Raw genomic sequence first — 57,671 nt, 5'->3', positions numbered from 1 at the left:
GAAGCTAATCCGATTGATGTTCCAGAAAAACCTTTTTCCGTTTCTAAAAAATTAGGCAGCCACGTATCAATCAAATAATACGTATACAATGTTGAAAAATACAGGATATAAGCGGAAATCATTCTTGGTTTGAATAGCGCTTTGATGGACGTTCGTTTTTTCACCTCAGCGTCTTTATTAATAACAACTGGGTTTTTTGTTTTTTCTAAGCGAATATAACGTATAAACATAATGATTGATAATAAAATCAAGACAATTGTAGCAAAGATCAAAGTTTGCCATGGCAGCAGACCTGTTCCTACTAAATAACTGGAAGAAATCAAGCCTAGACCGCTGCCGATCGCTGTTCCGCTATTGACTATTGCTGTCGCTAGACTTCTTTTAGAAACTGGCACATATTCTGCAGTCAAAGAATAGGCTACACCATAATACGTGCCGCAACCTAGTCCAGCTAAAATACTTCCAATGAAAACAAGACCGATATTTTGCGCTAAACCAACAACTAATGCACCCAGACCAAACAATAAAAAACCAGGAATCAGAATTTGTTTTTTTCCTAATTTATCTACTAGTAACCCCGAAGGTATCTGCATACAAACATAGCCTAAAAAATAAAAACTTGATATATGACCAAGCTGAGCATCTGTTGCACCACCAAAATAATCACTAATAATTGGATAAATAGGCGTCAAAACTGTTCGATAGATCCAAATAACGATCCAGCCGATTGTTAGTATATAGATAATTTGTTTCCAGTATGGCATTCGTTTCTTTTTTTCTTTGATTTCATCCATATTTAGGTTCTCCTTTATCAAGTTACACCAATTAAATGAGTAGTTCCATTTAATTTTTTTCCAAGAATAATGTGAGAATTGATTGAATTTCATTCAAAAATAGGAACACTCAGACAATAAAAATAATTATTTTTATGTTTGAGTGTTCCTTGGCTATTTTATTAACTTTTTTTATTTCTTGATAAATGCTCCTACAAAGTCTGTTGAAACACCCGTTTCTTTATCATAAATAAGATGACCTCGTAAAATAGTTTGCATCACTTGTGCACCGATTTCACGACCGATATAAGGACTGATTTTGTTACGATATTCTAGATCTTCAGCTTTTAATGTGTACGGTGCATTTGGTTTGATCAAAACAAAGTCAGCATCTTTCCCAATACTGATACGACCTTTTTGATCTAAATCATAGCGATCAGCTGGATTTGCAGCAATAATATCAGCAAATTGTTTCAATGACATTCCTCTTTTTTGAACCCCTTCGTCAAAAAGTACATCAACATTGTTTTGAACACCTGAAATGCCGCCCCATGCTTCAAATGCATTGTCTTTCTCTTTTAAATCTGGTGTACATGGCGAATGGTCAGATGTCACAAAATCAATTTCTCCTAATAAGACTTTTTCCCACATGCCGTTTTGATTTTCTTTGTCGCGAATCGGCGGTGAACATTTTACGACTGGACCAATCGCATCTAATTCATCTGTATCAAAGTAAAGATAATGTGTACATGTCTCACAGGTTACATCAACACCTGCTTCTCTTGCCCTAGTCACTTCTTCCACACCTTCTGGACAAGCAATATGGCAAATATGGATACGACAACCTGTTTCTTTAGCAAATAAAATTGCTCTGCGGATTGGTTCTACTTCAGTAAAAACAGGACGCGTTGCAACGTACGCTTTCAGAGTCGTTTCACCATTTTTATAAGCGATTTCTCCTAATTTATCTGTAATTGCTGCATTTTCTGCATGAATTGCTAAAACTTTACCTGTTTTAGCTACTTGTTTCATTCCTTCATAAAGAGAATAATCATCTACATTCATAAAATCGCCATCGATGCTACGGTCACCACACGTTGCCATAAAACACTTATATGCCGCAACCCCGCCATCATTTAACTCTTGAATGCCACCTTTAAGATTAAAGGGTACTAAACCGCCAAATGAGCCTACATCTGATTTTAATTTCCCTTTGCCAGCAGTATATTTTATCTCTAGAGATTCACCATCAACGGTTGCTGGGACTTGGTTTAAAGGCATTTCCATAAACGACGTTACGCCACCTTTAGCACACGAAGCAGTTCCTGTGATATAACCTTCCCATTGATCACGATAACCACCGCCAGGATCAGTAATATGCACATGAGCATCAACCATCCCTGGACTAACAACTAAACCTGAAGCATCAATTACCTTTTTAGCTTCTCCTAAGTCACTACCAATTGCTGCGATCACACCATCTTTTACGGCAACATCAGTTTTAACTTCTCCTGACTCCAAAATCACTAAGCCGTTTTTGATTACTAAATCATAACTCATTTGCTTTCCTCCTAAATTTAAAAGCGCAGCAGGTTAACCTACCAAGCTAGTTTTTTAAAGTTGAATGAATCGAACTCATTAAGCTTGTTCCTTTTTGTCAAAAAATTTTCTTAGTATTAAATATAAACAAAATGCTGAGCCAAAGCCAGCGATCCAAGAAATATCTGAGACCACTTTTAGAGCAGGAATAAAATTACCACTTAAACAGATAATCAATGCAACAACTGTAGCAACATACGCTGGTTTATTCAATCCTTTATAAATGTTATGGCTATTGTCTGCCGTTTGATCCATGTACAATTGATTCAAATCGATTTTTTGCTTCTGAACAAAATAGTAATTTGCGATCATCGTTCCTGCAACTGGACCTAATACTGCACCGATCGTATTCAAGAAGATAAAAATACTAGCAGAATTTTCCATTAACTTCCATGGCATAATCAGAAAACTAATGACACTGGCCAACAAAACACCTTTTTTATAATCCACCTTCTTCGGAAATAATGCACATAGCTGATAAGCAGCCGGAATAATATTCCCCGTTGCATTTGTAGAGACTGTTGTTAATAAGAATACAAGCATCGCAACAATAATTGCAAATGAATTATCCCAACGATTAACAATATTTAGAATATTCCATTCTTGAATACCGTAACGAATGGAGCCGCCAATCAAAATCACTACACTTGAAAAAGCAAAGATCCCATAACCAACTAAGAAACTAGCCGTTTGACCAATTGTTTGATCTTTTGTTGATTTTGCATTCTGAGTAAAGTCTGACACGCTTGCTCCTGGAGCAGCCCAAACAGCTAAAACTGAATTAATGATCATAAAATAGACAAATACTGGCGAAATATTATGTGTTGCTCCAGTGACATCGTACGAAAGAATAGGACCCAAGCCGCCAGCAGCTTGAATCGCCCAAATCGCCATACCACCAAAAACAATATAAATCAGTGGACTCAAGATAGCTGTAAATTTATTAAGAATCTTTCCTCCACCAAAACCGATAAGCATATTCACCGCCCAAAAAAGCGTAAAAGCAATCAACCCTGGAATAGAAATGCCTAAAATCATCGTATCTCCGCCAAGTGTCAAAAATCCTGGCCAAACCTTACCAATCAAAATCAATAATGCCAATGAACCTGTATAATTCTGCAAACCAAACCAAGCAATTGCAGCAACACATCCTCTTAGAAATCCCGGTAGTTTCGCTCCGATATCTCCATAAGTCGAGCGTAAATGAATGGCAAAAGGAATTCCGTATTTTGACCCTGCACGACCATTAAAGGTCATGAACAAAGCAACCGCTAATGCACTTAGTACCAAAGCTAACATAATATTAATTGGAGAAAGTCCTAAAAATAGAAAACCTCCTACGGCAGTGTAATTGGGAATATTATGAACAGAGCCCATCCATAGCGTAAAATAATTCATTTTTCCCATCATTCTTTTTGACAACGATTTTGGCAGCAGATCTTCATTGTATCCACGTTCTCGATATCGTTGAAGTTCGCCTTCCGTGATTTGATAATCTTGGGTTTCCATTAATTCGCCTCCTTTAAAGCGCTTTCATGCGTTAAGTTTCCAAATAAACTATTATTTTATGTAACACTTATAGCAATTAGATAAAAAATATGATGTGTTTAAATTCTGTCCACTATATTTCGTTTCAGAAGCTAAACACATCATTATTTTTTTCTTTATTTAGTACAAGGTCTTATTCAGCACTTGCTTTCTTTTTATTCAAGTTAGCAAGTAAGAACAATGTTGTTCCGACTACAAGTAGAATAACTGAAATATAAAAGCCCATTTCTTTAGAACCAGTTGCATCAGAAATCGAACCTGTCAATGTTGGTGCAATAACTGAAGACATCATTCCGAAAAAGTTGAATACGCCAAGTGTTGTACCAATACCAACTTTAGGGGCATTTTCACCCAACCATGAAATAATGATTGGCTCTACAGCTAATTTTCCTAAGAAACCATACAAAATCAAACCAATTAATAAAATTGTTGAATTTGTTGCTTGAACAGTCAACAGTAACATTACTGCTGCTAAGAATTCTAAAATCACGATAAATTGTACTTTTTTGTGCATAAACTTATCAGCTAAACGACTAAAGAATAATGCTCCTGGAATTGAAGCAAAGGCTACAAGAGAAGCAGAAAATCCGATTGCTGCACCTTCAAATCCTCTTTCAGTTCCAAGGAAGTTAGGCAACCATGTAACTGTCATATAATACGCATAACAAGTAGCAAAGTATAAAATATAAGCAAATAACATTTTTGGTGCGAATAATTTTTTCACTGAAACATGTTCTTTTTCCACAACTGGGGCTTCATTTTTTTCAGCCTCAGCTACTTCTGCTGCTTCAGTTTGTGCTAAAAATTCTGCATCTTCTTTATTGTTACGAATAATTGCAATAAACGCTACTAGCATCACAACGATCAATGCTACTGAAATGTACATCATTGTTTGCCATGGGAATTGTAATTGTACCACTAAGAAACTAGATAAAATCAAGCCTAACCCTGAACCTACTGCTGATCCACTGTTTACGATAGCTGTAGAAAAACTTCTTTTTTCTTGCGGAATGTTTTGAGAAGTTAAAGAATATGCTGAACCGTAGAAAGATCCACAACCTAACCCTGCTAAAACACTACCAAAATAAATCATTGAAATGCTTGTTGCTTGAGAGATCAAGAAAGCAGCAATTCCGAAAACAACAAATCCTGGAATCAATACTTTTTTCTTACCGATCTTATCAACCAAAAATCCTGCTGGAATCTGCATCGCAACATAACCGAAAAAGTAACAAGTAGAAATAAAACCTAAAGCTGTATCAGAGATATTCCCGCCAAGTGACTCATTGATTTGTGGATAAGCAGGTGATAAAGCTGAGCGATACACCCATATCGTTACCCAACCGGCACATAACAAAATAACAATTTTTTTCCAATAATCCATTCCTGAACCCTTAACTTTTGCATCCATGTCTTTTCCTCCAATGTCCTCATTTATGTGTTTGAATGAAAAAAGGTTTGTGCAATTTTCATTTTAACACATAATCAAACAACTTCTTATTCGCTTTAATTGTAAGCGGTAGCAAACTTTCACGCATCATTATTTTTCACAAACTTGTCAAAAAGTTTGTGCAAAGCGAACAATCGGATGTTCTTTCACACAAACAATTTGACTTCGTTATTATTTTTTATAAATGGTTAATGCAGCTTTAACTGCTTCACCTTTGGCAATATCTGCGCCGTAGTAATTAAGCGCCCCTTCTAGTGCAGATAACACATGAAGTACATTTGATTTTCTACTGCTATATCCCATATTTCCAATACGCCAAACTTTTCCTTGTAACGCACCGAAAGAAGAAGCAATTTCAACCCCAAATTCATCTAACATCAATGATCGAACTTTTTCACCATCGATACCGTTTGGAATCATGATCGGTGTAACTGTTGGCATTTTAGTTGTTAAATCGCCATAAAAGCCTAATCCCATTGCTTTGATACCAGCAACGATCGCTTGGTCATTTTGGGCATGACGTGCATACACATTATCCATACCTTCTTTGATCAGCATTCTTAACCCTTCATGCAGGCCGTAAATCATGCTTGTCGCTTCAGTATGATGATTGATTCGTTCTTCACTCCAATAACGCTGTAATTGGCTTAAATCAAGGTAATTGCTGCTAATATGGTTGGCATTGCGGATATCTTTGCTTAATCCTAATTCTTTTTGATAACGAGAAGTTAAAACTTTTTCTACGCGGTCATTATAAGTGATTAATGACAAACCAGAAGGAACACTCACACACTTTTGCGTGCCTGCAATAGCAATATCTACACCCCACGCATCAACTTCAAGCGGCACTCCGCCATATGTTGCTACCATATCTACAACAAAGAAAATATCATTTTCCTTACAGTGTTCACCGATTTTTTCTAACGACTGCATTTGACCATTGGCTGTTTCTCCATGAACCATAGCTACAATTTTTGGTTGAAATTTTTTGATTTCTTCAATTACTGTTTCTTGTTCAAAAGGTGCGTCCCATTCTTTTTCAAGATAATGAATATCAGCTTGAGCACGCTCACAAATTTCACCTAAAAGATAAGCAAATCGACCATAAACTGGGATCAAGACTTTATCACCTGGTTCGATCAAAGCAATCAGTGCTGCTTCTAAACCAGAACGAGAAGTTCCATCGATCGCAAAAGCTTGCTCATTTTTCGTGCCAAAAGGAATCTTGATCATTTCTTTTACTTCATCCATAATTTGTAGAAAGGCTGGATCAAATTGCCCTAAAATAGAAGCAGACATTGCTCTTAGCGCTGCCGGATGCGCCTCTACTGGCCCTGGAGTCATGATTGTTCTACTTGGTACTGTTAATTCTGAAAACATAACTATTCCTCTTTTCCGTTTTAATTTCATCCTACCCTTATAATAAAATAAATCATTGTCACTTTTGAATAAATAATTTGAATTTTCGGTTATTTGGCACAAACCATTCTTGAATCTGCATGCGCTATCATTTACAATAGAGATATTCATCTCTTTTAAAAAAGCTAACACCTTATTATAACAAAAATAACTCGTTCATGCTTTCCTATTTTTCTATCAAGGACAAATGGGTTTGCTACGCTTTTTATTATCTAGCTTCATGAGCTTACCTCTCGGTAAAAAGATAAAATCTGCCTGTGACTAAAAGCGTCACATTCATATTTTCCTATTTTTCTGTCGAGGTTAAACGAGCTCATTACGCTTTTTTATTATCTAGCTTCATGAGCTTACCTCTCGGTAAAAAGATAAAATCTGCCTGTGACTAAAAGCGTCACATTCATATTTTCCTATTTTTCTGTCGAGGACTAACGAGCTCATTACGCTTTTAAAATTAGGAGGAAATTCATTGACTACATTAGAAGATTTATTAAAAATCCCACGATTTTCCGATTTAAAATTATTAACGAATCCTACTAAAGCCAACACAATTGTTGAAAGTATCGAAATTTCTGAAACACCTGATGTGGCAAATTTTATTCCTAAGAAGATTTTCCTTTTAACAACTGCAATGGTTTATAAAAATAATCAACAAGACTTAATCTCTTTGATCGATTCTTTAAAAGAACAAGAAGCTGCTGGTATCGGGATAAAAGTTGGTCGTTTTATTGAAGCCATTGATCCCGAGGTTGTGGCCTATGCAAATAAAATCAATTTCCCAGTTGTCCAAGTTCCCAGCTCTCAGCCATTGGGTGCTTTGTTGCATCAGTTACTGAACTTTTTATGGGATACCAAAACCGAACATTTAAGTTATGCTTTAGATATTCAAAAACGTTTTTCAGATTTGCTGATCCACGATGTAAGTATCGCGCGATTTGTCGCTGACTTTGGTAAAATGATCAATACTCCAGTGATTTTGTTAAGCCCTTACCGTAAAGTAATTGCTCATTCTAAACATTTTACCCAAGCTTCAAAACCTGCCGAATATTATGTAGAGCAACTTGCTAGTAAGTACGATAGTTGGATTGAAGACGATCATGCATCGTTTATGATCAAAGACTTAAATCAAACACCCTTACAAATCGCTGGATTTTCAGTCACGGTAAATAGCTACTTCCCACATTATTTATTGATTTTAAATCCAGAACAAGTCCCCTATCCGATGTCGGAATTTGCTGTGGAGCAGGCTTGTTTAGTATTGTCCTTTATGTTGTATAAAAATCAAAAGGTCCAAGAATCGCTGGATTTTCTGAAAAGCGACTTTTTAGGACAATTGATCGAGTACCAGCAAACACCTCACCAATCGAAACGCGATTGGCTGGATTTAGGCGCAAACTATGGCTTAAAGAAAAGTTCACAGTATCAAATTGTATATGCTATTTGCAGTCAAACAACGGCTACTGCAACAAAAATTAAGTACCAACAAGAAGAAAGCGACGTTGCCTTTCAATGGCTACAGGAAACTTTACCGCTCAGAGTTAAGCATATCAGCATCTTCAAAGTAAAAAACACGAATCATCTAGCAATTTTAATTCAAAGTAAAGTAGATGATTTGGATAAAATTTTAAGTGAAATTTCTTTAGAGCTATCTGAAAAACTACCGATCAGGTTAACTTTTGCTTTAGGAAATCTATATGAGACGACCGAACAAATCGCTAATTCCTTTATTGAAGCAAAAACAGCTCATGAAGAGATGCTGACGATGACAAACGCGCCATTGACTCATCGGTATCACCCTAAAGGAATGAAGAGTTTATTTGAAAAAATGAGTCTTGAGGATATTCATTATTTTTGTGAAACAACGTTAAAAGAACTGGCTTATCCTGTGGAAGATTCGTTTATTGAACTTCGCAAAACGTTACAATGTTATTTAAGTTTCCAATGTGAAATTTCAAAAACAGCAAAAGAAATGTATTTACACCGAAATACGATTAAATATCGAATTGATCATTGCGCCAAATTATTAGGAAAAAACATTCAAGATCCTACGAATAGTTTGAATTTACGTTTAGCCTTGGAACTGTCTGGACGATCTAATCAACAACAATAACAAAAAGAAGCTGAAAGAACACTAGATTGTTCTTTCAACCTCTTTTTTATTTTTTTAACCAGTGATTCTTGTTCCAGCTCTACCTAATAATGCTTGGTCAGCTTCTTCTAAAGAACAAATGATAGCCGTTTTGCCTTGAGCAGCAAATGCAATCGCTGCTTCCATTTTTGGTCCCATACTGCCGTCAGCAAAATGTCCTTCGTCCATGTATTGCTGCGCTTGTTTCACAGAAATTGTTTCTAATTTTTCTTGATTCTCTTTACCATAGTTGATATAAACATTACTAACATCTGTTAACATCATGAATACACTAGCGTCGATTTGTTCCGCTAATTTTTTACCTGTACGGTCTTTGTCAATAACAGCTTCGATTCCCTTTAATAAACCATCTTCATTGCGAACAACAGGGATTCCTCCGCCTCCGCCAGCGATAACAATCGTATTTTGGTTTAATAACTTAACGATAGAATCTACACCGTGAATTGCTTTTGGTTGTGGAGAAGGAACCACACGGCGATAGCCACGACCAGCATCTTCCATCATCACCCAATTTTTTTCTTGCTCCATTTGTTTTGCTTCTTCTTCAGAGTAAAAAATTCCGATTGGTTTGTTTGGATTAGCAAATGCTTCATCCTCAGCAGAAACTTCTGTTTGAGTTAACAAAGTAATGACGTTACTTGTTAATCCTTTTGTTTCCAACGAATTTTTCAAGCTTTGTTCTAACATATATCCAATGAAGCCTTGTGATTCAGCATTACAAACATCCAATGGAAACGGTGGAACCACATCTTTTGCTTCTTCATTTTGTCTTAGGATATTTCCAACTTGTGGACCATTTCCGTGAGTCAAAACGATTTCATAATTTAATTCTTCTATTTTTGCAACCAGCTCTGCGCTGACTTTCACATTATCTAATTGTACCTCAAGTGTTGCTTCTTGGTTTGGTTTTAAAATTGCATTGCCTCCCAATGCGATCACGACACGATTTGCCATAAAAATCCTCCTTCATTTACTATTCAATAAGTTGATTGTAGTTAAAAAGCCTGCTAATAAATCAACACCCGATGTGTGACCTACTTTCACAACAGCTTCAACTGCTTTTTCAATCTGTTCTTTGCTGCTGTTTGTTGTTAATAGTCCAATTAAATGGATGACAGGTTCACTAAAACGCTGTGATATTGCGCATAACAAATAGTGCTTACTAATATCTGTTGTCACAGAGCGTTCTGATAACAGTTCAGTAAGTAATAATTGATTTAATATAGACGATTCTTCGTTCATCAGTAATCTTGCACCTAGGTGTCCGACTATCATGTCATCTCCTGATGGCGTTAGTCCCATCCCTCTTCCTAAAAGAAAAGTGAGTCCTAATTTTTGTTGCGAGTTATCTTCAGAACATAGCTGTTGAATAGCTTCATTAAATGGATGCTGAGTGTTTAAAAACTGAGCTAACGTATGCTGACTGCCCGTTTTGTTTGCCAGCGTATTTGCGTATGAAAACAGCTTTTGTTGACTTGTTTCCAAAATATCTTCTGTTATTTCAATGACTGATGAATAAAGTTTTCCATGTGTCAGCAGTAAATGATTTTTAGAAAAATGCAAACACTTTTGCTCCCAAATGATTGGTTCACCAACTTCAATTGTTGCCAATAATGGTGAAAAATCACTTGCTTGCACATAAATCCCATTCGGCATAAAAGGATAGTTAGTGGTCGTAATGACCACTAACTGTTGCTTCCCCTCATCTTGAATATTAAAACTATTCTTATATTTGCTATGAACATGCCATTTTTTTTCTTCAAAAACATTCGTTAAAAGAACTTGATCCATAAAACTAGCATTAACAAACAATATCTTCACCTTTTATTCTGTAAAACCTAATTTTTTCGCATAAGCTAAAACTGCTTTTTCAAAACAATCGATCGGAGGTGTTACTGTTCCTGCACCGATTTGACCTAGACCAGCTTTTTTATTTGCAATCCCTGTATTGATCACTGGAAGGATACCTGTTTCAACAACTTTTCTGGCATCAATTCCTAAACAGATTCCTTTAAAGTCCCACGTTGGAACTGGGAAATTTGGATTCGTATCAATACAAATTTCTGTCATTTCATTACTTGTATTTAAGGCATCATAGAAGCCACCTGAACCAACGAAACGAGTTACAGCAGGCGCTGCGATCATTGCCATACCACCAACACCAAATGTTTCGGTAATAGCACTGTCTCCCATATCAGGAGCTGCATCTGCTTCACTAAAACCAGAGAAGTATAATCCTTGAGGTGTATTAACAGGACCTGTAAACCACTCATCACCCATTCCTGCAATACGGATACCAAACTCATAACCATTTCTACACATAGCTGTAACGATTGTTCCTTCTTGAATTTGTCTTGCGCCATCCATTACAGATTTTGCTGACGCCATCATGATGTTTAAGAAAAATTGATCTGTATCTGCTAAGAATTGAACAACTTCTTCGCGTTTTGTTTGGTCGATTTCTGTTAAACCAACAATAATTGGCGCCATTTCTTTTAAGAAAGCTAAAGAAGCAGCAATATTACGTTGGTGGAACTCATCACCCATAGCGATAGCTTTAGCAACCAATACGTTGATGTTTAAGCCGTCTTCTTTGGTTTTTAATGCAGCACTTAAAACAGGTGCTAATGTATCTCTCATCCATCTTAAACGATTGATTACTTCATCAGAATAAGCACCAAAGCGTAATACTGCGCCAATTCCTTCATTCATTGTACAAAAAGCACGATTGCCGTCTGTTTTATTTTCAACAACTAAGACTGCCATGTTTGCAGAAGTGATTCCGCCCATTGGTCCAACGGCATTCACATGGTGACATGGAATTAATTTTACTTCACCAGATTCTAGCATTTTTCTTGCTTCTTCTTCGGTTTCACACCATTCTTCAAATAATGCTGCACCGACACAAGCGCCTTGAATTGGATCGACCATTTTATCATAAGTGATTGGAGGTCCTGCATGTAATAGGACTTTTCCATCATTTAATTCTTCAATTACTGTTTTTGCTGGGACTACATCTAATAAGAAAGGAGAACCAGCAACGATTTTTGCTGCTACCGCTTGGTTTGCTTCATCGATTGTTTTATATGCCATTTGATTTATTCTCCCTTATTTAGCTAATGCTACTTTATTTAAGAACTGTAATGCTTTTTGCAGTGTAATGTTTCCGCCTGCGACTGGTTGCCAGTCATATTGAACCACTTTACCACCATGATTGATGATTGCTTCTGAGAAGCTACGTAACCCAACATTGATAAAGCCTTGGTTTGTCAATAATGCTAACATTTCTTCTGATGGTTCAATTGCAACAGGTGTCACTGCCGGTGTTGCTTCGATTGCTTTATCTGTTTGAGTTAATGGATGATCTAAAATAGCTAAAGCTAAACGAACCGCTTGAGCATTACTATCGCAAAGAATCACGCCAGCATCTTTCATGATTGCTTCTTGTTCATGAATATTTTGAGGATCTTCGTCTGTTCCAACGATTGTACCGATCACGAATAATTCTCTACCGTCAGTAGTTGCTTTTGCTTTGATTTCTTTAATTGTTGGTGCCAATTCTTGTGCCATATTAGCGTGAGAACCATAACCTAATACCACGTCTAGTAAAATGATCGCTGTTTCAGCATCTTTACCAGCTTCTTCTAGCATTTCTTTACGTTTAGTAGGATCGATCATTGGATGAGGTTTTCCTTGTGTATAAACATCGTCACCTAAGTCAATGATTTCATGTCCTTGATTTTGTAAGATAAATCCTTCTGGCGCATGTTCGTCACCAGTTAGCTCTAAACCTTCCTTGATCAGCATCGCTGCTTCATAAGCAAGTGTACCGCCGGAGTATAAGCCTTTGACAAATTTTTGTTCAGGTTTGAAAGAATGGGCTGGAACTGTTAATGTTTCTTTCACAGCAGTAACTGCCTCTTTATTCAATAATTGAACAGCTGTTTGTGCTGCTTCTTCTAACGTATACGCACGATAAAGATTCTCTTCATGAGATGTTGGTTTTTCACCTAAGAAAATTGTTACAGCCGGTTTAGAAACGCTTCTTAATAAGTTTAGCACTTCATCACGAACTTCTGGTGCAGGTGGCTTAGAGATGACAACAATCACTTCTGTATTTGGATCTTTCTCTAACGTCATAATACTATCTTTCAATGTGATTCCACCGATTTCCGCTTTTAAATCACGTCCGCCAGTACCAATCGCATTCGTTACACCGCCACCCAATTTATGAATGATGGTAGTCACTTCTTGAATACCTGTTCCAGATGCGCCAACAACGCCGATTTTGCCTTTACGAACAGCATTCGTAAATGCAACTGGAATTCCGTTGATAATTCCAGTACCACAGTCAGGTCCCATTAATAAAAGTCCTGCATCATGTGCTTTTTCTTTTAAGCGTTTTTCGTCTTCGATCGCTACATTATCACTGAAACAAAAAACATGTTTGCCTTCATCCAAAGCTTTTTCAATTTCAAGTGCTGCATGTGTACCAGGGATAGAAAAAACAACTACGCCAGCATCTTTGCCAAGCTCAAAGGCTTTATCCCACGTTTTAACAACTTCTTCACCTGAAGTGTCACCGCCGCCTTTAGTTTGTTCTTCTAAAAATACGTCGATTTCTGATAAAACTTGGTCGATCAATGAGTCATCTTCAATATCTAATACGATTACCATATCATTTGAAGAAGCTTTTTCTAGCTCATCAGTATATAAACCACCTGTTTTGAAGATGTCTTTATTTGCAGGTGTTCCCATCATAACTGAAACATTATGAACGCCATCGATTGTATTTAATTTGTTGGTTAATAACATCAATACGATAGAATCTTGATAGCTATTCGCTTTAATTATTGTGTGCAGCATTGAAATTCCTCCATTTGTTTAAAAGTGTAACGGACTTATTATGTTTCGACTGAAAAATAAGAAAAATCGACTATGCCGTTTTTTGTCACATTTCGTTTCTATCTTTTGCAAAAGATTATTCTGCAAACTTATTTTTATGATCATAACGATCATAATGAATATCGTCACTGATCAAATATTCGTAGATATCATCCACGATTTCGATTCCATTTTCTTCATAATTTTTCTCACGCGCCCGACCACGTTCTCCTGGATAATTAACTTCTGTAAATCCTGGACTTGGGCTGATTTCTTTTAACTCATCCAACATTGTTGAAATATTTTTTTTGAATGTGTCCAATCCAATAAAGAAATCTGGATTGATCACGATATGCAGCTGACCTAATTCACGACCTTTAGATAGATCATGATACATAGAAGAAACATGTTTGCCAAATGGCACGCCTAATAAAATTCCTGATAAAACATCTACCATCATCATTAAACCGTAGCCTTTAGGACCGGCAATTGGCAACAGCGCGTTAACAGCTGTAGAATCTGTTGTTGGATTTCCTTGCTCGTCTACCGCCCATGAATCTGGAATGGCTTCTTTTTTAGAACGGGCATGAAGAATTTTCCCCCAAGCTTGAACTGTAGTAGCCATATCAAAGGTAATTACTCGATCATCATTACTTGGTGCTGCAAAAGCGATTGGGTTTGTTCCAAAATACGGCTCGCTTCCTCCAAATGGTACAACCATTGGATCAGATTGGCAAACAGAAAGGGCTACCATATCTTGTTCTGCTGCTCTTTCCACATAATAAGCAAGTGCTCCACTATGGGAAATATTACGTACACCAACAACTGCTACACCATTTTTTTTCGCCATTTCAATCGCGTGATCCATTGCCTTTTCAGCTGCAACAAAACCAGAGCCATTATCTCCTTCAAACATACCACAACTAGGTGCTGTTTGTTCAAAAGAAAATTTAGGATCGTTCGTGATGCCGCCTTTAGCGATTCTTTCTGAATAATATTCCACACGCATCGCACCATGAGAATGTATTCCTCTTGCATCTGCAAATGTCAAAACATCACTTACGATTTCTGCATGTTCTGGTGACAATCCAGCTTTGGCTATTTTATTTTTAATCAGCTGATGTAACTCTGCTTTTTTTACTCTCATTGTAAAACACTCCCTTTATTTGAAAAATTTTATTTTTTTTCACCAAAGGCATTTGTATTTTCATAGCGATCAAAATGAAGTGTGTCGCTCTTTAAATAATCATAAATATCTTTGACGATGTCGATGCCATCAATCAATGATTTTTCATAATTGATTTGATTGATTTCACCTGGATAATATACTTGCTCAAACCCATCTGCTGCTGGAATCGCATGTAATTCTTCTACCATCCCGTCAACTGACTCTTTGAACATGTCTAGATCAGTAAAACGTTTTGGATCAATCAAGATATACATTTGACCTACATCGCGGCCTTTTTTTATATCATCATACATAGATGAAACATGTTTCCCAAACGGCAAGCCTAATAACATACCAGATAAAATATCTACCATCATCATCAAACCGTAGCCTTTTGGTCCGGCAATTGGTAATAATCCGTTTACTTTGTGCGGATCAGTTGTAGGTTTGCCATCTTTATCAACTGCCCAAGTATTAGGAATCTCTTTATTTTTAGAACGGGCATCCAACACTTTGCCCCAAGCTTGTACGGTTGTTGCCATATCGAATACGACTGGTTCATGACCTTTTCTTGGTGCTGCAAAGGCAATTGGATTTGTACCGAAATAGTTTTCTTTTCCGCCAAATGGTACAACCATCGGATCTGATTGACACATTGCAATTGCGATCAAATCTTGTTGAGCTGCTTTTTTAACATAGTAAGATAATGCTCCGCTATGACTGATCTTTGAAATTCCAACAACGGCTACGCCTGATTTTTTCGCCATATCGATCGCATACTTAAGTCCCTTGTCAGCAACAAATTGTCCGGCACCATTTTTACCGTGAACAATTCCTGAACTTGGTCCTGTTTCTTCGAATTCAATTTGGGGATCTAGCGTCACGCCGCCTTTATCGATCTGTTCCGCATAATATTCTACCCTTACGGCTCCATGTGAGTGGATTCCGCACGCATCTGCAAATACCAAATGTGTCGCCACTTCATCTGCATGTTCTGGTTTTAACCCAGCTGTTGTTAATTTTTTTTCGATCAAGTCATGCAATTCTTCTGGTTTCACTACAACAGTTTCATTCATTCTTAAACTTCCTCTTCAAATTAAATTTCTGGATCACGGTTGCAATCTTTAGAATATACATACATCAATGGTTCGTCGCGACCTACAGCATAAGCTGCTTGTTGCACGTATGAACTCATAAAGATATAGTCCCCTTTTTCGACTGGCATCCACTCATTATCTAAGTTGTACATTCCTTGTCCAGAAAGTAAGTAAGCACCATGTTCTTGATAGTGTGTTTCAATGTAGCCGTGACTTGCTCCTGGCTCAAATGAAAGGATATGGAAGTTCATATCAAACCCTAAATCTTTCGGTAAAAAGTCCCATAAAAGTACGTCTTTCATGCCTTCATATTCGATTGGTTCCATATCATTGACATTACCGACTACTTTATGTGCTTCGTAGCCTTCTAATGGTTGATAGCGTTTTTTGTATAAGAAAATTTCTGTATCTGCATCTTGGCCGTTTTCTAAATACATCAATGTGCTAGCTGGTAAATATGCATAGCCGCCTTTTGTCAGTTCATGTGTTTCTGTTCCATCATTGACTTTTAAAACACCATCAATCACATAAACAATTGTTTCAACGCCTTCGCCACCGAAACCGCGTTGATTTTTACCATCTTTGTGCATCGTAATAATGTAGTCTACGAAATTTGCACCTAATTGTTTTGATCCTAAAATCGAGCAATCACAGTTTTCAAAACCAGGAATCACGTTATTTACTAATCCATCATGTGGAATCAATGCATAATTATTTTTTTTGATTACAGCTCTAGATGATAATAAACCGTCTAGATAACCTGTTTGATTATTTTTATAACCCATTTTTACTTTTCCTACTTTCTTTTATTTATAAGCTAATTCATATAATGCGCTGGCTAATACTTTTACGCCATTAACTAAGTCATCAATATCTGTTGCTTCTGCGGGATTATGACTAATACCGTTAATACTTGGTACAAAAATCATCGCAGTTGGGAAGTGTGGTGCAATGATTTGTGAATCGTGTCCAGCACCACTATGCATTACTTTATATTTCATATTTTCTGATTTAGCAGCCGTTTCAATAGCTGTTACAATTTCTTCATTCATTGGCACTGGTGCTTCATCCATCCACAAGTCAATGTCGATTTCTAAGCCGTGTTCTGCAGCGATATCTTTCATCATTTGTTCAATTTCTTGTGTAAATGCATGAAGTTCTCCGCTATCTGTATGACGGCAGTCCATTGTAAACAAAACTTCTCCTGGTACTACGTTTACTGTATTAGGTTTAGGTTCAACTTTACCGAAAGTCAATACTAATGGATCACCGACTTCTAATGCACGATCGATTGCTTGTGAACAAATCTTAGCAAAACCATAAACCGCATCTTTACGATAGCCCATTGGAGTTGTTCCAGCATGGTTTGCTTCGCCTTTTAACACGATTGTATAGCGTCTTTGACCTGCAATGTTATTAACAACACCGATTTGTAATTGTTCTTTTTCAAGAACTGTTCCTTGTTCAATATGGATTTCTACGAATGCTTTGATATCATCTCTAGCAGCTTTGCTTTCATCTCTAAAGTCAAAACCATGACGTTGCATTTCTTCAACGAATTTCAAGCCTTCAAAGTCAGCGATTTCAATAACATCTTCTTTTTTTGCTTCGCCGACAAAGTTTTTACTACCCCAGAAAACAGTTGGGAAACGGCTACCTTCTTCTTCAGCCATTGAAATAACTTCTAATGAACGTTTTGGTTTACCATGAGTTTCTAATAAATATTGAATTGCAACATAAGCTGCGATCACACCAAATTGCCCATCTAAGTTTCCGCCGTTAACAACGGTATCAATGTGAGAACCTGATAAAATCGTTTCTTCTGGATGCTCTGTTCCTTCTACTCTACCAAAGAGGTTTCCGATTTCATCAAATGAAGCCGTCATACCAATTGCTTCCAATTTTTCTTTCACAGTTTTTTGCGCTTCCAACCAAGAATCAGAATACAATAAACGAGTCATTCCACCTGTTGGATCGTTACCAATATTAGAAATTTGATCAATATTTTCCTGTAAAACTTTTTTTAAATCCATTTGATACATCTCCCTCTTTTATTATCATAACCATTGTAAGCGGTTGCCGACTTTCATACACTATCCACATTTCACAAATTAACTCCCATCTTTGTGCGCATTAAACATAAAGACTACAGCTATTTGAGTTAAAATAGAAATAAGTTAGTGAAACTATCTAAATTTACGGGCTAGAACTTCAGAAAAATGATAAAATCTGAATGAGGTAAAAAATATTACCTTCATATTTTTGTTGAAGTTAAGCGAGCCCGCTTCGCTTTTTCTTTGAAACGCAGTGAATAAAGTGAACTGAAGTTTAAAAGTACCAGATTTAGTGATACGAAATGTTGTTATCTATAGAATAAGGAGGAACTTTCATGATAAAAAAAATAATTGATTACAACCAGCTTGATGATTTAAAGCTTTCCATGACATTTTATTCTCAACAAGAAGTCTCTGCATCTAAAGCAACAATTATTTACTTTCATGGCGGAGGACTACTTTATGGTGATCGTGATGACCTACCTGAAACTTACTGTCAGCTTTTAGTAGAAAATGGTTATAACATCTTAACCATTGATTATCCATTAGCACCAGAAGTTAAGCTTCCAACTATTTATCAGTGTTTAACAGAAGCAATAGACTGGTTTTTGACGAATTATCAAACCTCTCTAGGACTAGAAAAACCAGATTATTTCTTGTTTGGTCGTTCTGCTGGCGGTTTTCTGACATATCTGCTATCTGCCCGCCATCATGCTCCAGAGCAAAAAGGCTTGATTAGTTTTTATGGATACTATGATTTAACTAATCCAGCATTCAATCAACCTAGCAGTTATTACAATCAATTTCCTAAAATAGCTCCTATGACCGCTCAAACAATGATTCAATCTAAACCGATGACCGCGATTTCTATTAATGAACGGTTTTCACTTTATTTATCTGGCCGACAATTTGGTAATTGGTTGAGCTATTTACTCAGCAGTCCTAGTGAAAAAGAATCATTTAGTCTAACTGAAGTTGAAGTTGCTCAACTGCCTCCTACTTTTCTAGCTCACAGCTCAGCTGATCAAGATGTTCCTGTTGAAGCATCAAAAGTTGCTTTAAGCAAAATTCCTAACGTTACTTATGAAGAAGTCGAAAAACTTCCTCACGATTTTGATAATGACTTAACGAATAGTGAAGGAATTCGTGTCTACCATGCGCTGATTGAATGGTTAGATAACATATTAGCTATTACTTGATTTTAACATATTTACTATCTTACATTATAATAAAATACAAAAAGACATTCCCAATCACTCAGGAATGTCTTTTAAATTGCTTTTATTTTTCAGTTGCAGTTTCAGTGATTACTTCTACTGCACGTTTCATGCGAATATCATGTTTTAACATGTCTTCTGTTAAAACTTTTTTAACTTGGTCGATTGGCATATTGTATTGTTCAGCCAATTCGTTGATTTCTTTATCCATATCTTCTTGAGATACTTCAATATTTTCAGCTTTAGCGATCGCTTCGATCACAAGGTTTGTTTTCGTACGAACTTCTGCTTCAGCTTCAAATTGTTTGTGCAAGTCAGCTTCAGTTGTTCCAGTTAATTGATAGTACATATCTGGAGCGATACCTTGACGTTGCATGTTGTTTAAGAATTCATCCATTGAACGGTGAACTTCATCATGTACCATTACATGTGGTAATTCAACGATTTCAGCATTGTCAACAGCTTGACGGATTGCAGCTTCGTCTTTTGCTTCTGTTGCAGCAGCTTCTTTAGATTCTGTTAATTCTTTACGGTATTTTTCTTTTAATTCGTCTAATGATTCAACTGAATCATCAACGTCTTTAGCAAATTCATCATCTAATGTTGGCAATTCTTTTGCTTTTACTTCGTGAACTTTCACTTGGAAAACAGCTTCTTTACCAGCTAAGTCTTCTGCTTGGTAATCTTCTGGGAAGGTTACTTTCACTTCAACTTCTTCGCCAGCTTTTTTGCCAACTAATTGTTCTTCAAAGCCTGGAATGAAAGAGTTAGAACCTAATTCAAGAGAATAGTTTTCACCTTTTCCGCCTTCAAAAGCTTCTCCGTCTTTAAATCCTTCAAAATCGATTACGACTGTATCGCCATCAACAGCGGCTTCGTCTTCTTTGATTACTAGTTCAGCTTGAGATTCTAATTCACGTTGGATGCGTGCATCTACGTCTTCATCTGTTACTTCACGGTCTTGTTTTTCTACTGTTAAGTCTTTGTAATCGCCTAATTTTACTTCAGGTTTTACAATAACTTCAGCAGTAACGATCCAATCTTCACCTTTGTTCATGCTTTCAACATCGATTTTAGGTTGAGATACTGGATCAATTCCAGCTTCTTTAACCGCTGCTTCATAAACTTCTGGTAAAACTGCGTTCAAAGCATCTTCAAACAATGCTTCTTCGCCGTACATACGGTTGAATACTTGACGTGACACTTTTCCTTTACGGAATCCTGGTACGTTAAGATTTTTTTTGACTTTATCAAATGCTTGTTTCAAGCCTTTTTCAATTAGCGTTTGATCAACTGAAAAAGTTAACACACCATCATTGGTGCCTTTTTTTTCCCATTTCGCAGACATTTGTTTCCCTCCGAATAATTTAATTTTATACATGAATTTATGTTATGCATACCTTTAAATAGTACACTATCACTGGTTAAATGTAAACATTTTAGATGAGATGAAGCTAAATAAAACTAAAATGCCTTTAATTGTTTTTAAACTTAATTACATCCATCCTCTTTTGCTTCAAATAAGGTAGATAAATTCTAATAGCTATCTTCGGTAAAGTAGATGAAATAATACACAAATAAAAAAGAGCCCTTTTGGACTCTCCACGATTAATTATTTTTTCCTTTATACAAAGTCATCCCTGAAAATAAAACTAGCACCATACCACTTAGCACTAACCACAAATTTGTTTCTCTTTGTCCAGTTGCAGGGAGTTTCTTCACGTTATCAGTTGAACTACTTGTATTTGACTCAATTGTTGTCACTACTCCGGCCCTAGATTCTGATGTCAATGTAGTCTCAGTGCTTATACTTGATTCCATACTTGAATTTAACTCACTAGATACTGCGGGGAGAGTAGTTGAAATTATTTCGGTACTAGAACTTGAGCTAGATTCTTCCACCTGGCTAGGTTCAGTTATAGCACTCAATCTCACTTTTGAGATGGTAACATTAAAAGGATATCCACTAAATATATAACGATCTGGCGCATGCTGCATATAAATACTTATAGGAACCAAACCACTTTCATCAGCAATAACTTCCTGTTTGAATTTGTAATTATATACAGGTTTATTCATTGCATCTCCGTCAATAAACCCATTTACTTGTGAACTTAAATCCTGATTATTGATCACAAGATACGAACTATCTCCACTAAAAATATCTACATCAATTTCTAGCGTATACTTTTGATTAGGCTGCACTTTAACATTTTGATTCAATGCCGGACTTCTTCTCTCGCTATCTTCCCCATTTAAAATAGTAGAGATATTCATATCGTCACTATAGATACTTGCTTTACCATTTCCAATACTTACCGGATTCCAGCCCCAACCATATCCTTCTGGTAATTGAACATACCAAGTATCAACAATTGTTGCAGTGTCTTCCTCCCAAGAAAATTCTTCAGGCGTTTCATTTTCTGTAAACTCAGAATTGTATACATACTCCTTATTTTCAGCTTGCACCGTAGCGACATATTGAAAAATACTTATCAGTGATAAAACAAATACAATTCCCCAGTTAAAACTTTTCTTCATTCAATATCCTTTCATGTTAAGTTATTTTTAGAGAAATATCTTAACATTTGATAAGTAAAAACAAAAATCATAACATTTGTATTTAAATATTTTTTAATTTTATTTTAATAATCAAATTGACGATAATAACGTCTAATATCCAACGGATGGCAATTCAACTGCTCTACATGAGCATCAATGCGCTGTGTTACACAATGCATCAGCAAGAATGACAGGACTCGTCCACGATATTTTTCACTAATTCCGTCAACTGGATAATCTTTTGAATCAATAATCGTATAATTTGCACAGATCCGTGGCAATAATTTTGCCACTCGTTCAGCTAGCGGACGTTGTTCATCTTCACCAATAAAAAGTGTAACTGGTGTTGTTTCATCTATGATTTCCAATGTACCATGTAAAAATTCAGCGGCATGGATCGATTTTGAACGTAACCAGCTTTGTTCTTCCCAATAACACATAGCATAAGAATATACCGCACCCCATTGATTGCCAGCACCGATAAAATAATGCATGTCATCATGTCGATGTGCTTGCGCAAAAGTTAAACCAAAGTCATCTGCTTGTTTTTCTGCTTCTACTAATCCGAGCGGCAGATACTCTTCTAATTCTTTATAATACTCTTCATAATCAGCAAATTCGCCATTATTTTTCATCAACCGATCGGCTAACATAAAGAACTTGATTTGTTCAGTTCCTGGCGCTGGATAGGTCACAACGTAATCACATTTTTCTGCTAAAATACTGTCTTTTGCATCAATGAAACCAATCAATGTAGCACCGACTATTTTAATTTCCTCTACCGCTTTGACAACTTCTTGTGTAGTCCCAGTCACAGAAGACAGGATAACTAATGAATCCTTCGTCAGACGACGATTACCAGTTGTATAATATTCAGCTGCATGCTGAACGTAAACAGGTAAGTCACTTTTTCCATTGATATATGTGACTGCTTGCATTGCTGACGCGTATGTTCCACCAATGCCTAAATAATAGATGGAATCAAACCCTTTTTCCCAGACTTCATCAACAATTTTTTCAACTTCTGGGCGTAGTGCTAAAGCCCCTTTGATATCTTCGATTTGCTTTGTTTCGTTAAATTTTAACATGATTAACTCTCCTTAAATTTTACTTTTTAATACTTGATCAAAATCATCAAAAATCCGTTTGCTTAAATCAATTCCTTTGGCTATAGCAATTTGATAAGCTAAATATTGGAACGGAATCACTAGTAAAAGCGGACTGATTTTTTCAAGGGTTTCTATAGATAGACCTAATGTTTTTGAATCCGTTTTTGTATCAGTCGAAATCGTGTAACAAGCAGCAACATGTTCACTTAGATAATGCTTTAAAGCTTGGCTTCGTTCATTCAGTAAATTGTCATTTTCAACAAAAAATAGTGAATGGTTACGGTTTGCCTCTAAATAAGGGCCATGCATATATGCTTCAAGTTCAAAACCTTGGGAAGGTAAACGTACCGTTTCAGTAAATTTCGTTTCAAATTCTTTAGCCGTCCCTACATTAGGTCCATATCCAATCGCAATAAAACGTTCGCCTGCCGTTAAATCCGCTTGATTTTCTAGCCAAAAATCGTTTGTTTTTTCGATGACTGGATTTATTTGACGGATAGCATTCTTTAATTCCGTTAATTCGTTTTCTAACAGCCGTTGATCAATAGAACCGTTTTGATACCCTAAACGTAATCCTAACAACATCAAATTAAGCACGGTTGCTGAATAGCCTTTCGTGACAAAACCGACCGTTTCGATTCCCATATTTAAATCTAAAACCTCATCTACTACTTTTGTAATCGGGCTTTTCACATCACTTGTTACTGCAATCGTTTTGATTGATCTAGTTTGGGTCAGTTTTTCTACTGCTTGAATCGTTGAAGCACTTTTGCCACTTTGCGAAACTGCGATGATCAAATCAATACTCGGATCGACTTTTCCATAATGCAGAAAGTTAAATGGTTCCTCTATCTCAATATACACAGGCGCTGTCTGCTCTAGATAATATTTTGCTGATAAACAGGCATTATAAGAAGAGCCTGTCGCTAAAATCAAACAGTGTTTAACCTTTTTCACATCAATCTGCGCGACATCAAATGACTCTAAGATATGTTCCAACGTTTCTTGCTCTTCATTGATATAATCTAACATCGTTTCCATTACATCCCACCTTCGCTTATATCCTAAACTGGATTAAAAAATTCCTACCAACGAACCTAAAATCCCAATTACCGCCATACCACCCAAAATTGCTAATGGTTTTACCTCTTTTTTCAACAGATAGAAAACAGCTCCAAATGTTGCCAATGGCAATAACTTCGGCATGATATCATCAAAAATACTTTGTACTGTTACAGCCGTTTCGCCACTCCCACTGATCGTCACCGGAATTGAAATATCAATCATTGAAGCCGTCATCGCACCAACCACCATCAATCCAATAATCGAAGCACCTAACGTCAAACTTTCCATCATCCCGTTGGCTTGGATCTTTTTCAAAAATCCAGTTCCTAATTTATACCCCCAACCAGTAAAGAGATAGCGCAAAATAATATGCGGGACATTGAATATCAGCAAGAATAAAATTGGACCTAAAACATTCCCCTGTAATGCCAGTGACGTCCCCACACCTGTTGCAATCAGACGTAAGGTCCCCCAGAAAAATGAATCACCTAAACCTGCTAAAGGACCCATTAATGACGTTTTGATGCTATCGATCGTGCTTACATCAAATTGTTCATCTAACACATTTTCTTCTTCCATTGCTGTATTGATTCCTAAAATCAATGTCACAATATGTGGTGTCGTATTAAAAAAGGCCAGATGACGTTTCAAAGCATGAGCCATATCTTCTTTTTTAGGATATAATTTTTTCAAAATCGGAATCATCGCGAAAACATACGCCATATTCATCTGCCGCTCGTAGTTCCAAGAGAATTCCATTTGGAAAGACCGCCAGAAAACACTGTTCAATTCTTTTTTAGTGATCAACTTTTCAGTTTGCTCTTTAGAAGTCTTCGTCATCGTCAATAACCTCCCCGTTTGATGTTTGGACCATTTCTTTGCCTTTCGTGTGATTCATGATATTGACTACGATCACAGCTGTGATTGCACCTAAAATTGCGATACCTGTAACTGGAATTTCTAAGTAAGCCATCAAAGCAAAGCCTAAAAAGAAATACGGTGCCACCTGTTTGTTGATCAATAAACGCGCCAACATTGCAAAACCAAGTGCTGGAATAATTCCCGTCGCAACAGATAAGCCATGCTGAACAAATTCAGGAATCATATCTAATAACCCTTTGATCGTGTTGCTTCCGACCGCAAATGAGATCGAAACAATCAACGCCAGCATCAATGACAAACCAAATCCGGCTGCCAAATGCATCCGCTCCACACCTTTGTAATCACCATCCTCCGCGTAGTTATCCGCTTTTTGACTCATTGTAGGAATCACTAAACCTAGATAGACATTTTTCAAAATCAAGGTCAATGTGGCAATTGGTAGACCTAAAACCAACGCCGTTTCCGTTCCAGCTCCTGCAGTGATCGCAAAAGCTGTTCCTAAAATCCCACCTGTAACGACATCTGGCGGAATCGATGCGCCAACTGAAAATGATCCGATAAATGCTAATTCCAAGGTTGCGCCCATAATAATGCCCGTTTTAATATCTCCTAAAACAATTCCTACAAATAATCCAGTCACAATTGGGCGGGATAAAAGTGATGTACCTAACGCGTATTCAGACTGAGCAATAAATGCGATGATTCCTAACAAAATAGCCTGTACAATCATTCTGATCTTCCTTTCTAAAATGCATCTAAAGCAGCAACTTTTTTATCATTGGGCACTTGCCTGATTTCAATATCAACACCTGTATTTACTAATTCTTTGACCAGTATTTCTTCATCAGGCGTAATATTTACAGCTTTAGAAATATTTCGTGTCCCTTCTCTAACTTTCATTCCACCTAGATTGATGTGCTTGATTTCTGGACAAGCTTTAGCTAATTTATAAGCATCCGCCACACTTTCTACCACGATAAATAACTTATATTTATCAGTTACGCCACTTTGCAACGCACTGATTGAATCCTCAATATTTTTGATCACTAATTTTACGCCAGCAGGTTTCGCTAATTTGATAGTTGTTTTGCGAATGTCATTTTGCGGCACATCGTTATTAGCAATCAAAATACAATCTACACCCAAACTTTGCGTCCAAGAAAAAGCTACTTGTCCATGTAATAAACGGTGGTCCACACGTACTAATTTAATCATGATTGATTTCCCTCCTATTTTAAAATTCTTCTTCTTCTTCTTTTACTTTCAATAAATTACAATACTGAATCGTTTCTTGAGAAGTTTTTATTGCTTGTATAATCAACCTTTCCAAAGAGACTGCATTTTCTAATTGGGTATACATTTCAATCAATAAAGACAAATTCAATCCAGAAACTAAATGCACATTTGGATATTCAACATACTTAAAAAACTCATTGTTCACACTGCCGCCAAAAATATCCGTGATCACCAGCAATTCATTTTCTTGATTTTCACTAATAATCATTTCTACTGTTTGCCCCAGATCAAATTCTTCTTTCATATAGGCACAAACAACTTCAACATTCTTCGACTGGCCGCAAATCAGTTCCAAAGACGTTCTAATACCTTCTGCAAAATTCCCATGTGTTGCCAAAATAATTTTTCTTGCCATCCTGCTCACCTCACTTACACTTTATTAATAGCAAAAAGAGTGCCAACTTTAGTGGCACCCTTCGTCTGTTTATTAAAAATCACTTTCATCACTGATATATTCAGTATTCTCAAACAAAACATCATGGACATAAGAAAGCTCTGAATCTGGAATATTGACACTATACACTTTCTCTATGACACTAAACGCCTCTTTGATGTCCTTCAGCTCTTTTTCATGACACTCCTGCAACATGTCAAAACCACTGTAGATTTCGATTGGTACATTGCGGATCAATCGTTCTACCAAGCAGCTTACATGGACATAGAGAGCTAATTTTCGATCATTGGTGATCCGATGCCCCCAACGCTCTTCCAACTGCTTCATAAACCCTTCGATCTGTTCAATAATTTTTTCTGTGTCCAAAATCGTCACAGATTGAATCACACGATCCAACGAAAAATTACGAATCAGCTGATTACTAAAATCTTCCTGAGAATCCAATACTAGATCATTTTTTAGCCATTCCAATAAACGTTCGATCCCAATCCCTGCAATCAAATCTTCTAATGAAATAAACGGCACATTTTCCACGATTGGGTTCGCTGTGCCAACAATACCAAGCACATTATATAATGAAAAAGCTTTTTCAAATTCAGCGGGGGTACGTAGTTGACGGAATTCACAAGGAACAAGTTTTACTTCACTATTATCAGGTAAACTTTTTTCAAGTAAGTTACTGATTTGAACTGCTGTTCCAATCCCTGTAGCACATGTTGTGATAATGATTTTTTCTTTTCTTGTTTGCGGCTTAATGATTTCCCATTGGTAATGATGGCTGTTTATCGCTTTGGCTGGAATTTCAGCAAGTTGTTGTTGCCTCTGGATTCCTTCCCCTACAGCAATTGCTAAACTAGTCGTTACATTATTCATCAAAATTATTGGCGCTGTAGTTTCTTTAGAGAAATACCGATGAATTTCTTTTAGTGACCCCATATCAAATAAAATAATCAATCCATTTGACGTATCATTTCTTTCAATATACTGCATCATTTTCTCTGCAATTTTCTTTGGAGTAACATCTAATGGCATATCAAAAGATTGAAACAACAGTTCATTCAGCATTCGATTGGCCACATTAGCAATACTACTAGCTGTTGCATAGCCGTGGGCAACGATCAATGCTTTAGGATAGGACGTTTCTTTGGTATAACCTAAATTATCAATATAAACGGATAAAATAATTCGATCCATACTTGAAACCTCAATATCCAGTGACGTTTTGACTAAATTTAGAATCTGCTCTGCATAACGATAACTGTTTGGTAGCTTGGCTTTAATATCAAGTAACAAGGTTTCGATCAAGTGAACCATTTCAACTTCTGGTAACCATTCCACATAACGTCGTTGGAATAAATAGTGACTGATCGCATAAACCAAGCTACCATTGAAGCTAATTTGATAAGCCAATTCGATTTTTTCTAACATCTGCCGCACATGCTGTGTGATAAACAACAACATTTCATGCTTTTGGTCTCTTTTTGTTTCAAATAATAAGTAATCAAAAAGATAATCAATTTCCTTAGAAATCAAACCGACCGAAGCGTTGATTTCTGATTGATTATTAACATAGGTCAAGAGGATTTTTTCATAGCTTTGGATGATTCTTTTTTGCTCCGGTTCGCTTTCTTCAAGTAAATAGTCCAAACTGCTTTGACCATCGATTTTTAAAAGTGATTCTGATTCTGAAAAAGTGGTCTCCTGGTTTTCTGTTAGTAAATAATTAGGTAAAGAATGCAAGGTAATTGGTATTTGTGTGTTTTCATGATTTACAGTGAAGCTTTTTGCTGTAATGATCTTGATTAGGTTTTTTAATTCCCCTACATTACCTTTATATGAACGATTTTCTAAGATGTTGATAACTTGTGGTGACACGATCAAAGTTTTTAGAATGGTTTGCTGTTCTTCAAAAAAAGAACGAATAATCAATTGTTTTCGCTCCGCCTGAGTCCGTTCATTTAAAGCTGGAATCTTGATTTGAACAGGAATTCGTCTTAAAAAAGTGGTTAAAAAAGTACTGCTTACCTCTTCTGTTGTAGCAAAAGCTAGTCGGCAATGAACAGCGATTGGTTGATTACTTTCACCCATTTTATAAATAATTCCTTGATCTAGAAAAGTGAATAATTTTTCTTGTCCTTCTGCGCTTAATCGATGCACTTCATCCAAAAATAAAAAACCATCAGCTGCAGCTTCAAATGCTCCTATTTTGTCAATATCTGCGCCTGTAAATGCACCTTTCACATGACCAAATAAATGGCTCGTCAACAGCTCCGGATTATCTGCGTACTGAGCGCAATTCACTGTGATAAATGGTGCGTCACTATTTAATAAATCATTGGCTAAACAAAATTGATAGAGCAACTGAACCAGATAACTCTTCCCTGTACCACTCTCCCCAGTTAAAAGCAGCGGCAAGCCACCGTTCGGATAGAATGCGGCCATTTTTAACTGCTCGATCGTTTGAGCTAGGCTGCCACGATTCCCAATCACATTCTGAAAAAAATCTATTTTCTTATCAAATATTGGTTTTTCCTTTTCAATCTCCGATAAGTTTTGGTAAAAAGAATTACTCAGCGGATAGTTTTGCAGCTCAAACGTTTTTTTATGAAAAAAGTAGACGGGACGTGTATTGACTTTGACTAAGATTTCCTCGTCTGCCAGTTGATTTAAATAATGGCTCGCTGTATTTCGTTTGATTGAGAACTTTTCAGCGATATCAGCTGCCGAAAAAATATCGCTTACATTTCCAGGGTTGAAAAAAGATGTTTGATTTTTTAAGTATTCTAACAATTTTTCTTTTAACATATAATCCCTCCTTTCTTTATCATAGCGAAAGTTTTTGGAAAAATATATCTCTTTTTTCATCAGATATAAAAATTATTTTCTTATTCTGACGATACGTTGACTATTTGGTCAAAAAGGTAATTATTTGGTTCATAGTTTGAAAAACACTATTTAAAAGCATGATATAATTACTTTACACATAATTCACTCATACAATAAACCCCTGAAGAGTGTGGATTCTTCAGGGGGCTTTTTTAATTAAAAACTGCATTATTTTTTCACTCGTCTTGTTCAGCCATAAAACTGATAACGGAGAATCTCAAAGAAAACCTATAATTTAACGTTTATGGCGCAAAGTATGTACTGCAAAATAAAAAAATACTCGCATAAATGATACCAGGTCGTTAACATATAAAAGTTTAAATATTTTACTTTATAATAAAGCTGTTGAATTTAGAAAGTATTTTTCTAAATCCAACAGCTTTATCGTTAACTATCCAACATCATCTATCAAAAAATACACTCAATCATACCTTTTACGCTTAGAAGAGGACGGGATTCCTAAAGCTTCTCGATATTTTGTAACTGTTCGGCGAGAGATCTCGATTTCTTGTTCTTTTAATAAATCTACCAATTTTTGGTCAGACAACGGTTTGGCTTTATTTTCATTATCGACTAAGGCTTGCAATTGTTTTTTTATACTACCAGTTGATGTCTCTTCCCCAGTGCTCTCATTTGATAATCCATGAGAAAAAAATGAACGCAGCTCAAAAACACCAAATTCTGTTTCTAAATATTTCCCATTTACTGTACGGCTAACTGTTGATTCATGAATATTCAATGCTTCAGCAATTTCTTTTAAAGTCATGGGTTTCAGCGGTCGCTCATCATCAAAGAAGAATTCCTGCTGGCGTTGAACAATTTCTGTACCGACTCTTAAAATCGTATCACCACGTTGAATAATTGTTTTTTCTAACCATTCAAATTCATTTTTCTTTTCCTTGATGTACTCTTGAACTTCCTTATCTTCTGTCGCTTCCATTCGTTCAAAATAAGCTTGTTGAAACTGAATTGTAGGTGTGCCGTTTTTATTGGAAAGAATCTTTATTTGGTTTCCTTTGATTCGTACCGTTAAATCTGGACGGATATAAAGTCCTGTAGTGGCTTCAAAAATACTTCCAGGAGCTGGCGTCAAAGTTTGAATATAATCAAAAATCGTTTGAATCTCTGATAACTCTACTTCAAACTTTTTAGCAATCAACGCCCATTTACGATTAGCCAAGTGATCAAACTCTTCTTCAATGACGATATAAGCTAATGCTGGCGCTGTATCATCACGTTCAATCTGCAGCAACAAACATTCTCGTAAATCTCTCGCACCCACACCGGCTGGATCTAACTGTTGGATCAAGGTCAAGGCATCTAACATCTCGATCGCTTTTGCCCCTGTCTTTGCTGTGGCTTCATCTAAATCAATCATTAAATAACCATTCAAATCAATATATTCAACCAAAAACAACACCAGCGTTCGAAGATATGTATCGCGATAGTTTAAGTGAATCTGATCAATTAAATATTCAAACAATGACACATGATTATCTGGAATCTGATTTAAATAATTATTTTCTTCATTGTTGTATGTCCGGCTTCCTGTATTTGGAAGATCGTTATAATTAGTATCCGTTTGAACGTCAATCAATGGATTTTCCAGTGATTTTGCTTCTATGTACGAATAAAGCTCCTCTGAATTATACTGTAAAATCTGGATAGACTGTTGTAATTGTTGGGTCATGGCAAGTTTTTGGACTTGTTTTTGTTGTTGTGATAAATGTTGTTCAAATTTCATTAATTTTGTCCTCCCACTTGTAATTTATCGAAATATCAGCTAAACTAATAAACGTGCTTGCGCCCTTAGTGTAGTGGATATCACGTAAGATTCCGGTTCTTGAGACGGGGGTTCGATTCCCTCAGGGCGCATCTTTTTGTTTAGCCTCTTACATATAAAAATTATAGCATAATTTAAATGTAGATGTATCCATAATTTATTACATAATTAAGCTGATTTGAATCGAAGTGATTTAGACGTTTCAAACAGTGATTATCTCGTTTAGTATTGGGATTTCAAAGACATAGGCTACACCTAATTGAGGTGTAGCCTATGTCTTTTTTTAGTTTCAAAAAAAGATATTTTTATTTAATCCCTCTCAAAGTTATCATTTTTCTATCCGTTTCATCTAAAAACTGATAAAAAGCCATCGTTTGCTTATGTTATTATATACTTTGACAAATATTTAATGAGGTAGTTGATAGTAATGAGTCAGCGTCATACAAAGCTATTAGTTATTTCACTTCTTTTAGCTCTCACAGAATTTAGTTTTTATCGTTATTTTAATCAAATTACAGCTAATAATTATCAACTCTGCTTTCAAATCATCACTATTATCCAAGGGGGGATATTTTTATATTTCCTGCTCTCATTTCTTCTGCTATTATTTATTAATCACACAACTAAAAAATAAAATATATAGCTACGTTCTAAAAAAAAGAGTACAGGGATTTTTATGTCCTCTACTCTTTTTTACTTTTATAAAACCATCGCCTCAAGTTCAAAACGAATCTTACTTTGTAATTTTTGAATATTTTCGATTTCTAATCTTTCTTCATCTACTTGGTATTTTTGTGCGATAGAATGATTGTAGGAAATAATATAGCTTACAGCCCATAACCTTGGATTTTCAATGATTTCATCTGCTAATGGATACAAAAGTGCAAAATGCAATCTAATTTCTTCCATGATATCTACTAATAAAATCGGGTCATCATTGATCAATTCTTTTTCTAAAAATAGTAAAATTCTTTGATAAGCTGCGCTGTCCAGCGGTGTACCGACTGTTGCTGGAACAACTGTGTATTTTTTATCATCTCTCCATAAAAATTCTACTTCTTCTTTGAAGTGAAGACTCGCAAGTTCTTCTAATATCCACGATCGAACTAGATTATGTACCCGATCATCCAATAAAATCTTTTTACCAATCATAATAAATTCATCTTGCGGTAATTTTCCAGCCTTTTTTACTATTGCCAATTGTTCATAGTAATTATGTGCATTTAAACAATCTAATTCCTCTTTTAATTCTTTGATTTTACCGACTTCAAACTGCTGATACATCAATTCAACGTGGCGGATTTTCTTTTTTAAAGAAATCAACTTTCTCATTTCACCACTTTGTTCCATCAAAATCCGCTCGTTAATAATGCTATGTGCCTGAATAAACATATTATTTTTGATCAATACTTGTATATAAAGCTCCATGTAGTCTAGATAAGCAAAATACTTTTCTTTCATTTCTGAAGCTAAAGACAATGCTTGCTCATTTTCACCCACTTGTAAATACGTATTTACAAGAACCAAATTTAATGGAAAATCTTGCTGAATCGAATAAGCTTGTTCAAAACAATCAACTGCTTCAATCAAATTATCTCGTTTTACTGCTTCTTGTCCCAACTCAATAAACCGTTCATAGTTCTTTGGAAATGGAATTTTATTTGTCAAAAGAAGCACCACCTTCCTAATGATTATTTCTTATGATAAAACGCTTGTCTGCTTAAGTGATATCACAAAGAAATAGTGTGTATACGTCAAAAAGGAAAAACGTTTACCTGAAACTAAATGTCTCCAAAAAATACAGCTGACTACTAGTATAGGTTTCTAATAATGATAGCTGTTTCAGGTTGTCCTTGCGTTTTTTCTGCTTTTTCTATCAATGTATAGCCAACATAAAATTCTTTTGTCAACTCATCTTGTACTTTAAATTCTGCAACTTCTTCTACGTGAAAAGCGTTTGGTTCAACTTCTTGAACGCTCTCCCATCCAGTATCAATAAATACTTTTGTATTATCCTCGATGGTATCATTTGCTTCTAACTCTGCCACAATTTTCTTTAGTTGTGAAAAGGTCATTACTTCTACGCGATTATCCATTGTACTGCCTCACTTTCTATTGTTTGATTCACTATTGCTTTACCCCGACAACAATAAACAAATACTTTTTTACACCTTTACTTTTTCTCCACTATCATCATAACCTAAAATCTATTTTTATAACACTTAAAATTATAAAGAAGAGGTTGGAATATCACTCTATGAGTCATATTCCGACCTCTTGAAAATCCTAATACATAGTAGAAACAGAAGTAAATCCCTCTTATTTCTTGAAGTTAAACACTTCCGTCCCAATCTCTTTTTCCATCTTGAACTATTCTTTTATCAATTCGCCATCTTCAATACAATAAACACTGTCACTCCACTTAATCATCCTCGGATCATGAGTGACCATGATTGTTGCTTTTTGCTTTTCATGTGCTTCTTTTGCTAAAATTTTGACAACTTCATAAGCATGCTCGGTATCCAAGCTGGCCGTTGGTTCATCAGCTAAAATCAAGCTTGGTTCATTAAACAACGCACGAGCAATTGCCACTCGTTGACGTTCACCTCCAGAAAGGTCACTTGGGAATTTATGAATCAATTCTGAAATATCTAAAGAAGCTAATAATTCATCCATCCGTTGTGTTTCTGATTTTTTCTTTTCAATTTTGTCCACTAATGTGAATTGCTTTTCCACAGTTAGAAATGGAATCAAATTAGATGACTGTAAAATAAAGCCGATTTCTTCAAAACGAAGTCTTGAGCGTTTTTTTTCATTTAAATGAGTAAACTCTTTCCCGTTGATCACGATATGACCTGATGTAGGGGTTTGTAGACCTCCAGCAATTGTTAGAAAGGTACTTTTTCCTGAGCCAGAAGGACCAATGATACTAACAAATTCTCCAGCTTCAACCTTCAAATCAATCCCTTTTAACGCTTCAACCTTTGCATGTCCTTTACCAAAAGTTTTACGAATACTATCCATTACTAAAATATCAGCCATTTTTTTATCCTCCTATCGCTTTCATTGGGTCAACATGAGTCACTGTCCGAATCGAGAAAACACCGCCCAAAACAGCAACAATAATCAAGACTAGACTATAAATCATTAAATTGTTACTATCTAATGCAAAAGGCATAGCAGCTGGCAAGATTAGATTTGTCAACAAGGTCAAAACTACACCAATCGCTACTCCGATTACTCCTAAAATAAAGGTTTGAGCTATGATCGATTTTATAATATACCCATTTGAAATACCTTGCGCTTTCATGACACCGAATAAGCTAATTTTTTGCAAGGTCATTACGTAGATAAAAATCCCGATGATCGCAGCCGTAATCACAAACAAGAAATAAATCATCGCATTCAACGTGAGATTTTGTTCACTATAACCAGGTAATTTTTGAATAAAATTTTCAATATCGTATTTTGCTAAATCATTGTTCTCCATTTTCAACTTGATATCTTTTGTTGGAGTATCTCGGACGATGATTCCATTGATCGGTGCTTGATTTCCTTGGATGATCTTGCCAAATTTAAGTTCTTGCCATTGATCAATAGATGTATAAATCAATGGTACAATACTAAAACTGTTTTCATTTGTTATACCGACAACCTTTAACTCTTTATCAAGTTTTCCGATTTTGACAGTATCACCTAAGTTTACTCCTTTGTCGACTAAGTTTTTCGGGATGATAATTTCCCCTAGATTTTCAAAATAGCGACCTTCAATCAGTTTAGGTCTGATCGAACTATCCTTGTTCACTCCAAAAAGAGAGATATTGATTTTGTCCGTTTCTTTATTTTGTCCAGTTTTGTTTAAAGCTCCTGCGTATTGTCCTAGCGGTTCTTTTTGTTTTGCGTCTACATGATTTAAATCATCCATCACTAAGCTGGAAGCATTCAAGCTCTTATTCGCATCTTCTGATAAAACGATGCTGGTTGCTTCCCATTTATCAACACCTTGTCGTACTCCTTGGGCCAGTCCATTTGCCAACCCAGATAACATAAATGCAACATAAGCAACTGACACGATAACACCAATCACCAATGTGTATCGAAGCTTAAAATACTTCATTTCTTCTAATCCTAAAAACATTGCTTCCACCTCTTTTTTATCAATCGATAAAAAAATGCTCAAAAAAACACTTTTTTATCACTTGATAAAATATTACCATAAAAAAAAGAATTAGCAAACTTTTTTATCAAGTGATAAAATACTGCTAATTCTTTTATGATATAACTCCGTGTAAAACCATTTCTATCAAATCAGTAATTTGCTCTGATCGCTCTTTTTCAGTAGAAAGTTGGTGGACTGTTGCGAATAACAATGACAAACTCATAAGATAAAATTGAGCTGCTTTTTTAGAAGAAACCTTGCTGCTTAGCGGATCTTTACTTGATTCAAAAATTGCCTGCAATGGCTTTAAATAATAATCGTTCAATATATAAAAGAGCTGTTGTTTGTTAACTTGTTCCATTTCAGCCGCACTTTGATGAATAAAAGAAAAAATATCTCTGTGATAGACATTTAGTAAGGCCTTTGTACAATCGATCAATTGTGTTTCGATGGGATTTTCTTCTTTTGCTATTTGTTCCATCTCACTTTTTAGTTGACTGCCAATTTGTTTATTGATTTCGATAAATAAACGTTCTTTAGTAGAAAAATGGTAGTACAGTGCTGGTTGTGTAATATTTGCCGCTTTAGCAATATCGCGAGTCGAAGTATTTTTATAGCCATTTTTTAAAAAAAGTTCCTTCGCAGTTTCCAAAATCAACTGATGGGTCACATCAAAAACTTTTTCCTTTTTCACGGTCTACCTTCCTTCCCAATCTCTCACATGATTACGTTTTTTGACTTTAAGAACTATTTTAAAGCAAAATCATGAAAAAAGATAGTGAGTTAAGCAATTAGTACAAAACCAGTTTACCTTAGTCTACACTTCTTTAATGACTATTAGATGTCAATTAACTTGGATAACTATAGTTATTGAAATCTAATAACGTTTACATTACAGTTGATGATCTTTTTGAAATAAATGATCGTTTTTTGTAAACCAGGAAACAAACATTTAACCTCCCTTTTACAGACTAATTAAGCTAGTTGTGTTTAAATACTAGTTGGTCTTAGAAAATACCAGATTACTTTTAAACAAAATTTTTAACTTTTAAGGAGAGTTTTTTTGAAAAAGAATACATTCATTACTTCATTGTTACTTAGCTTCCTCACTCTTTCTACTGGTTTATCCCTAGGTGATCAAGCCTTTGCAACCCCGGCTGAACAAACAACAACTTCAGAAAAAATTATTTCTGATTCTTCACAGAAAATATCAAAATTAAAAGAAACCCAACAGAAATTTTCAGAACAAAAAAATAAAAAAAAGAACCAGTTAGCAACTCTAGAAGACGAAATAAAAAAAGTTCAAATAGATATTGATCAATTAGAAGAAATCGAGTCAATTGGAATGATTGCTAAATCATCTGAAAAAGATAAAAATCAGACAGCTCCACTTTACATAGAATTTTCATCAATCAGCGTTAAAGATAACAAAATAGCCCGTCCTATCGATGAAAAAAAAGCGCACTTGACGGATTTAAAACAAGCGTTTGATCATTTAAACTTAGAAACAGAAACAATTACAAAACAACAAACAGAACTTACTAAACAAGAGAGTCAACTTTCTGAAAAAATTGCCCAAGCAAAACAACAAAAAACTGTACAAGAACAACAAAAAGACACTCGCACAGCGATTATTGCTGCTGCAAAAACACATCTTGGTAAGCCATATGTCTATGGTGCAGCTGGACCTGATGCTTTCGATTGTTCTGGTCTAGTTCAAGTTGCTTTTGCTACTGCTGGACGTTCTTTAGGTAGAACCACGGTTGACCAAGAAACAGCTGGCGCTACTATTTCAGTGTCAGAGGCGCAAGCTGGTGATTTAGTTTTTTGGGGTAGCCACGGCGGGACTTATCATGTAGGTATCTCAACAGGTGATGGTTCATATATTCATGCACCTGTTCCTGGCGATGTCGTACAAGTTGCAACAGTTGCTTCCTATGCTCCAGATTTTGCTGTACGCATTTTATAAATTATATCCAAGAAAAAACACTAATATAACAAAAAGGATAATATATTTAACAAAAAAAGGTTTAAACATAAAGTTTTTATCATTTTTTTATAAAAATCAAGAAATTGTTGAGAATTATGAGAAAGTGTGGTATTTTGTTCTTGTGTGTAATTTGATTTGTGTTCCCTCCATCAATTTGATGAGGGAATATTTTTTTGCTATTTACCAACAAGAGTTATTCATTCTACCATGCTGATTGCGATGTTCCCTTCTGTTAAAAGAAGAATCTCTTGAATTTTGCCATTCTTTTTGATCCTCAGTTGTTTCTTCCTCCGTTGATTCAGCCAATTCATCATTTGTAAGTCTCATATGCCTTTTATAGCGTTGCTTCATTTCCAATCGATTATCTTCTCTTCCTACAGCCTCCGTCACTGTAACAACTCCTAATATGCCTATAAATAATAGGACCAATATTCCACTAAAAATTTTTTTATTCATTTTCATTCCTCCTGACTTTTCTTTAGTTTACTTGTTAATTGTGTCAAATATGTGTCGAAAAAAAATTCCCTAAACTCAAGATTATTGACTATAATAAGGAGAGAAAATAGGGGGAAATAGTATGAAAAATATTTTGATCGTTGACGATCATTTGCAAATCACAGAAGTCCTAAAAGAATATATTATTAAAGAAGGATTCTCGCCAATCATTGCGTATGATGGCCAAACCGCTTTAGATCAATTTTTTGCTCATTCCATCGAGCTGATTTTACTGGATGTCATGCTGCCAAACTTAGACGGATTTGAAGTTTGTAAAAAGATAAGAGAAACCTCAAATGTGCCGATCATCATGATTACAGCAAAAGGTGAAGATTATCACCGCATCATGGGGCTGGATATTGGTGCGGATGACTACATTGTCAAACCCTTTTCTCCAAGTGAAGTCATGGCAAGAATCAGAGCTATATTAAGACGCATCGAGCGTACCGAAGAAAATCAACATACCATGGATCAGTTGCATTATGATAATTTAATTGTCTATTTAGAAGAAAAAAAAGTAACGATTGAACAACAAGAAATTGCTTTGACAAAAAGAGAGTTGGAACTTCTTTGGCTGCTTTTAGCTCATCAGGAAAAAGTGTTTTCCAGAGATAATTTATTAGATAGTTTATGGGGCATTGATTATTATGGCGATGCTCGAACAGTCGATACTCATATCAAACGATTGCGTGCTAAATTAGATGAAGTTGCTCATCCAAATTGGGAGATTGCTACAGTTTGGGGACAAGGTTATAAGTTTGAGGGAAAAAATGAAAAATAAATTAACTAGAAAACTCATCCTTTATTTTTCTCTTACACTTTTACTTTTTTCACTAGTGATCGGTATTGCATTTGGACTATTATTTTCTAAACAAACAGTCACTATTCATACCGAAGAAATGACCCGACGTGCAGTCATTATTGCAGATTCTCTAACTGATTACTTTTCTGAACAAAAAGAATCGACCCAAGATAGTCAGTCCTCCATGCATGGTATGATGGGCTCCAGTTCCTCAATGAAAATGAACATGGGCTATTCGTCTTTTCTTAAGTTCATGGATCAATTAGCGATGGATGATATTTGGATCGTAGATGAAAACGCGGATACTATCACAGTTGGTCACGGTATGCATAATAAAGAATACAATGAATTACCAACAAATGCCCGAGACGTCATAAAAAAAGTCTATGCTGGTAAAACAACTACCAGTAATGCATTTAGTAATTTTATTGGAGAACCTACCGTTACTGTTGGTACACCCATTAAAAATGACAAGGGTGATGTTTTAGCGGTTGTCTTACTTCATTCTGCTGTATCCAGTGTTCATAAAGAAGAAAATCAAGGCTATTTATTGCTGTTTATTAGTATTTTGATTGCCTGGATCATCGGACTGTTACTTTCAATCCTATTATCAAAAAAATTCATCGCTCCAATCAATAAAATGAGTACCTTTACTGAAGAACTTGTTGTAGAAAACTATGACGAATCCTTGGATATTGTTGAAAATAATGAAATCGGCCAGCTAGGAGACAAATTAACTGTTTTAAAGAACCGACTTGCTGAAGCAAAATTTCAGAGAGAAAATCGAGAACAAGCGCAAAAGAATTTCTTATCTACGATATCTCATGAATTACGAACACCAGTCACAGTCATTCGAGGCTCACTTGAATCGTTGAATGACGGATTGATCGTTCAGCCAGAAAAAATCAAACAATACCATCAGCAGCTTTTAGCTGAATCCATTGTTCTAGAACGACTTGTCAATGACTTGCTGGAATTATCTAGACTAGAAAATCCTGAGTTCACAATTACAATGGAACCTGTGGCTATCAATGATATTTTAACCGATAGTTTGAGAAGTTTACGCATAAAAACAGCAGAGAAAGAACAACAATTGCTTTTGGAAAATCTAGTTAAACAACCAATCATAGTCAACGGAGATTACGGTAGAATCCGTCAGCTATTTGTCATTTTAATTGAAAATGCCATCAAATTTGCTCCAAATCAGTCAATCATTACTGTTCAAACCATTACAGAAACCGATCATATGATTGTCAGTATTCATAATCCTGGTTCTTATATTTCTCTCAAAGAACAAAAAGAGATCTTCCAACGCTTCCATCAAGCTCATTCAAAAGAACAATTAGATGGAACCGGACTAGGACTTGCGATAGCAAAAGAAATAGCTGAAAGACATCACTTTATCTTGACAGTCGACAGTGACAAAAAAACAGGAACTATCTTTTATGTTAAAATTCCCTTGAACTAGTAAAAAACAGATGAAGCCATCCGTTCTCGGAATGATTTCATCTGTTTTTTTATTATCTGGATCTTTTATTCCACTGTTACACTTTTCGCTAAATTACGCGGTTTATCGACATCATAGCCTCTTTGTAAGGTCGCAAAATATGCAATCAATTGGGTTGGAATAATACCCACTAAAGGTGTTAGCAAGGGGTGAACATCAGGAATAATTATCTGATCTGTTTCCTTTGCCAATGAGGCCAATGAAATAACAAGATTATGCGCCCCACGGCTTTCAACTTCTTTTAGATTTCCCCTAGTATGTGCTGCTGTCAACTGATCTGTAATAACACCAACAACAGGTGTCCCTTCTTCAATCAATGCAATCGTTCCATGTTTTAATTCTCCTGCCGCAAAGCCTTCAGCTTGAATATAAGAGATCTCTTTTAACTTTAGAGATGCTTCCATTGATACATAGTAATCTACCCCTCTACCAATATAAAAAGCATTTCTGGTATCTGATAAATAGTCTTCTACTAACTGACTGATAACCATCTTTTCATCAATGATTGTTTCCATGATTGCTGAAATTACACTTAATTCATGAGCAATATCAAAACCAAGTGATTCTGGATTTTTTCTTCTATCTCCTACAGCCTTTGCAAGTACTGCTAAAACAGCGATTTGCGCCGTGTATGCTTTCGTTGAAGCCACGGCAATTTCTGGACCAGCATGAAGAAGTAACGTATGATCTGCTTCTCTAGATAAAGTAGAACCTGCTACGTTAGTCAACGTTAGTGACGGTAGTCCAAGTCCATTGATCTTCACTAATACTTGACGACTGTCTGCTGTTTCTCCGCTTTGACTCAAGAAAATAAAAAATGGTTTTTCTGATAGCAATGGCATATTATAACCAAATTCACTTGAAAGGTGAACTTCAACTGGAATATTGGTCATTTTCTCAAGAATCGCTTTGCCTACCCAGCCGGCATTATAACTTGTCCCACAAGCGATAATATAAATACGGTCACTAGCTGTAATTTTTTTAGTGATTTGCTCATCTACCAGCGTTGCACCTGTTGTATTCGTATATTCCTGAATAATTCGACGCATAACTGTGGGCTGATCATCGATTTCTTTTAGCATATAGTAAGGATATGTGCCTTTTTCGATATCGCTTAAATCTAGTTGTGCTTCATAAGATTCACGATAAACCAGATTGCCACGTTCATCTTCTATATCAATTTTATCAGCTTTGACCGTTACCATTTCTCCATCAGCAATTTCTACAAAATGATTAGTTTGCGTAAGCATTGCCATAGCATCGCTACAAATAACGTTAAAATCATCTCCAAGACCAATTAGTAATGGACTTTTATTCTTAGCTACATAAATTGTTTCTGGATCATTTTTATCGATCAAAGCAAATGCATAAGAACCCTTGATTACTGTTAACGCCTTTTTAAATGCTTCTTTTGTCGACATTCCTGCTTCTGAAAAATACTCGATCAAATGAACTGCAATCTCAGTATCCGTCTCACCTTCTAATTGCTTTTCTTGAAGAAATTCCTGTTTTATTTCTTCAAAATTTTCGATCACACCATTGTGTACTAAATTAAACTGATGATTACCTGATGTATGAGGATGTGCATTTCGTTCACTTGGTTTGCCATGCGTTGCCCAACGTGTATGCCCAATCCCAACAGTTCCTTGAACTTCTGGAGTAATTCGTGCTTGTAGATCAGCAATTCTTCCAAGAGATTTTACCAAATAATCTTGCTTGTCATTCCCTGTTACAAAAATCCCTGCAGAGTCATATCCTCTATACTCCAGTTTTTCTAATCCTTGTACCAAAATATCTGTTGCATTTTCTTTTCCAATAATTCCAACGATTCCACACATACTGTCTATTTCCTACTTTCTCAATTGTCTTAGGTCATTGATTAGGAAAAAAGAAGTTGATAAATACAAAAGAACCAGTCGCTATTTCCTGTTAAAATAGCTTTTGATTTTTTATGATCAACATTACAATTTCCCTGACTTTTCATCATTGGTTTCTATTCTGCGTAGCTGGACTTTTGTTATAATTTTGCAATTATTTTTTCTTTCCAGCTTGTAGAGTACAGTCCCTAGAGCTATCCGCCGAATCTTTCGATAGGCTCTTTCCTCGTCACCTGAATGCTCAGGCCTGGCGCTATCCTGTTATTGGTCTAACTACCCTCCTTTTATTCATATCAAATAGAAACTGCATTAATAATACAATAAACCAAATGTAAATGTCAATACTTTTATAAAAAACATAAATTGGTCTAGTCGTATATTTGTGCGCTAAAACAAAAAAATAACTGAGATATAACTCCATGAGTCACATTCCAGTCATAAGGAATTTAAATAAAGAATAGGCACAAAATAACCTGTGTACACGATTATGTACACAGGTTATTTTAGTCTTTATTTTATACCAATCTCAGCTTTCACAACATCCGCGATTTTATCTACATAGTAATCAACTTTTTCTTGTGTTGGTGCTTCGGCCATCACACGTAATAATGGTTCTGTTCCGGAAGGGCGAACTAAAATACGGCCATCACCATTCATTTCTGCTTCCATTTGTTCAACAACTTCTTTGATTGCAGGAACATCCATCGCACCATGTTTATCAGTTACTCGAATATTCACTAATTTTTGTGGATAAACAGTTAATTCTGAAGCTAACTCTGATAATTTTTTCCCAGTTTGTTTCATTACATTCAATAACTGAATACCTGAAAGCATTCCATCACCAGTTGTATTGTAATCCAAGAAAATCATATGTCCAGATTGTTCTCCGCCAAAATTATAATCATTTTTACGCATTTCTTCAACGACGTAACGGTCACCTACTTGAGTAATCACGTCTTTCATACCAGCAGCTTCTACTGCTTTACGGAACCCTAAATTACTCATAACAGTCGTTACAATCGTATCTTTTTTCAAGCGATTCTTTTCAGCTAAATATTTTGCGCAGATAAACATGATCTTATCTCCATCAACAATATTCCCTAATTCATCTACTGCAATGATTCGATCACCATCACCATCAAAAGCAAGACCTACATCGGCGCCTTTTTCAACGACCATCTCAGCCAGTTTTTCAGGATGAGTAGAACCTACGCCATCATTGATATTCAACCCGTTAGGACTTGTGCCCATTGTGTAAAAATCTGTTTCTAAATCTGCGAACAAACGATTGACAGAAGTTGCTGTAGCACCATTTGCTGCATCAATACAAACTGTCATTCCAGATAAATCTCCTGGAATTGTTTGAACCAAGAACTGAGAATATTTCAAAAGCCCTTCTGGAAATTCATCTAATGAACCCAAACCTTCAGCTGAAGGTCGTGGCAAGTTATCTTCTTCTGCATCTAATAAAGCTTCGATCTCAAGTTCTTGATCATCCACTAATTTAAAACCATCTGAACCAAAAAACTTGATTCCGTTATCTTCAGCCGGATTGTGGGATGCTGAAATCATGACACCAGCTGATGCTTTTTGTAGTCTTGTTAAATAAGCCACTCCTGGCGTTGAGATAACACCTAATTGGAATACTTCGATTCCAACAGATAAAAGACCTGAAATCAACGCTTGTTCTAATAATTGACCTGAAATACGTGTATCACGACCAACTAATACTCTTGGACGGCGTGTAGAATCCTCATGCTGACTTAATACATATCCACCAAATCGGCCTAATTTAAATGCTAATTCCGGTGTTAGTTCTTTATTTGCAATTCCTCTAACTCCGTCTGTTCCAAAATATTTACCCATTATAACTCTCCTTCTACTTACTAAGAGAGTATCAGTTGTTTCTTCTGAGTAAAATACAAAAGAAACAACTGATCTCTCATTCAATCAACTTAATTTGCAGAAACTGAACTACTCCCATTTTCTATCGCTTCTTCAACAGTACTGTCACTACTGGAGGAACTTGATGAGCTGGATGTACTGGAGGAACTTGTTGGTTTTTCACTGGAAGGCAAAGGTGTCGGTAATACTTGATTTGAATACGACGTTGTTGAACTTTGTCCGCTAGTTTCAGAAAAACTGGTATTAGTGCTCGTAAAAACGGGGTTAATCGTCACTTCTACTTCCTCAGGTGAAACAATATACTCTGCATTTGTTGGAATTTTTATTTTTTGTTTTGTTGATGTTTTTATATTACTTATATCAACAGGCAATTCTATTGTATCAATTGCATCTAATACTGATTTTATTCCTCTAATTTCGACTTTTTGCTCTGACAGATTAAAGGTATAATGCTCAACATCAGAAGGCGGTGAACCTGTTGGGCTGATCGTCAGTCCAACTTCTTTTGAAGGTAAAGACAAATCAACAACTACTTTTACTTGCGGTGCTGGATTTTCAATGCTTAGGACTTGTCCTTTACTATCGATTGCTTGAACATTGACCGTTTGTTTGATGGTATCAACAGATTGTTTGACATTTGATAGCGGAGCAATCACACGGTCGATTGCTTTAGCAGTCTCTTCTCCAGTTGTAATCTCTACTTTTTTAGGGCTTACAGCAACCTTCTCTACTTTGTAGCCGCCAGTCTCGATGGATTCTGGAAGTTGTGCTTCTACATCGAATGATTTGGTTACTTTTTTCTCTACAGTAACTGTTATCGTTTTAGGTTCGATTTCAGCTGTTACGGCCGTACTCAACCCTTTTACTCTCAATTGGATTTCCGAAGTGCCAAGCGGTGTTTTAGTCAAATCAGCAACCACTTGAAAATTTCTAGTGTCTTCATTTGATTCTAAATTCAATTGAATTCGATTAGCACTACTTAAATGAACATTGACTTTTTCTTCATAACCAGAAACAAAAAATTTATCTTGATCGTATTCTACCTGAACAGGAATGTTATAAAGCATTTCGTCATAGACTTGATTGTTACCAGACATATTAGATATATTCCCGGATGAATTGGCATTAAAAAATAGTAATAGGGCAAAAAGTAATGCTAGTAATACGGACAACCAATTGCTCTGAGAGGGCTTTTTCATTTCTTTTTCGCCCCTTTCGATACACCTTCAATAAAGTGTTGCAAAAGATTCTTTTTGTCTTTACTTTCTTCTTTTGGAACTAATTCTGCTCTAAGAATTTTTAGATACTCTTCTTGAGTCAATCTAGGAATCAAGTCATTATTTAGTGTCAGACTGACATCCCCTGTCTCTTCTGACACAATAATCGTTATCGCATCACTAACTTCACTAATACCAACAGCCGCACGATGACGTGTTCCGAATTCTTTTGGAATCAAATTACTTTCTGACAAAGGAAGATACGCACTGGCTACAGCTATTTTCCCTTGCTTAACAATTACGGCCCCATCATGTAATGGCGTATTTGGTATAAAAATATTGATCAGTAGTTCTCCTGAAATATCGGCATCTAGATCGATCCCTGTCTCAATATATTCATCTAATCCAGTATTTCGTTCCACTGTAATCAGCGCACCAATTTTTCGTTTAGACATATACTGAATGGCTTTATCGAAAGCAAGAATCATTTTTTCATCTTCTTGTTGCTCAGTCTTACTTGTACGGAAAAACGAGCTCCTACCAAGATGTTCTAAGCCACGCCGGACTTCTGGCTGAAAAATTACAACCGCTGCTATCACACCATACATGATCACTTGATTCATTAGCCAAGACAATGTATGTAGACCAATAATCTCACTCAGTATTCGGATCACAATAAAAACAGCGACCCCTTTTAGTAACTGGACGGCTTTGGTTCCTCTGACAAGCATGATCAATTTGTAGACAAGATACCATACTACCAGAATATCTATAATATTAATAATATAATCACGCGACAAGAAATCTGATGAGATCAATTGCCGCCAATAATTCAAATCAAATAATTGACTAAGTTGAAAAGACATCATAAACCTCACTTCTCTCTGAAGATTTCTTAATAAGTATACCATAATATTTTATTCGATTACAGAACTGAGGATGAAAGATAGAAAAAATTAGGAAATGATACAGAAAGTGACTGAGTAATAACTCTGTGAGCTATGACCCAGTCACTTAAAATTCAAATATGCGGTGAGAAAAAAGCCATTTTCTCTTGTAAATTTACTCTTCTGACTTCTCGCGTTTGGCAGCTCGTTCTGCTCGTCTAGCTGCTCTTCTTGCTTCAGCTTCTGGATCTACAACTCGCTCTTTTTTTACGCGAGGAGCTTTTTCAGCCACTGTTTCGTCAGTCGTTTTTTCTAATTTAGCCCGAATTTTCTCTTCTTGACCAGCCATCCGTGCATAATTGTAGAAACGATTTTTCGCATCATCAACAGTTTTTTCAAAAAGTTTCCCAGCAAATTCTGGCTGTGTCGATTCCAATGAAGAAAAACGAACTTGTTTGCGCATAAAGCTTTGCATCTCTTCAAAATTCGGTTTTTTATAGTCTAATGTCATTGGATTTTTCCCTGCTTCTCTTAGCTCAGGGTTGTAACGATACAATGACCAGTAGCCAGAATGAACTGCTTCTTTTGCTTCTTCCAAAGTTTTGCTCATACCGCCAGCTAATCCGTGGGTAATACATGGCGTATAAGCAATAATGATTGAAGGCCCCGGGAAACGTTCAGCTTCTTCAATGGCTTTGATCGTCTGCATTTGATTCGCTCCAGAAGCGATTTGAGCCACATAAACATTGCCATAGGTCATTGCCATCATACCTAAATCTTTTTTAGAAACGTATTTCCCGCTCGCAGAAAATTTAGCAATCGCAGAGGCTGGTGTTGCTTTGGATGTTTGTCCACCAGTATTAGAATAAACTTCATTGTCTAAAACTAACATATTGACATCTGCACCACTAGCAAGTACATGATCGATTCCGCCGTAACCAATATCATAGGCCCAACCGTCTCCACCGATCATCCATTGGCTATTTTTCACAAACAAATCATTGTCTGCATAAATCGCTTCTAATAATGGTTGTCCAGCCTTTTCATCAAGCAACGCCGCTTTAAGTTTTGCCGCACGTTGTTGTGTGCCTTCACCACTGTGCATATGATTGATCCAGTCTTCCATTAATAATTTTAATTCAGGAGAAGCAACGTCCATAGCTTCACTCATCTTCATAGCTAAATGTTCACGGCGAGTTTGGCTGGCTAATAACATGCCATAACCATATTCCGCATTATCTTCTAGTAAGGAATTAGACCAAGCTGGTCCTTGCCCCTCATCATTTGTCGTATAAGGTGAAACAGGAGCCGCACCACCCCAGATTGAAGAACAGCCTGTTGCGTTTGCAATCATCATCCGATCACCGAACATTTGCGTCAATAATTTCACATAAGGCGTTTCTCCACAACCAGAGCAGGCGCCTGAAAATTCTAGTAATGGTTTGTTGAATTGTGTACCTAATACGGTATTAGGTTTTGCTGGATTTTCTTTTTGTTTCAACGTCATTGAGAATGCCCAGTTCATTGCTTGTTCTTTTTGTTCTTCATAAGGTTTCATAACTAGTGCTTTGCCTTTAGCAGGACATGCATCAACACACAGACCACAACCTGTACAATCTTCTACGGAAACTTGGATTCGGTACTTAAGACCATCTGCTCCACGCATTTCTCTTACGATATACCCAGCTGGTGCTTCTTCCATTTCTTCGTCATCTGCTAAGAACGGACGAATCGCTGCGTGAGGACAAACAAACGCACATTCATTACACATCGTACAACGATCGCTATTCCATTCCGGAACCTCTACAGCGATTCCACGTTTTTCCACAGCAGTTGTCCCAAGCGGCATCCGACCATCTGTCATGTCATTTTTGATAAACGCACTAACCGCAAGATCATTTCCTTCTTGACGATTGATTGGTTCAACAATTTCATGAACATAATCTGTCACATTTGCTTTGCGCGCTTTCGGTTTTATCTCAACTGTTTTCCATGATTCTGGAACCTCGACTTTGTGTAAAAGTTCAACTGTACGTTCAATTGCTTGAACATTTTTTTCAACAACCGACATTGATTTTCTAGCGTAGCTTTTGAATGCTTCATCTTTTAAAATCGGCAACACTTCATCAAACGGCATGATATCTGCTAATTTGAAGAATGCTGTTTCCATCGCTGTATTGATTCGTCCACCTAAACCAACTTCACTGGCTAGTTTAACGGCATTGATCGTGTAAAATTGAATATCATTTTCAGCTAAATATCGTTTTAATTTTTTGGGTAAAAAACGTTCTAATTGCTCGTCATTCCAAACTGTATTTAGTAAAAATGTCCCGCCTTTTTTCAACCCTTTAACTAAATCATACGTATTCAAATAAGCCGCCGTATGACAAGCAACAAAATCCGCATGTTCGATCAAATAAGTCGAACGAATTGGTGTGTCCCCAAAGCGTAGGTGAGAAACGGTTAAACCACCAGATTTTTTAGAATCGTAATAAAAGAATCCTTGAGCATATTTATCCGTGTGATCTCCAATAATTTTGATTGCTGATTTATTTGCACCAACTGTCCCGTCTGAACCAAAGCCCCAGAATTTTGCTTGATACGTTTTTTGGTTAGTTAGATCTAACGATTCTCCGCAATCCAGTGAAGTGTACGTCACATCGTCCACAATTCCGATCGTAAAACGTGATTTTGCTGCCTTTTTATCTTTTAATAACTCATCATAGATCGCAACGATTTGATTTGGTAAAACATCTTTTGAGCCTAATCCATAACGTCCGCCAATGATCATTGGACGCAAATCTGATTCATACATCGCACTTTGAACGTCTAAAAGTAAAGGCTCGCCGCCTGCTCCTGGTTCTTTTGTACGATCCATCACACCGATTGCTTTGACCGTCTTAGGCATTTTTTCTAAAAAGTTTTCAATTGGGAAAGGACGATACAAATGAATATTTAAGAAACCTACTTTTCTGCCTTTTTTCGTTAAATAATCGATTGTTTGTTCAATAGCCTGTGCTGCTGACCCCATCGAAACAATCACTTCTTCAGCATCTTCTGCTCCATAATAAGTAACTAAATCATAATTTGTTCCTCTAAGTACATTGATTTCATCCATGTATTTTTTCACAACAGCTGGAATTTGTTCATAATAACTATTGATCGTTTCACGTTGTTGGAAATGGATATCTGGATTTTGGTTTGTTCCACTAACGGAAGGATGGTTTGGATTCATACTTCTGTTGCGGAAAATAGCTAATTTTTCTTGATCCATTAATGGCGCTAATTCATCATAGTCCAATACTTCGATTTTTTGAATCTCGTGACTTGTCCGAAATCCATCAAAGAAGTTGATAAATGGAACACTTGATTCAAGTGAAGCTAAATGAGCGACCGCTGATAAATCCATGACTTCCTGCACACTGCTTTCGCATAACATAGCAAAGCCCGTTTGACGAGCAGCCATCACATCTCCATGGTCGCCGAAAATATTCAACGCATTGGTTGTCACGGCACGGCTAGCGACATGGAAGACTGACGGAAGTAATTCTCCGGCAATCTTATACATGTTTGGAATCATCAATAATAATCCTTGTGAAGCGGTATATGTAGTCGTTAATGCACCAGTTTTCAAAGAGCCATGAACCACACCGGCTGCCCCTGCTTCTGATTGCATTTCAACGATTTTAACAGGTTGTCCAAAGATATTTTGCTTGCCTTCTGCTGACCACTGATCAACAAGTTCAGCCATCGTTGAGCTTGGTGTAATTGGATAAATAGCGGCTAATTCAGTAAACGCATATGAAATGTATGCGGCTGCTGTATTTCCATCCATCGTCTTCATTTTTCGCATTATATAGTCATCATCCTTCTATCTAAAAGTAGAATAGTTGCACGCATATTCTTCTCTATTATAACGGAAGCCAGTCAATTTTGAAACAGTTTGTGAAAACATTTCACAAACTTATTGATTATCTACGTTTTTCTCCTTAGAATAAACAAGAATTTTGTGAAAAAAATAAAAAAGCTGAGAAGAATAATATCCCAACTTAGTATCTTCATAAATCATGATTTATTGAGCTTTCTTTTTTTATACCTCAGACCTTTTTCCGCCAGTCTTCTAATTAGCTGATAAACCCAGTTATCTTTGGGAGAAATCCAATTTCGTTTGATCTCATTTCGCTTGTCTGTATCAAAATATCTCGGCGGCTTTCCATCTAATTTATCGTGAGTATGATAGGGATCATCTCTTGGTCGTTCTCCATAGTTAAAAGATTCACCATTGGCGATGGCACTTTCAAAATAATCACTAGCTTGTGTTTGTTCTTTCCACTGACTTAGAAGCCGACCTTGTTCATCTATAATAAATTCGCTGTGATAATCTCCAGATAAAATTTTCCGATAGAAGCCACGCTTTCTGATTTTCTTTATTAACCCTTTATTCGTAAGAGTCCTGACACCTTTATTCAGATCATCAGCTGATACATCCACACCAAGATGAGCGCGATTATGATATTGAGGGTCGGCGTAAAACCAATCTTTGCCAAGAATCATTTTTATTGCTGCTTCATCGTTTTTCAAGTCGTATCTTTCTTTATATTTTTCTACATATTCGATATTACATTTATCTAATCGATTTCTAAATTGATGGATTTTTGTTTCAGTTGCGTATTTTTTCTTGAGTGCTGTTTTCGTTAATTTTTTGTCTGCTTGCGCTATAACCAATCCATTCGGAAAGGCTCGTTGTACAGACTTTGAATAACTATTAAAAAAAGGAGCGCCAGGCGGCATTTTGTTGCAGAATTTATACTCTGTTGACGCAAATTGTAAATCACCTGAATCATCCAGATATCCGCCTAAATGATCAATAACCAGTATCACTTTCGCTATATCTGAAAGCTGACTTTTTTCAAACATTTCAGTATAGATCTTAGAACCCACTAAAAATATCGATGAATGATCCATCAGTGTATTGTTATTTAAATTATTTATGTAAGTAATCAGAGCAGCTTCGTCCCAGCCATGTTGCTGAAGTTTTTCTACTTTTTCAAGGATAGTTGAAGAAAAATTTAATTCTTGCATCTCTTTTCTCCTTTGTGTTCGTTTGACTTCTACTATACCTGCTTTTTTATTAAATTTACACTTATTTGAATAAACTCGAAGTAGAAAAAGAAAGAAGTGTGTGGGACAAAAGTAAAAAGCACTTTTGTTTCACACACGAACTACGAATAAACGGTGAAAACAGAAGTAACCTCTTATTTCTCCTGGTTAAACACTTCTGTCCCATCCTCTCCTAATTTATATATTTTAAGCAGAAACTTCATAGCTTTTTCTGATTTTTTCTAAGACAACAGAAGGTTTAGCTTCTTTATTTTTATGTGCCTCTCGATGCTCTTGTAAATGCTCTGGGCGTTTCAGCCAGTTTTGAAAATCTTTTTTACTTTGCCATTTTGAAACCAACATAAATTCACAGGTATCTTTATCTTCTGAAAACCAGCATTCACTTGATAAACAACCAGAAAATCCTACCATTGAAGCTACATCTTTACTGGTTTTAGCTTCAAAAATTTCTCTGCCTTCTTTTTTTATAATAAATGCAACAGTTTGAACAATCATGAGTCCCTCTCCTTTTCTAAGTTCAATTGATAATGATTCTCACTTAGAATTATAGCATACTTCTTTATTAACTGAACAATTTAAAAAAAGTGACTGAGACCTAACTCTTTGAGTCACATCTCAGTCACGTGAAAGCTTGATAAACAGTGGAATCAGAAGCAACTCCTTCTTATTTTTCGGAGTTAAACACTTCAGTCCCATCCTCACACTTCTTAATATAATTCTAGATATTGTTCTCTTTCCCATTCAGAAACAGTTTGACGGAAAGCAGCCCATTCCATGCGTTTCGCTTCAACAAAGTTCACATAAATGTGCTCACCTAGAGCATTGATCATTACATCATCTTTACGTAATTCTTTGATAGCATTATGCAATGTTGAAGGTAAATCATGAATTTGTGCTTCTTTTCGTTCTTCTTCATTCATCACATAAATATTGCGATCAACCGCTTGTGGTGGATCAATTTCATTTTTAATTCCATCTAATCCAGCTTGTAAAAGAGTTGCCATTGTTAAGTATGGATTTGCCGACGGGTCAACCGAGCGTAATTCTAAACGAGTAGACAATCCACGCGATTCAGGAACACGAACTAATGGAGAACGATTGCGACCACTCCAAGCAACATATACTGGGGCTTCATATCCAGGTACTAAACGTTTATATGAATTAACAGTTGGGTTACAAACCGCTGTATAAGCACGAGCGTGTTTCAATAACCCACCAAGAAAATGATAAGCTGTTTGACTTAATTGCATCGGTCCATTTTCATCGTAGAAAACATTTTCATCATCTTTAAATAATGACATATTGCAGTGCATTCCTGAGCCATTGATACCATATAATGGTTTTGGCATAAATGTTGCGTGCAAGCCATGTTTTCTAGCAATTGTTTTAACGACTAATTTAAAGGTTTGGATGTTGTCACAAGCTTCGATAACATCAGCATATTTAAAGTCGATCTCATGTTGACCTGGGGCAACTTCATGATGTGATGCTTCAACTTCAAATCCAAGACTTTCTAATTCAAGAACTATATCTCTACGACAATTTTCACCAAGATCGGTTGGGGCAAAATCGAAATATCCACCTCGATCGTTTAAATCCGTTGTGATTTTACCATCTTCATCTAATTTGAATAAGAAAAATTCTGGCTCAGGCCCAAGATTGAATGAAGTAAAACCTAATGCTTCCATATCTGCCAGAGCTCGTTTTAAATTACCACGAGGATCCCCTGCAAATGGCGTTCCATCAGGATTATAAATATCACAAATCAAACGAGCAACTTTCCCGTGTGTGCTCTCCCATGGAAAAATCATCCACGTCGATACGTCTGGATATAAATACATATCACTTTCTTCAATTCTCACAAAACCTTCAATAGAAGACCCATCAAACATCATTTTATTGCTTAACACTTTGTCTAATTGGCTCACTGGAACTTCCACATTTTTGATTGTTCCCATAATGTCTGTAAACATTAATCGTAAAAATCGAACATTTTCTTCATCGGCTATTCGTTTGATATCTTCTACTGTGTTTTGTCTTTTCGTCATTGTATCCTTCACGTCCTTCATTTTTTGTGTAAAGCTAAACCGTTACAATTTTGGTCCTCTGGATTGGAATGGATTTTGTTGAGTAAGTCCACCTTGAGAAATAAGTTCATCATATAAAATCTTCCGAACATCTTCATCGGTCAGCGGTTTATTTGATTCTTGGGCATGCATTTGTTCTTCCAGCTTCATTTCATAGACACGTTTGATTCCAGCCATATTTAGACCATCAGATAAATAATCTTTAATTTCCAGTAATACATCGATATCGTTCAGTGAATACATACGCCGATTTCCTTCGCTTCTTTCTGGATGAATCAAATCTTGCTCTTCATAATAACGGATTTGACGTGCTGATAAATCAGTCAGTTTCATAACTGTACCAATTGGAAAAACTGACATCGATCGTCTCAGTTCCTTTTCTCTCATATCCACCCCCCTCTCTTATTTAAAAAGCGCAGCAGGCTGTTTAGCTCTGATAGAAAAATAGGAAAATAGGTTTGTGTATTTTTTTGCCACAGGTATATTTTATCTTTTTCTGAAGCTCTGTCCTGCATAGCTAGATATGTTAAATATAGAATATCAATACTTTTTTCTATTGTCAACGATTTATGTTAGGTTTTCTGACATAAAAAATATTTTTTCGATTTTTTAATCAAAAAAGTAACTATTCCTATCATTTTTCGTGAAATCATCTAACATCTATTATTTAAATGAAAATAGAAGAGCGAAGCAAAAGTAAAAATACTTTTGTCTCGCTCTTTAAAAACTAAATTAAACTATTTTATAACGTCTACTTACCTAACTGCTCTGAAGAATTTGCCCATCTCGAGCCATCTTTAGCAAAGCCTTTAACATGATAGACATTTTCATCTTCCTCAAAACTTTCCGATAAAAGTAATGTATGACGCGTTAATTCGCTTAGTTGTTGTCCTTGGTCCGATGGAATATCAAGCTCATAAGGAACTAATAACTCCATCATCTTTTCTCTAACGGCTTTCGTAAGTTGTTCTTTTCCTTGTGTACTTTTAGCTGAAACCATTACGTTAGGAAATAGGGTCGGAGTAAACTCGTTTTCATTGATTTGATCACTTTTATTGTAGACTGTTAAAACCGGGATCTGCTCTAAATCAAGATCATTCAATAAGTTGACAACTGTTTCTTCATGCTGTAAACGATCTTCCGCACTTGCATCGACCACATGTAATAATAAGTCCATCCTGCGGCTTTCTTCTAACGTTGATTGAAAAGCCTCAATCAACTGTGTCGGCAAATCTTGAATAAACCCTACTGTATCTGTCATTGTTACGATCATTCCCTGTGGAAGTTGCCATTTTTTTGTTAAAGGATCTAAAGTCGCGAACAATTGATCTTCTGAGTAGGTTCCAGCGGTTGTCAGTAAATTTAAAATTGTTGATTTACCCGCGTTCGTGTAGCCAATCAAACCGATTTGAAAAATGTCAGATGCTCGGCGCTTTTGTCTACTTCGTTCACGATGAGCTGTTACCTCTTTTAACTCTCTTTTAATGGCTGTTATTTTGTTTCGAATATGTCGGCGGTCAGATTCAAGCTTAGTTTCACCAGGACCTCTTGTACCGATTCCCCCACCTAAACGTGATAACTGTTTACCTTGTCCAATCAATCGAGGCAACAGATAATTCAATTGTGCCAGTTCAACTTGTAATTTACCTTCTTTTGAACGTGCCCGCATCGCGAAAATATCTAAAATCAACTGGACTCGATCAATGACTTTGACACCCACGGCCTCAACAATCAGCTGATTTTGTCTCGGTGTTAATTCATGATTAAAGATAACGATATCCGCTTCATATGCATCGACTAACTGAACTAGCTCCTCAACTTTCCCTTTACCGATCACGGTTTGACGGTCTACCCGAGGTCGTTTTTGTGTTAAAGAAAATACGACTTCACCTTGCGCTGTTTTAGTCAGATTTTTCAATTCTTTCATAGAACCTTCGAATCTAGTATAATTTTCTTCTGTTTCCACGCCTACTAAAATAACTTTTTCTGCTATCTTATTCATTTTTTATCCTTCCGAAGAAACCAGCCAGTCTTCGATTTTTTTTTCTAATTCCGAAATTGTTTCAGGAAATTGGACTAAATCCCACCAGCTGGCGTTCATGCGATTTCTAAACCACGTCAATTGTCTTTTGGCATATCTTCTTGAATTTTGCTTTACTTGTTCAGTTGCTTCATCTAACGTTTCTTTGCCAGCAAAATAGGGGAAAAACTCTTTATAACCGATTCCTTGAATTGATTGCTGTGTTTGTTGTTCATACAGTAATTCAGCTTCTTTTAACAGCCCTTGATTAACCATCATATCTACACGATTATTAATACGATCATACAATAACTTACGATCTGTTTCTAAACCAACAAGAAAATAATCATACAATTGCTTAGGTTTTTCTTTTGGTGTTAAAATACTGAAGCCTGTTTTATCAAAAACTTCTAGTGCTCGAACAACCTTTTTACGATTATTGAAATGAATACTTTCAGCTGCTTGTGCATCTTTTTCTTGCAACAATTCCCACAAGCGTTGATTGCCATGCATTTCTGCAAACTGTTCATATTTTTCACGAATCTCTGTTGATTCATCTTGAGAACCCAATTCAAAATCATAAAGCAATGCTTGAACATAAAGTCCAGTTCCACCTACAACGATCGGCACCTTTCCTTTTGCTGTAATTGAATCAATTGCCTGTCGTCCTTCTTTTTGAAAATCTGCCACAGAATATGTCTCAGATAATTCACGGCAATCTATCAAATGATGCACAATACCAGCTCGCTCTTCTTCGGTCACTTTTGCTGTGCCTATATCTAAATGTTTATAGACCTGCATCGAATCTCCACTAATTATTTCTCCATTTAACTCTTTTGCTAGTTCAATGCTTAAAGCAGTTTTCCCAACTGCTGTCGGTCCTACTATTACTAATACTTTTTTCACTCTATTATTCATCCTTTATTTTGTATCAAATCACGTATTTGCAATGCAATCTCTGGAAAATCAGTATGAATCCCAGTCAATTGATGAATAAAACAAAGCTTCATCTGTTCCTCATCATTTACAGTCCAAGGCTGAATCGATTTTGGAAAATCCGCCAAATCGGCTAAATGCTCAAGTACCCAATTAATGTTGGGATGAATGCCTTCAATGAATGTTGAGTGAAGCGCTTTTTGTTCAGCTTTTTCTGATAAATTAAATACTGAAGCGATCTTTTGATTTTTTTCTATCTCCCAAATTTTTTCTAAACTTGGAAAATAAAAACTTGAATACATATAATCAAATGGCCAACTTTGAGATTGCATAAGTTGAACAATCAATTCTTCAATACCTTCATAATGTATCTTATCTGTTTTGATTTCAATGTTCAATAGACCATGGAAATTTTCTTTTTTCAACAGCAGTACAACTTCTTCTAGAGTAGGAATTTCTTGAACCATTGGATTTTTTTCAAACCAGCTGCCGGCATCTAATTGTTTTAGCTCTGCTAAACTTAGACTGCCAACGTCTCCATGACCATTTGTAGTACGCTCGACAGTTTCATCATGAATTACAATCAGTTGATCATCATTGGATAATTGAACATCCAACTCGATTCCGTCAGAACCTACACGAACGGCTTCTTTAAATGCAGCTAAGGTATTTTCTGGATGGGTGCCTTTGCTGCCGCGGTGAGCGATTATTCTTGTCACAGTTCTCCCTCCAATCGGAATTATTGTATCATTCATAACAACTAGTATCAAACATTTATTAAGTTCTATACTTTTACACATAGATAGAACAAGGTTTGGATAAAAGCCTTTTGCCCCGAAAAAACAAGTGCCCGTCATGCAATATCAACTCGTACCTTATTATGTTACTACTTTTAGTTGCTTGTTTACCACCGTTTATCGAGACCAAAAAGGTCTGAGATATAACTTTTCCAGTTATATCTCAGACCCTGGTAGATACTGATCTAATTCTTTCGATTACTTTCCTCATCACAAATTGACAAGGAAATTTTGTTAACATCTTCTTTAGTAGATATTTCAGATTGCCACTGAACTAGCTGCAATACTGGTTGTAAGTCCATTATTCGAATACATATAGACATGAATTTTATACGTTCCTGTATTATGATTATGGTTTTTTATATCTACTGTTGCTTTATAGGTTCCATCTGATTGTTTGACTGCGTCATACCATTTTATATCTGATTGATCACCTTTACTCCATACGGGAACAGATACTCGAGTTATTCCTGATTGGCTTATTCCTGTTACTGTTACATCAAACGTACCTTTGTTGGCATTATATTTCCCTACTTCTG

General features: G+C 36.1%; 47 protein-coding genes and 1 tRNA gene (1 of these 48 running past the window's edge). 6 read left to right on the top strand and 42 right to left on the bottom strand.

Going from position 1 to position 57,671, the window contains the following annotated elements; genetic code table 11:
* The 5 genes from JZO69_RS06835 to JZO69_RS06815 form a co-directional block, all read right to left on the bottom strand.
* On the bottom strand, positions 1-794 hold the 5' portion of the coding sequence (locus JZO69_RS06835; protein ID WP_207112149.1) for an MFS transporter. It extends 451 nt beyond the left edge of the window; the window shows 794 of its 1,245 coding nt (coding positions 1-794); its start codon is at positions 792-794; its stop codon lies beyond the left edge, outside the window.
* Between the two features lie 171 nt (positions 795-965).
* Positions 966-2,333, bottom strand: a complete 1,368-nt coding sequence (gene allB, locus JZO69_RS06830) for an allantoinase AllB (protein WP_207112148.1) — start codon at positions 2,331-2,333, stop codon at positions 966-968.
* A 78-nt stretch (positions 2,334-2,411) separates the two neighbouring features.
* A complete protein-coding gene (gene allW, locus JZO69_RS06825) occupies positions 2,412-3,881 on the bottom strand; it encodes an allantoin permease (RefSeq protein WP_207112147.1) in 1,470 nt (489 codons plus the stop codon).
* Between the two features lie 172 nt (positions 3,882-4,053).
* Positions 4,054-5,331, bottom strand: coding sequence for an MFS transporter (locus tag JZO69_RS06820; protein WP_207112146.1), 1,278 nt, complete (start codon positions 5,329-5,331; stop codon positions 4,054-4,056).
* 210 nt (positions 5,332-5,541) lie between these two features.
* Positions 5,542-6,750: a pyridoxal-phosphate-dependent aminotransferase family protein gene (locus tag JZO69_RS06815; protein WP_207112145.1), complete on the bottom strand. Its 1,209-nt coding sequence runs from the start codon at positions 6,748-6,750 to the stop codon at positions 5,542-5,544.
* Positions 6,751-7,255: 505 nt separating this feature from the next.
* Between JZO69_RS06815 and JZO69_RS06810 the strand changes: the two genes are divergently transcribed.
* A complete protein-coding gene (locus JZO69_RS06810; RefSeq protein ID WP_207112144.1) occupies positions 7,256-8,896 on the top strand; it encodes a PucR family transcriptional regulator in 1,641 nt (546 codons plus the stop codon).
* 54 nt (positions 8,897-8,950) lie between these two features.
* On the opposite strand, the gene arcC is transcribed toward JZO69_RS06810, so the two are convergent.
* The 8 genes from arcC to allC all read right to left on the bottom strand — a co-directional run bounded on the left by arcC (position 8,951) and on the right by allC (position 18,117).
* Complete coding sequence (gene arcC, locus JZO69_RS06805; RefSeq protein ID WP_207112143.1) at positions 8,951-9,889, bottom strand: carbamate kinase; 939 nt, start codon at positions 9,887-9,889, stop codon at positions 8,951-8,953.
* A 12-nt stretch (positions 9,890-9,901) separates the two neighbouring features.
* Entirely contained in the window at positions 9,902-10,756 is an 855-nt protein-coding gene (locus JZO69_RS06800; protein ID WP_347401576.1) for an oxamate carbamoyltransferase subunit AllH family protein, read from the bottom strand.
* A 3-nt stretch (positions 10,757-10,759) separates the two neighbouring features.
* A complete protein-coding gene (locus tag JZO69_RS06795; protein ID WP_207112141.1) occupies positions 10,760-12,028 on the bottom strand; it encodes a YlbE family protein in 1,269 nt (422 codons plus the stop codon).
* A gap of 15 nt (positions 12,029-12,043) precedes the next feature.
* Positions 12,044-13,801, bottom strand: a complete 1,758-nt coding sequence (gene fdrA, locus JZO69_RS06790; protein WP_207112140.1) for an acyl-CoA synthetase FdrA — start codon at positions 13,799-13,801, stop codon at positions 12,044-12,046.
* Positions 13,802-13,916: 115 nt separating this feature from the next.
* Entirely contained in the window at positions 13,917-14,966 is a 1,050-nt protein-coding gene (gene allD / locus JZO69_RS06785; protein ID WP_207112139.1) for an ureidoglycolate dehydrogenase, read from the bottom strand.
* 29 nt (positions 14,967-14,995) lie between these two features.
* Positions 14,996-16,063 carry an ureidoglycolate dehydrogenase gene (allD, locus tag JZO69_RS06780; protein WP_207112138.1) on the bottom strand — a complete coding sequence of 356 codons (1,068 nt, stop codon included), beginning with the start codon at positions 16,061-16,063 and terminating at the stop codon, positions 14,996-14,998.
* Positions 16,064-16,083: 20 nt separating this feature from the next.
* Positions 16,084-16,869, bottom strand: a complete 786-nt coding sequence (gene allE, locus JZO69_RS06775; RefSeq protein ID WP_207112137.1) for a (S)-ureidoglycine aminohydrolase — start codon at positions 16,867-16,869, stop codon at positions 16,084-16,086.
* 21 nt (positions 16,870-16,890) lie between these two features.
* The gene (gene allC, locus JZO69_RS06770) at positions 16,891-18,117 is read right to left on the bottom strand and encodes an allantoate deiminase (RefSeq protein WP_207112136.1); all 1,227 of its coding nucleotides are present in this window, start codon (positions 18,115-18,117) and stop codon (positions 16,891-16,893) included.
* Between the two features lie 356 nt (positions 18,118-18,473).
* Here allC and JZO69_RS06765 point away from each other — a divergent pair, with 356 nt between their 5' ends.
* Positions 18,474-19,337 carry an alpha/beta hydrolase gene (locus tag JZO69_RS06765; RefSeq protein WP_207112135.1) on the top strand — a complete coding sequence of 288 codons (864 nt, stop codon included), beginning with the start codon at positions 18,474-18,476 and terminating at the stop codon, positions 19,335-19,337.
* Positions 19,338-19,419: 82 nt separating this feature from the next.
* On the opposite strand, the gene tig is transcribed toward JZO69_RS06765, so the two are convergent.
* The 10 genes from tig to rpoN all read right to left on the bottom strand — a co-directional run bounded on the left by tig (position 19,420) and on the right by rpoN (position 31,293).
* Positions 19,420-20,703 carry a trigger factor gene (tig, locus tag JZO69_RS06760; RefSeq protein WP_207112134.1) on the bottom strand — a complete coding sequence of 428 codons (1,284 nt, stop codon included), beginning with the start codon at positions 20,701-20,703 and terminating at the stop codon, positions 19,420-19,422.
* A gap of 260 nt (positions 20,704-20,963) precedes the next feature.
* The gene (locus JZO69_RS06755) at positions 20,964-21,896 is read right to left on the bottom strand and encodes an LPXTG cell wall anchor domain-containing protein (RefSeq protein WP_207112133.1); all 933 of its coding nucleotides are present in this window, start codon (positions 21,894-21,896) and stop codon (positions 20,964-20,966) included.
* A 104-nt stretch (positions 21,897-22,000) separates the two neighbouring features.
* Positions 22,001-23,005 carry an SIS domain-containing protein gene (locus JZO69_RS06750; RefSeq protein WP_207112132.1) on the bottom strand — a complete coding sequence of 335 codons (1,005 nt, stop codon included), beginning with the start codon at positions 23,003-23,005 and terminating at the stop codon, positions 22,001-22,003.
* Between the two features lie 12 nt (positions 23,006-23,017).
* Positions 23,018-24,067, bottom strand: coding sequence for an SIS domain-containing protein (locus JZO69_RS06745; protein ID WP_207112131.1), 1,050 nt, complete (start codon positions 24,065-24,067; stop codon positions 23,018-23,020).
* A gap of 33 nt (positions 24,068-24,100) precedes the next feature.
* A complete protein-coding gene (locus tag JZO69_RS06740; protein ID WP_207112130.1) occupies positions 24,101-24,931 on the bottom strand; it encodes a PTS system mannose/fructose/sorbose family transporter subunit IID in 831 nt (276 codons plus the stop codon).
* Complete coding sequence (locus JZO69_RS06735; RefSeq protein WP_207112129.1) at positions 24,915-25,703, bottom strand: PTS mannose/fructose/sorbose/N-acetylgalactosamine transporter subunit IIC; 789 nt, start codon at positions 25,701-25,703, stop codon at positions 24,915-24,917. The genes JZO69_RS06740 and JZO69_RS06735 overlap by 17 nt, the downstream gene beginning before the upstream one ends.
* Before the next feature lie 14 nt (positions 25,704-25,717).
* The gene (locus tag JZO69_RS06730) at positions 25,718-26,188 is read right to left on the bottom strand and encodes a PTS sugar transporter subunit IIB (RefSeq protein WP_207112128.1); all 471 of its coding nucleotides are present in this window, start codon (positions 26,186-26,188) and stop codon (positions 25,718-25,720) included.
* 19 nt (positions 26,189-26,207) lie between these two features.
* Positions 26,208-26,624: a PTS sugar transporter subunit IIA gene (locus JZO69_RS06725; protein WP_207112127.1), complete on the bottom strand. Its 417-nt coding sequence runs from the start codon at positions 26,622-26,624 to the stop codon at positions 26,208-26,210.
* A gap of 72 nt (positions 26,625-26,696) precedes the next feature.
* The gene (locus JZO69_RS06720; RefSeq protein ID WP_207112126.1) at positions 26,697-29,468 is read right to left on the bottom strand and encodes a sigma-54-dependent transcriptional regulator; all 2,772 of its coding nucleotides are present in this window, start codon (positions 29,466-29,468) and stop codon (positions 26,697-26,699) included.
* A gap of 502 nt (positions 29,469-29,970) precedes the next feature.
* The gene (rpoN, locus tag JZO69_RS06715; RefSeq protein WP_207112125.1) at positions 29,971-31,293 is read right to left on the bottom strand and encodes an RNA polymerase factor sigma-54; all 1,323 of its coding nucleotides are present in this window, start codon (positions 31,291-31,293) and stop codon (positions 29,971-29,973) included.
* A 59-nt stretch (positions 31,294-31,352) separates the two neighbouring features.
* Here rpoN and JZO69_RS06710 point away from each other — a divergent pair.
* Positions 31,353-31,424 (top strand) — tRNA-Arg (locus JZO69_RS06710).
* A gap of 607 nt (positions 31,425-32,031) precedes the next feature.
* On the opposite strand, the gene JZO69_RS06705 is transcribed toward JZO69_RS06710, so the two are convergent.
* The 5 genes from JZO69_RS06705 to JZO69_RS06685 form a co-directional block, all read right to left on the bottom strand.
* Positions 32,032-33,009 (bottom strand): hypothetical protein, encoded by a 978-nt coding sequence (locus JZO69_RS06705; protein ID WP_347401575.1) that lies wholly within the window; start codon positions 33,007-33,009, stop codon positions 32,032-32,034.
* Positions 33,010-33,143: 134 nt separating this feature from the next.
* Entirely contained in the window at positions 33,144-33,428 is a 285-nt protein-coding gene (locus JZO69_RS06700) for a hypothetical protein (RefSeq protein ID WP_207112123.1), read from the bottom strand.
* Positions 33,429-33,702: 274 nt separating this feature from the next.
* Positions 33,703-34,374 carry an ABC transporter ATP-binding protein gene (locus tag JZO69_RS06695; RefSeq protein ID WP_207112122.1) on the bottom strand — a complete coding sequence of 224 codons (672 nt, stop codon included), beginning with the start codon at positions 34,372-34,374 and terminating at the stop codon, positions 33,703-33,705.
* 4 nt (positions 34,375-34,378) lie between these two features.
* A complete protein-coding gene (locus tag JZO69_RS06690) occupies positions 34,379-35,470 on the bottom strand; it encodes an ABC transporter permease (RefSeq protein WP_207112121.1) in 1,092 nt (363 codons plus the stop codon).
* A gap of 133 nt (positions 35,471-35,603) precedes the next feature.
* The gene (locus JZO69_RS06685; protein ID WP_207112120.1) at positions 35,604-36,185 is read right to left on the bottom strand and encodes a TetR family transcriptional regulator; all 582 of its coding nucleotides are present in this window, start codon (positions 36,183-36,185) and stop codon (positions 35,604-35,606) included.
* 369 nt (positions 36,186-36,554) lie between these two features.
* On the opposite strand from JZO69_RS06685, the gene JZO69_RS06680 reads away from it, so the two are divergent.
* Positions 36,555-37,460 (top strand): C40 family peptidase, encoded by a 906-nt coding sequence (locus JZO69_RS06680; RefSeq protein WP_207112119.1) that lies wholly within the window; start codon positions 36,555-36,557, stop codon positions 37,458-37,460.
* A 201-nt stretch (positions 37,461-37,661) separates the two neighbouring features.
* On the opposite strand, the gene JZO69_RS06675 is transcribed toward JZO69_RS06680, so the two are convergent.
* A complete protein-coding gene (locus JZO69_RS06675) occupies positions 37,662-37,937 on the bottom strand; it encodes a hypothetical protein (protein WP_207112118.1) in 276 nt (91 codons plus the stop codon).
* A 121-nt stretch (positions 37,938-38,058) separates the two neighbouring features.
* On the opposite strand from JZO69_RS06675, the gene JZO69_RS06670 reads away from it, so the two are divergent.
* The gene (locus JZO69_RS06670; RefSeq protein ID WP_207112117.1) at positions 38,059-38,757 is read left to right on the top strand and encodes a response regulator transcription factor; all 699 of its coding nucleotides are present in this window, start codon (positions 38,059-38,061) and stop codon (positions 38,755-38,757) included.
* Complete coding sequence (locus JZO69_RS06665; RefSeq protein ID WP_207112116.1) at positions 38,747-40,246, top strand: sensor histidine kinase; 1,500 nt, start codon at positions 38,747-38,749, stop codon at positions 40,244-40,246. The genes JZO69_RS06670 and JZO69_RS06665 overlap by 11 nt, the downstream gene beginning before the upstream one ends.
* 65 nt (positions 40,247-40,311) lie before the next feature.
* Here the strand turns inward: JZO69_RS06665 and glmS are convergent, their stop codons facing one another.
* The 13 genes from glmS to JZO69_RS06600 all read right to left on the bottom strand — a co-directional run.
* On the bottom strand, positions 40,312-42,123 hold the full coding sequence (gene glmS, locus JZO69_RS06660; RefSeq protein ID WP_207112115.1) for a glutamine--fructose-6-phosphate transaminase (isomerizing): 1,812 nt from the start codon (positions 42,121-42,123) through the stop codon (positions 40,312-40,314).
* Between the two features lie 549 nt (positions 42,124-42,672).
* Positions 42,673-44,028 carry a phosphoglucosamine mutase gene (gene glmM / locus JZO69_RS06655; RefSeq protein WP_207112114.1) on the bottom strand — a complete coding sequence of 452 codons (1,356 nt, stop codon included), beginning with the start codon at positions 44,026-44,028 and terminating at the stop codon, positions 42,673-42,675.
* Positions 44,029-44,117: 89 nt separating this feature from the next.
* Positions 44,118-45,266: a CdaR family protein gene (locus JZO69_RS06650; protein ID WP_207112113.1), complete on the bottom strand. Its 1,149-nt coding sequence runs from the start codon at positions 45,264-45,266 to the stop codon at positions 44,118-44,120.
* Entirely contained in the window at positions 45,263-46,150 is an 888-nt protein-coding gene (gene cdaA / locus JZO69_RS06645; RefSeq protein ID WP_207112112.1) for a diadenylate cyclase CdaA, read from the bottom strand. The genes JZO69_RS06650 and cdaA overlap by 4 nt, the downstream gene beginning before the upstream one ends.
* A 196-nt stretch (positions 46,151-46,346) precedes the next feature.
* Positions 46,347-50,024 carry a pyruvate:ferredoxin (flavodoxin) oxidoreductase gene (gene nifJ, locus JZO69_RS06640; RefSeq protein WP_207112111.1) on the bottom strand — a complete coding sequence of 1,226 codons (3,678 nt, stop codon included), beginning with the start codon at positions 50,022-50,024 and terminating at the stop codon, positions 46,347-46,349.
* Between the two features lie 212 nt (positions 50,025-50,236).
* A complete protein-coding gene (locus JZO69_RS06635) occupies positions 50,237-51,253 on the bottom strand; it encodes a DUF3114 domain-containing protein (RefSeq protein WP_207112110.1) in 1,017 nt (338 codons plus the stop codon).
* A gap of 225 nt (positions 51,254-51,478) precedes the next feature.
* Positions 51,479-51,787 carry an antibiotic biosynthesis monooxygenase family protein gene (locus JZO69_RS06630; protein ID WP_207112109.1) on the bottom strand — a complete coding sequence of 103 codons (309 nt, stop codon included), beginning with the start codon at positions 51,785-51,787 and terminating at the stop codon, positions 51,479-51,481.
* Positions 51,788-51,999: 212 nt separating this feature from the next.
* Positions 52,000-53,340, bottom strand: a complete 1,341-nt coding sequence (gene glnA / locus JZO69_RS06625) for a type I glutamate--ammonia ligase (protein ID WP_207112108.1) — start codon at positions 53,338-53,340, stop codon at positions 52,000-52,002.
* A gap of 42 nt (positions 53,341-53,382) precedes the next feature.
* Positions 53,383-53,766, bottom strand: coding sequence for a MerR family transcriptional regulator (locus JZO69_RS06620; RefSeq protein WP_010764139.1), 384 nt, complete (start codon positions 53,764-53,766; stop codon positions 53,383-53,385).
* Between the two features lie 364 nt (positions 53,767-54,130).
* Complete coding sequence (gene hflX, locus JZO69_RS06615) at positions 54,131-55,381, bottom strand: GTPase HflX (protein ID WP_207112107.1); 1,251 nt, start codon at positions 55,379-55,381, stop codon at positions 54,131-54,133.
* A gap of 3 nt (positions 55,382-55,384) precedes the next feature.
* Positions 55,385-56,305 carry a tRNA (adenosine(37)-N6)-dimethylallyltransferase MiaA gene (miaA, locus tag JZO69_RS06610; protein WP_347401574.1) on the bottom strand — a complete coding sequence of 307 codons (921 nt, stop codon included), beginning with the start codon at positions 56,303-56,305 and terminating at the stop codon, positions 55,385-55,387.
* 8 nt (positions 56,306-56,313) lie between these two features.
* The gene (locus JZO69_RS06605) at positions 56,314-57,054 is read right to left on the bottom strand and encodes a glycerophosphodiester phosphodiesterase family protein (RefSeq protein ID WP_207112105.1); all 741 of its coding nucleotides are present in this window, start codon (positions 57,052-57,054) and stop codon (positions 56,314-56,316) included.
* Positions 57,055-57,390: 336 nt separating this feature from the next.
* The coding region (locus JZO69_RS06600) for a GBS Bsp-like repeat-containing protein (protein ID WP_207112104.1) at positions 57,391-57,671 on the bottom strand (281 nt) is incomplete at its 5' end.

Source organism: Candidatus Enterococcus ikei (assembly GCF_017316105.1).
GTDB classification, from domain to species: Bacteria; Bacillota; Bacilli; order Lactobacillales; family Enterococcaceae; genus Enterococcus_L; species Enterococcus_L ikei.
The sequence above is the reverse complement of the archived record's forward strand: the minus strand, read 5'-3'. Positions and strand labels throughout refer to the sequence as shown.

Coding starts and splice junctions, on each gene's coding strand:
- glmM (WP_207112114.1), bottom strand. CDS start 44,028: ATGGGTAAATATTTTGGAACAGACGGAGTTAGAGGAATTGCAAATAAA.
- JZO69_RS06755 (WP_207112133.1), bottom strand. CDS start 21,896: ATGAAGAAAAGTTTTAACTGGGGAATTGTATTTGTTTTATCACTGATA.
- JZO69_RS06725 (WP_207112127.1), bottom strand. CDS start 26,624: ATGGCAAGAAAAATTATTTTGGCAACACATGGGAATTTTGCAGAAGGT.
- JZO69_RS06745 (WP_207112131.1), bottom strand. CDS start 24,067: ATGGAAACGATGTTAGATTATATCAATGAAGAGCAAGAAACGTTGGAA.
- JZO69_RS06670 (WP_207112117.1), top strand. CDS start 38,059: ATGAAAAATATTTTGATCGTTGACGATCATTTGCAAATCACAGAAGTC.
- JZO69_RS06820 (WP_207112146.1), bottom strand. CDS start 5,331: ATGGATGCAAAAGTTAAGGGTTCAGGAATGGATTATTGGAAAAAAATT.
- arcC (WP_207112143.1), bottom strand. CDS start 9,889: ATGGCAAATCGTGTCGTGATCGCATTGGGAGGCAATGCAATTTTAAAA.
- JZO69_RS06695 (WP_207112122.1), bottom strand. CDS start 34,374: ATGGCTGATATTTTAGTAATGGATAGTATTCGTAAAACTTTTGGTAAA.
- JZO69_RS06765 (WP_207112135.1), top strand. CDS start 18,474: ATGATAAAAAAAATAATTGATTACAACCAGCTTGATGATTTAAAGCTT.
- cdaA (WP_207112112.1), bottom strand. CDS start 46,150: ATGTCTTTTCAACTTAGTCAATTATTTGATTTGAATTATTGGCGGCAA.
- tig (WP_207112134.1), bottom strand. CDS start 20,703: ATGTCTGCGAAATGGGAAAAAAAAGGCACCAATGATGGTGTGTTAACT.
- nifJ (WP_207112111.1), bottom strand. CDS start 50,024: ATGCGAAAAATGAAGACGATGGATGGAAATACAGCAGCCGCATACATT.
- JZO69_RS06815 (WP_207112145.1), bottom strand. CDS start 6,750: ATGTTTTCAGAATTAACAGTACCAAGTAGAACAATCATGACTCCAGGG.
- allD (WP_207112139.1), bottom strand. CDS start 14,966: ATGAGAGTAAAAAAAGCAGAGTTACATCAGCTGATTAAAAATAAAATA.
- JZO69_RS06795 (WP_207112141.1), bottom strand. CDS start 12,028: ATGGCATATAAAACAATCGATGAAGCAAACCAAGCGGTAGCAGCAAAA.
- allD (WP_207112138.1), bottom strand. CDS start 16,063: ATGAATGAAACTGTTGTAGTGAAACCAGAAGAATTGCATGACTTGATC.
- hflX (WP_207112107.1), bottom strand. CDS start 55,381: ATGAATAAGATAGCAGAAAAAGTTATTTTAGTAGGCGTGGAAACAGAA.
- JZO69_RS06735 (WP_207112129.1), bottom strand. CDS start 25,703: ATGATTGTACAGGCTATTTTGTTAGGAATCATCGCATTTATTGCTCAG.
- allE (WP_207112137.1), bottom strand. CDS start 16,869: ATGGGTTATAAAAATAATCAAACAGGTTATCTAGACGGTTTATTATCA.
- allC (WP_207112136.1), bottom strand. CDS start 18,117: ATGGATTTAAAAAAAGTTTTACAGGAAAATATTGATCAAATTTCTAAT.
- JZO69_RS06630 (WP_207112109.1), bottom strand. CDS start 51,787: ATGATTGTTCAAACTGTTGCATTTATTATAAAAAAAGAAGGCAGAGAA.
- allW (WP_207112147.1), bottom strand. CDS start 3,881: ATGGAAACCCAAGATTATCAAATCACGGAAGGCGAACTTCAACGATAT.
- fdrA (WP_207112140.1), bottom strand. CDS start 13,801: ATGCTGCACACAATAATTAAAGCGAATAGCTATCAAGATTCTATCGTA.
- JZO69_RS06750 (WP_207112132.1), bottom strand. CDS start 23,005: ATGTTAAAATTTAACGAAACAAAGCAAATCGAAGATATCAAAGGGGCT.
- JZO69_RS06635 (WP_207112110.1), bottom strand. CDS start 51,253: ATGCAAGAATTAAATTTTTCTTCAACTATCCTTGAAAAAGTAGAAAAA.
- JZO69_RS06675 (WP_207112118.1), bottom strand. CDS start 37,937: ATGAATAAAAAAATTTTTAGTGGAATATTGGTCCTATTATTTATAGGC.
- JZO69_RS06650 (WP_207112113.1), bottom strand. CDS start 45,266: ATGAAAAAGCCCTCTCAGAGCAATTGGTTGTCCGTATTACTAGCATTA.
- rpoN (WP_207112125.1), bottom strand. CDS start 31,293: ATGAAATTTGAACAACATTTATCACAACAACAAAAACAAGTCCAAAAA.
- JZO69_RS06730 (WP_207112128.1), bottom strand. CDS start 26,188: ATGATTAAATTAGTACGTGTGGACCACCGTTTATTACATGGACAAGTA.
- allB (WP_207112148.1), bottom strand. CDS start 2,333: ATGAGTTATGATTTAGTAATCAAAAACGGCTTAGTGATTTTGGAGTCA.
- glnA (WP_207112108.1), bottom strand. CDS start 53,340: ATGACGAAAAGACAAAACACAGTAGAAGATATCAAACGAATAGCCGAT.
- JZO69_RS06665 (WP_207112116.1), top strand. CDS start 38,747: ATGAAAAATAAATTAACTAGAAAACTCATCCTTTATTTTTCTCTTACA.
- JZO69_RS06690 (WP_207112121.1), bottom strand. CDS start 35,470: ATGTTTTTAGGATTAGAAGAAATGAAGTATTTTAAGCTTCGATACACA.
- JZO69_RS06720 (WP_207112126.1), bottom strand. CDS start 29,468: ATGTTAAAAGAAAAATTGTTAGAATACTTAAAAAATCAAACATCTTTT.
- glmS (WP_207112115.1), bottom strand. CDS start 42,123: ATGTGTGGAATCGTTGGAATTATTGGAAAAGAAAATGCAACAGATATT.
- JZO69_RS06620 (WP_010764139.1), bottom strand. CDS start 53,766: ATGAGAGAAAAGGAACTGAGACGATCGATGTCAGTTTTTCCAATTGGT.
- JZO69_RS06700 (WP_207112123.1), bottom strand. CDS start 33,428: ATGGATAATCGCGTAGAAGTAATGACCTTTTCACAACTAAAGAAAATT.
- JZO69_RS06740 (WP_207112130.1), bottom strand. CDS start 24,931: ATGACGAAGACTTCTAAAGAGCAAACTGAAAAGTTGATCACTAAAAAA.